Below are 57,530 nucleotides of genomic sequence, written 5' to 3'. Positions count from 1 at the left end.
CTTTCAACCTGTTGCTGGCCGATTTGAACTGGCGACGCCGCACCGGCCGCCCCCTGGTGTAACCGAGGTCAGGCCCGCGAAAGCCGCTTCAGCGCGGAACGGTCCAGGCTTGCCACGTCGGTGTGCCCGGTCAGGCCGAGGGTGAGGTCGAGTTCGGCGATGATGTTGGCGACCGCGTCGCGGGCGCCGTCGGCGCCGTTGAGCGCGAGGCCGTACATGTGCGGACGGCCGATGCAGACCGCGTCGGCGCCCAGCGCCAGCGCCTTGAACACGTCGGCGCCGGTGTAGAAGCCGGAGTCGGCGAGGATCTTCGTCTTCCCCGCCACCGCGTCGGCGATGTCGACCAGCGCGTCGGTCGACGAGATGGAGCCGTCGACCTGCCGTCCGCCGTGGTTGGACACGATGATGCCGTCGACGCCGAGGTCCACGGCCTGCCGGGCGTCGTCCGGATGCAGGACGCCCTTGAGCACGATCGGCAGCGACGTCTTCTCGCGCAGCGAGGCGATGTCGTCCCAGTTCAGCGACGGCCGCGAGTAGATGTCCAGGAAGGTCTGCACGGCCGCGCGCGGCTCCGGCGCCGTCAGGTTATTGCGCAGGTCGCCGGGGACGTTGCGAGCGATGGAGAACAGCGTCTTGATCGCGCCGAGGGAGATCTCCGGCCGCTCGTCGGCGGCATCGTGCAGGCGTTCGGCGACGATCTCCCAGAACGACGGATCCGAGGTGTACTGATTGATGCCCTCGCCCCGGGCGAACGGCAGCGAGCCGAGGTTCAAGTCCTGCGGCCGCCAGCCCAGCATGGTGGTGTCCAACGTGACCGCGAGGGCCGCCGCACCCATCTTCTCCGCGCGGGCGATCAGGCTGTCCACCAGGCGATCGTCGGTGGACCAGTACAACTGGAACCAGCGCGGCGCACCGGGGGTGACGGCCTCCATCGCCGCCGCCACGTCCTCCATCGGCGCGCAGCCCTGATTGGAGAAGATGTACGGCACGCCCAGCTCCGCGGCGGCCTTGCCGATGTGCACGTCGGCGTCCGGATGCGCCAGCGCGCCCGCACCCACTGGAGCGAAAAGCACTGGCGCAGCGAGGGTTTGACCGAACAGCTCGATCTCGGTGCTGCGTTGACTCACGTCGCGGAGCACGCGCGGCACGATGGCCCACTCATCCAGCGCGGCACGATTGGCCGCCATGGTGCGACCCTCCCCCGCGCCGCCGGCGATGTACGCCCACGCACGCGCAGACATCTTGGCCTTGGCGCGCCGTTCCAGTTCGGCGAAGTCGGTGGGGATCACCGGCTTTCGCCCGTGGATACCCGCGGTGTAGACGTCGTTCTGGCGGGAGCGTCCGAAGTTCACGGTCACCATGGCCGGTCAGGCGTTCGCCAGCGCGTCGGAATCGTCCCGCTGCAGATAGAAGTAGAAGTGCCGGTCCCGGACCAGCGAGGTCTTGCCGTTCATGATGCCCATCAGCGTGCGCTCGTCGACCCGCTTGAAGTGATCGATCACCGGCTGCCCGTCGTAGACCATCGACGCGGTCACTTCCCCGCGGAAACCGACCGGCCAGAGACTGGCCTCGCCCTTCCCGATCTCCTTGTTGGAGTACAGGTTTCCGTTCTCGTCGCGGCAGACCATCGGCGCGACGTCGTACCAGCTGCGGAACCACTTGCCGTGCCAGCCGACCTTCTCCAGCTGCCCGTCCATCGGATGCCCGGACGGCAGTTCCCCGCCGCGCCAGTCGCCGAGGATCTCCTCGACGGTCACCACCGGCAGCGCCGCCCAGATCGCGTCGAGGTCGGCCGGCTCGCTGATCTGCTGCGAGGCCACCCGCTCGAAGAAGGTCGACACGGCCTGGTCTGCGGAGAGTTGGCTCATACCGGGAGCATATCTATCGTGAGACCCGGGACACAGTGACGCGGTGCACATCTGCGGGCACGCGGCGGGCCGCACTGGCCGGAAGGTTCGACGAATGACAGCGCACCGATACGACGACCTGCGCGCACTGGTCCGCGCGTTCCTCGACGCGGAGACCGCAGCGGGCACGTTCGCCCCGACCGCCGACAGCTGGTTGACCGGCTGGGACACCGAGTTCACCCGGCGACTGGCCGAGCGCGGCTGGGTCGGCATGACGATCCCGCGGGAATACGGCGGCCACGGTCGCGGCCACCTGGAGCGATTCGCCGTGACCGAGGAACTGCTCGCCGTCGGTGCCCCGGTCGCGGCGCACTGGATCGCCGACCGGCAGATCGCACCGTCGCTGCTCAAGTTCGGCACCGAAGCGCAGAAGCGCACGCTGCTGCCCGGAATCGCCTCCGGCACAGTCTTTTTCGGTATCGGCATGAGCGAGCCCGACGCCGGCAGCGACCTCGCCGCGGTGCGCACCCGCGCCACCCGGGTCGACGGCGGCTGGGAACTCACCGGCACCAAGGTGTGGACCTCCGGCGCACACCGCGCGCACTACTTCATCGCGCTGGCCCGCACCCACCCGCGCGAGGACGGCCGACGCCACGACGGGCTCTCCCAATTCATCGTCGATCTGCGCGGACCCGGCGTCACCGTGAATCCGATCATCTCGATGAACGGCGGCCACCACTTCAACGAGGTGGTGTTGGAGAAGGCGTTGGTGCCCGACGACATGGTCTTCGGCGAGATCGGCGCGGGGTGGACGCAGGTGACCAGCGAACTGGCCTTCGAACGCAGCGGCCCCGAACGCTTCCTGTCGACGTTCCCGCTACTGAGCGCCGCCGTCGAATCCGACGACTCGACGGTCGACGACCCCGCCCTCGGCGCGAGCATCGCTCGGATCGCCGGCCTGCACCACATGTCCGGCGCGGTCGCCGAGACGCTCGCGCGCGAAGAACCCGCCGACCTCGCCGCCGCCGTGGTCAAAGTGCTGGGTACCGCCACCGAAGGCGACATCGCCGACGTCCTCGACCTGGCGATCGCCGACGACGCGTCGCCTCTGGGCACGGCGGTCGCCGCCGCTGCCGATCAGCGGCCCGGTTTCACCCTGCGCGGTGGCACCAACGAGATCTTGCGCGGCGTGATCGCCCGCGGACTGGGGATGCGATGAGCGGCAACGAACTGAATGACCTGATCGGGGCGGTGCTGACCGCGCACCGCGACGACCCGCACCGCCTGTGGACCGAACTCAGTCGGGCAGGTCTCACCCGATTGACCGGCTCGGTCGACGGCGGCGGCAGCGGCGCGGGCTGGGCGGAATCCGCTGCACTCCTGCGCGCAGCCGCTGCGCACGGAGCCGAACTGCCCGTCGTCGAACACGATCTGCTGGCCGGCTGGCTGTGCGAGCGCGCCGGGCTGCCGGTCGACGATCGCCGCCGCAGCGCCGCGGTCCTCGACGCGCACGGGCGGGCGCGGCGGGTCGGCTGGGCGGCCGCTGCCGACCGTCTCACGCTGCTGCACCCGGTCGGCGACGGCTGGGCGGTATCCGACGTCGACGCCGCCGACGTCGCCATCACCCCGGGCCGCAATCGCGCGGACGCACCGCGCGACGATCTCGCCGCGGATCCGGCTGCGCTGCACGGAGTTTCGGTAGATCCCGGCACGGTCGAGCAGTTCGTCCTACGCGGCGCGCTGGCCCGCGCGGTCAGCATCACCGGTGCGCTGGACCAGATTCTCGTCGAGGTCCTCGAGCACACGACGACGCGCACGCAGTTCGGCCGTCCGCTGGCGCAGTTCCAGGTGATTCAGCACGCCGTCGCCGACCTGGCCGCCGAGAACGCCCTGGCGCGGGCCGCCGTCGACGCGGCCGTCGCGGCAATCCCCGGCGGGGAGCCGCACGCCGACTTCGACCCGCAGGCCGCGTTCCGGATCGCGGTGGCCCGCTCGGTGACCGGGCATGCCGCGTCGATCGCGGTCCGCACCGGGCACCAGCTGCTGGGCGCCATCGGCACCACCCGCGAGCACCGGCTGCACCGGTTCACCCGCCCGATCCTGGCCTGGCGCAACGAGTTCGGCAGTGTCGCGCACTGGGACACCGTGGTGGCTCAGACCGCGCGGGCCGCCGGATCGCAGGGTTTGTGGCCGCTCATCACCGGCTGACCGCACCCCGCGGCGAGCGGGTCAGGAGAAGCGCATCTCCTCGGTGACGTCGTACCGGCGTGCGTCGACCGCATCCAGGAACGCGTTGTGCCGCACATGCCACGGTCCCTCGTGCGCGGCCTTGGGCATCCGGTGGCCGGACCGCTTCACGTAGCCGGAGTCGAGTTCGAAGAAGGCGTGCGCTTCCGGCTGCCGCCCGTTCAGCGTCGGATAGGCCCGGGTGTACCCGTTGCTGCGCATGTGGGCGACCAGGTCGGCCACCGCCTTGCTGGTCAGATCCACCCGCAGCGTCCACGACGCGTTGGTGTAGCCCACCGACCACGCGAAGTTGGGCACGTCGTTGAGCAGGTAGGCCCGGTAGCCGTACCGGTCGCCGGGGTCGACGGCCTCGCCGTCCACCGACAGCGCGATGCCGCCGAAGGCCACCAGATCCAGACCGGTCGCGGTCACCACGATGTCGGCGTCGAGCACGCGGCCCGAACTCACCCGCACCCCGTGCTCGGTGAAACCGGCGATGGTGTCGGTGACCACCTCGGCACTGCCGTCGCCGACGGTCTTGTAGAAGTCGGCATCCGGGATCACGCACAGCCGCTGATCCCACGGCTCGTAGGCCGGTTTGAAGTGCTTGTCCACGTCGTAGCCCTTGGGCAGGTAGTGCACCGCGAGCCTGCGGATGAGGCGCCGCGCGGTCTTCGGGAACCGCCGACAGAACAGATACAGCGCCATGGTGATCGCGACGTTTCGGTACCGAATGAGGTCGTGCGCCAACTGTTTCGGCAGCAGCCGCTGCGCCAGGTTGGTCATCGGATCGGTCCACGGATACGGGAACAGATAGCTGGGTGAGCGCTGCAGCATCACGACGTGCTCGGCGTCGGCGGCCAGCGCCGGAATCAGCGTCACCGCCGTCGCGCCGCTGCCGATCACCACCACCTTCTTGCCGGTGTGGTCGAGGTCCTCGGGCCAGAACTGCGGGTGCACCATGGTGCCCGCGTAGTCCTCCTCGCCCGGGAAGTCGGGCCGGTACCCGGCGTCGTACCGAAAGTAGCCGGTGCACAGGTAGAGCATCCGGGCACGCTCGGTGCGGGGTTCGTCGTCGACCAGCAGGTCGACGGTCCACAGGTCGGTGTCGGTGTCGAAGTTCGCCGACACCACCTCGGTGGAGAACTGGATGTGCGGGTAAATACCGAAGTCGCGGGCGGTGTTCTCCAGGTAGTCGCGGATCTCGCCGCCGGTCGCCATGGTGCGGTCGCCGCGCCACGGGTTCCACGGGAAACTGAGCGTGAAGATGTCCGAGTCGCTGCGGACCCCGGGGTAGCGGAACAGGTCCCAGGTGCCGCCGATCCGCTCCCGCTGCTCCACCATCAGGTACTTGAGGTCCGGATTCCGTTCTCGCAGCCGGTAGGCCGCGTCGATACCGGAGAGACCGGCCCCGACGATGAGGACGTCGAAGAACTCGGAATCGTTGTGCACCATGGGTTCTCGTATCTCTTCTCGAGTCAGGCGGACTTGGCGCCCTTGGCCGACTTGGACGGCTTGGACGGCTGGGACGGCTTGGCGGCTTCGGCGGGCTCGGCGTCGGCCTTCTTACTCACCGACGCACGCAACGCCGCGAGCAGGTCGGCCACCTCGTCGCCCTCCGCCTCCGGTTCCGCGGTCGGTTCCGGAAAGGCTTGCTCCCCACCGGATTTCGCCTCGATCAGTTTGCCCAGTTCCTTCTCGAAGACGTCCTCGAACTGGGTGGGATCGAAGTCGGTGGCCATGGTGTCGATCAACGACGACGCCATCTCTAATTCCTGCGGCCGAATCTGCACGTCCTGGTCGAGGAAGGCGAACTCGGGTTTGCGCACCTCGTCCGGCCACAGCAGGGTCTGCAGGGTCATCACGCCGTCGATCACCCGCAGTGCCGCCAGCCGGGTGCGCGTGCGCAAGGTGAACATGGCGATGGCCAGGCGATCGGTGGATTCCAGCGCCTGCGCCAGCAGGGTGTACGCCTTAGGCGACTTCGATGCCGGTTCCAGGTAGTAGGCCTTGTCGAAGTAGATCGGATCCACCTGGTCGGCCGGCACGAACTCGAGAATCTCGATCTCCGGGCTCCGATTGACCGGCAGCGTCGCCAGATCCTCCTTGGTGAGGATCACCGGCTGGCCGTCGTCGCTCTCGTACGCGTTCGCGATCTGGCTGAACTCCACTTCGGTGTCCGTGCCTTCCCGAACACGCCGGTAGCGGATCCGTGTGCCGTCCTTCGCGTCCACCTGATGGGAGGACCGGTCGTGGCTCTCCGTCGCGGAATAGACCTTGACCGGCACGTTGACCAGGCCAAAGCTCAGATCACCCTTCCAGATCGAGCGCATGGGTCCATTGTGCCAAAGACCACACCCGACAGCGACGAACCGTCACTTCCAATCGGAAGTTCGTCGTGCGGCACTCCGCGGGAAGCCGTAGCCGAGGCGGCGGCTGTTCGGTGAGAATGGACGGATGAGCGGATCGGACTTGGAGGTCGACGGCCACCGCATCGCGCTCACCCACCTCGACCGCGTGCTCTATCCCGACGGCACACGCAAGTACGACGTGATCGCGTACTACCTGGCCATCGCCGACGCGATGCTGCCGCATCTGGCGTCCCGGCCGGTGACGCGCAAGCGGTGGCCGACGGGCACCGAAGCGGCACCCTTCTTCGAGAAGACGCTCCCGGCCGGCACCCCGGACTGGGTTCCGCGGTTCACCATCGCCCATTCGGAGGGCGAGAAGTCCTATCCGGTCGCCGCCAGTTCCGCGGTGCTCGTCTGGTTCGCTCAGGTGTCGGCGCTGGAATTGCATGTGCCGCAATGGCGCATCGACCTGTCGGCGGGCCACGAGGAACGTCGCACCGACCGGCTGGTGCTCGATCTGGACCCCGGACCCGACGTCCCGCTGACGCAATGCGGTCAGGTCGCGCTGACCATCCGGGACGTGTTGACCGACGCCGGGCTGCCGTCGTGGCCGGTGACCAGCGGCGGCAAGGGGATCCACGTCTACGCGCAGCTGCCGTGGCCGGTCAGCGCCGACTCGGCCCGCAAGGTGGCCAAGCAGATCGCGGTCTCGCTGGAGAAGGCGTTCCCGCGCGATGTGACCGCGTCGATGAGCAAGGCCGCGCGCCCCGGCCGAGTCTTCATCGACTGGAGCCAGAACAGCGCCAGCAAGACCACCCTCAGTCCGTACTCGCTGCGCGGACTGGCGCAGCCGTGGGTCGCCGCGCCTCGCGACTGGTCCGAACTGTCCGACCCCGATCTGGCGCAACTCCGATATTCCGAAGTGCTGGAACGGTTCTCCCAATCCGGAGACCTGCTCGGTGGCACCTCCGCCACCGCCGCCGCGCCGGCCGCCGACCTGCCCGAGGGCGTCGTCGACCTCGGCGTGTACCGACGTCGACGGGCGGCACCGATGCTCGCCGTCGACCAGCCGATCGACGCCCTGGACAACGACACCTGGGCGTTCGAAGGCAAATGGGACGGCTACCGCGTGCTGGCCACCGTCCGCGAGAGCCGGTTGCGGCTGCATTCGCGGTCGGGCAACGACCTGACCGACGACTTCCCCGAACTCGCTCCCCTGGCGCACGCCGTCCCCGGCGGGGACATGGTGCTCGACGGCGAGGTGGTGGCCCTGGACGCCGACGGGCAGACCGACTTCGGCCTGCTGGCGTCGCGGCGTCGTCGTGCCGAGGGCGCCCGGCTCGAGTTCTTCGTCTTCGACGTCCTCGAACTCAACGGTCGCGACCTAACCGGCGCGCCGTGGGAGCAGCGGCGCCAGATCTTGGAAGAACTCCGACCGTCGCTGGCCGGACTGCCGAACGTGCGGATCCCGGATCTGCTCCCCGGCCCCGGCGCCCGCGCGGTGACTCGGGCTCGAGACATGGGGTGGGAGGGCGTGGTCGCCAAACGCCGGTCCGCCCCGTATCGGCTCGGTACCCGCAGCCCGGACTGGCGCAAGCAGAAGAACTGGAACGACGTCGAGGTGGTGATCGGCGGTTTTCGTCTCGGCCGCGACGGAGCCAACCGCACCCTCGGTTCGGTGCTGGTAGGACTGCCCGCGGAGACCGGCCTGCGCTACGTGGGCCGCGTCGGCACCGGCTGGACACAAGCACAGGCCGCGGATCTGCTCGCCGAACTGCGGACACTGACGATCAGCCGCAGCCCGTTCCTGGCCGTCGATGCCCCCGTCGCCTCCAGTGCCACCTGGGTGCTGCCCAAGCTGGTGGTGGACGTCCAGTTCATGAACTGGACGTCCACCGGGCACCTGCGCCATCCGTCGTGGCGCGGCATTCGACGAGACAAGCTGCCCGGCGACGTCGACCCCGCCGGCAGCCCGTCCCGCGCACCGTGACGGCTGTGCGGCCCGCCGACCGCGGTCAGCTCAGGTGGTGCACTTCCTGCAGGCCGTAGACCGGCGTGTCCAGGCCCTCGAAACGCGCCTTGAGCTGCAGTGCGAGATACAGCGAGTAGTGCCGCGACTGGTGCAGGTTGCCGCCGTGGAACCACAGTCCCGGTTGCTGGGTGGGCTTCCACATGTTGCGCTGCTCGCCCTCCCAGGGCCCCGGATCCTTGGTGGTGCCCGAGCCCAGGCCCCACACCTTGCCCACCCGGTCGGCCACGTCCTGACCCATCAGGTCCGCGGCCCACCCGTTCATCGAGCCGTAGCCGGTGGCGTAGACCACCACGTCCGCGGGCAGCTCGGTGCCGTCGGCCAGCACCACCGAGTTCTCGGTCAGGTGGTCCACGCCGCCCTTGGCCAGCTTGATGGTGCCGTCGGCCACCAGCTCGCAGGCGCCGACGTCGATGTAGTAGCCCGAGCCGCGGCGCAGGTACTTCATGAACAGCCCCGAATCGTCGTCGCCGAAGTCCAGGTCGAAGCCGGCCGCCTCCAGTCGCGCATAGAAGTCCTTGTCGCGCTCGCGGATCTGGTCGTAGAGCGGGATCTGGAACTGGTGCATGATCCGGTACGGCAGCGAGGCGAAGGTGAAGTCGGCCTTCTTGGTGGTCATGCCGTCGGCGACGGCCTGCTCGCTGTAGAGCGCGCCCAGCCCGATCTCCATCAGCGAATCGGACTTCACGATGTGCGTCGACGAGCGCTGCACCATCGTGGTGTCGATACCCGACTCCACGAGCGCCTTGCAGATGTCGTGCGCGGAGTTGTTGGCGCCGATCACCACCACCTTCTTGCCGACGAAGCCGTCCGGACCGGGGTGTGCGCTGGAATGGTGCTGCTCGCCGGCGAAGACGTCCTGCCCCGGGAAGGTCGGCACATTGGCCTTGCCGGACATGCCGGTGGCCAGCACCAGTTGGGTCGGGTGCAGGGTCAGCTCCTCGCCGTCGCGCACCAGGTGCACGGTCCACCGGCCGGCCGCCTCGTCGTAGGACGCGCTGGCGCATTCGGTCTTGGACCAGTACGGCACCTCCATCACCTTGGTGTAGAACTCGAGCCAGTCGCCGATCTTGTCCTTGGGAGCGAACACCGGCCAGTTCGACGGGAACGGCAGATACGGGAGGTGGTCGTACCAGACCGGGTCGTGCAGGCAGAGCGACTTGTAGCGCTTGCGCCACTGGTCGCCGGGGCGGTCGTGCTTGTCCACCACCAGCGACGGGACGCCGAGCTGGCGCAGGCGCGCGCCGAGTGCGATACCGCCCTGGCCGCCGCCGATCACCAACACGTACGGCTGCACCGCGCGTCCGAGCTCGGCCTCCTCGTCGTCGCGTCGTTGCGCCCACGACCGCTGGTCCGGGTCGGACCCGTGCACGGCGCCGAGCGGTCGCGCGAAGCCGTTCGGCTCCTCGTGGCCCTTGAGTTCCTGCAGCGTGGTCAGCAGGGTCCACCCCTCGTCCCGACCGTCCGGGCCGGGCTTGAGCCGCAGGTGACCCTCGCCCCGGCCGACCGCGGTCTCGAAGACGATGAACGCCTCCACCACGTCATCGGCGGCGGTGGCCGGTTCGCTGGTGGCCCAGGCCGAGGGCGCGGTGTCGGCGAGCCGGTCGTCGAGCATCGCGCCGATCTCCTCGCGCCCCTGCGAGGTCTTGAGGTTCCAGGTGAACGCCACCAGGTCGCGCCAATAGCTGTCGGTGGCGAACAGCGCGGTGGCCGCCGCGACGTCTCCGTCGGCCAGCGCCGTGGCGAAACCGTCCAGCCAGGCATCGACCCGTTCCTGCGGGGAGGCGCCGGGTGGTGCGGCCGCGGCCGGTGTGGGGGATTCCAGGGTCTGCGTCATGATCGACACCTTCCATCGAGTGAGCTGCGTCACGGTTGGGACTTGTGACAGCCAGCACACTCCGCGGCCGCACCGCCCGGCAAGGGTTGCAGCGGGTTGCAACCGATGCGGGTTGACTCCAGCCACCGCCGCGGGGACCCTCGACTGTGACCGCCCACACAATCGGAGTTCCGCTCGTGCCGTTGCCCGACCACCCGCCCGAACCGGCGCTCGCCGCCGGCGACGACCCGCGTGCGCACGCCGCGGTGCTGCACGCGGTGTACGACGCGTCGATGACCGGCGCCCGCCCACCGGCACGGCCCCGTTCGGTGATCGGCGAATCGTGGGACCGGGTCCGCCAGATCGGGGTGCGCCCCGACGCCACCGGCGAACCGGTGCGCGACACCGTCGACCTGGCGCAACGGCGCGCCGAATCCGGGCTCAGCGAGCTGCTCGACCCGCTGATGCACCATCTGGACACGCTGATCGTCGACGGCGAGAACATCCTGGTGGTGGCCGACGCCGACGGCCGGGTGCTGTGGCGCAACGGCGTCAACCGCGTCCTGCACCGCGCCGATCGTCTCGGCTTCACCGAAGGCGCGTCGTGGGCCGAGGGCTCGGTGGGGACCAACGCCATCGGTACCGCGTTGGCGTCCGGGCGCGCGGTCCAGGTGTTCGCCGCCGAACACTTCGTGCGCACCCACCACGAATGGACCTGCGCCGGCGCCCCCATCCGCGACCCGCGGTCGGGCCGGGTCCTGGGCGCGGTCGACGTGTCCGGTCCGGCGGCCACCATCCATCCGACCACCCTGGCCCTGGTGGACACCGTCGCCCGACTCGCCGAAGCGCAGCTGCGGGATCTGCATCGTGCCCGGCTGGACACGTTGCGCGCGGTGGCCGCACCCATTCTGGCGCGCTCGGCCGGCCCGGCCTTCGCCGTCGACACCTTCGGCTGGGTGGCGGCGCTCGACGGTGTGCCCCCGCGTCCGCGGCTGTCCATTCCGCCCGCCGTCTCCGCGGGGCGCCATCATCTGGCGGGGCTAGGCGACTGCGACCTGGAACCCCTGCCCGGCGGCTGGCTGGTGCGGGTGGCCGCCGCCGACACCGAACCGGACGTGGTCCACCTGGAACTGATCGACGGGCCGCACCCCGCGGTGCGGGTGTCGAGCACCGGCGGCGCCTGGGTGCACCACCCCACGCCCCGCCACCTGCAGTTGCTCCAGCTGCTGGCCCTGCACCCGGAGGGCCTCACCGCCGCCGAGGTGGCCGCCCGGATCTTCGGCGATCCGGCCCGCCGCATCACCGCAAGATCAGAGATGTCACGCCTGCGCAAACACTTCGGCGGGCTGCTCGCCGCCAATCCATATCGCTTTGCGGGGCATGTCGTGGTGCTGCTCACCAACACCGCCGCGGGTGCGCCCGGATCGTCGTCGAGCGCCTAGCCTGGGAAACGGTGGCCCGTGCGAGCGGGACGGATGTGCGAAAGGTTCAGTCGATGGTGGTCGTCGCGCAGATCAGCGATCTGCACTTCAACGGGACCGACGATAACCGCAACCGCGTGCGCGCCGTCCTGGATTATCTGCACTCCACCGTCGACGGCGGGACCCGAATCGCGGCACTCCTGGTGACCGGCGATCTCACCGACGAGGGACTGCCCGCCGAATACGCCGAGGCCGCCGCCGAGCTACGCTCCCCCATCCCCATGCTGACGCTGCTGGGCAACCACGACGACCGTGCCGCCTTCACCGCTCAACGCGACGGCATCGCCAGCACCGGTCCGGTCAACTCCATGCTGCGCCACGAGAACCTCCTGATCCTGGCACTGGACTCGTCCATCCCCGGCCGCTCGGACGGCTACCTCTCCGACGAGACCCTCGACTGGGCGCGCCGCCGGATCGCCGAGGCCGGCGACGTCGACGTACTGCTGACCTGGCATCACCCGCCCGCGCATCTGGGCATGCCGCACATGGATGCGATCTGTCTCGACGCCGACGACCGGGTCGCGGCCCTGGTGCACGACCACCCGAACATCGTCGGGGTGGTCACCGGGCACGCGCACACCCCGGCCGCCACCGTCTTCGCCGGGCGGCCACTGATCGTGGCACCCGGGGTGTCGTCGACCCTGAACCTGCCTGTCGAGGGCCCGGACTGGATCAACACCACCCAGGGCCCCGGCCTCGCACTCCATCTGATCGACGATCACCGCCTGACCACGCATTTCCGGGTCCTCCCCCGCTGGTAGCCCCCACCACCTCACCACAGCCCGCTCGGGATTTTGTTCGCAACTTTGTTCGCATACAGCATTGTATGCACACCATGTTGGGCGTATTCTGGAGGGTGAAAGCAGGAAACCGGTGATCAGCGCACGGGGAGGTGGCCGACATGGACGACGCATTCGATCCGCTCGCTCTGGTGGCCGGCCTCGGCCCGGAACAGCTTCTCGCCGTGCAGGACGCCGCTGAGAAGCGCCTGCAAGGGGCCGCTCTGGCCCGCGAGAACGAAGACGGCCTACTCGATCTGCTGGAAACCCGCGAGCGCACCCTGGCCGCACGCCAGGTCTTCGACGCCGCCCTCTACGTCGAACTCAGCGACCGTGGCGCCTACCGCAAGGCCGGTTTCGTGTCGCCGTTCGCTCTCTTCTCCGGCGGTCTGCGCCTGGGCGAGGGCGAAGCCCACCGCCGCGCCCGGCTCGCGATCGCGATCGGTCGATTCACCGCCATGACCGGAGAACGTCTCGAACCGGTGCTGGCCGCGACCGAGGCCGCCGTCGCCGACGGCGAGATCGGGCGGGAGAACGTCCTCGTCATCGCCGAGGTGATGGAGAAGGTGCCGGCCGCGGCGACCCCCGACGACCGCACCAAGGCCGAAGCCATGCTCGCCGAGGCCGCCAAGACCCTCGGCCCCAACGGCGTCGGAACCGTGGGCAACCGGATTCTGGCGTGGCTCGACCCGGACGGCGAACTGTCCGACGACACCGACCGCCGTCGGCAGCGCAGCTTCTCGCTGCAGGGCCAGGACCGCCAGCTGATGAGCAAGGTCCGCGCCCGGCTGACCCCGGCCGCCCGTGCCCGCCTGGAAGTGACCCTCGCCCAGTGGGCGGCACCGGGCATGAACAATCCCGACGATCCCGCCTCGCCGCGGGGCGCGGCCGACCAGCCCGGCCTGGACCCAACAGTCATCGCCGAGGCCGCCGAACGCGACGACCGCACCCTCACCCAGCGTCAGCACGATGCGCTGCAGGCGCTGATGGAATGGGAACGCGCCCAGACCGGCGTCGCCCCGAACGGCAGCCTGTCTTCCGAACTGGTCATCACCGTCGCCGAGAGCGATCTGGCCCGGCAGGCCGGTGTCGCCCTGACCGCCACCGGCACCCGCCTGCCGGTCCGCGATCTGGTGCACCTCGCCGGCAGCGTGGTGCCGTGGCTCGAAGTTTTCGCGAACGCCGGCTCGCAGGTGCTGTACTTCGGGCGCGGGCGCCGACTCGCCTCCCGCGCCCAGCGCCTGGCCCTGTTCGGCCGCGACCGCGGCTGCACCACGGTCGGCTGCAGCGTCCCGTTCGCACGCACCCAGGCCCATCACATGCCCGATTGGGCCGACGACGGTTGCACCGACATCGACCAGCTCGGCGCCGCGTGCGGCAAGCACAACCGGTGGAACGGCAATAAACCCGGGCAATGGGAATCCACCGTCCTGACCGACGGTCCCGACGCGGGCCGTATCGGCTGGCGACCCGTCGGACGGCCCGGTCCGTGGCTGGTCAACCCCTTGTTCCATCCGGAGAAGCTCGCCGACCACCAACCGACGGCCGGGCTCAACACCCGCATGGCCGAAGCCTCCGACACCGACCCGCCGATCCCGCCCGCCGTAGGCCGCCCGCACCCCGACGAGTCCCACCGATCCGGAGTCGAACGACTCCTCGAGCAGTACCTGGCAGCCTGACCGCGCCGTCCCCGACAAGGGGCGGCACGCGGTCGGGCTATCAGGCGTGTCCGGGGCCGATCACCCCGAGTGAAGTTCCTCCCAGCCCCCTGTTCCCGGCTCTCGGCAGCGCCTACCGTCTGGACATAGACGTCGATATCGCTCCCGCCATCCGCTCGGACCTGCTCAGCCGATGGAACGAACCGCACCGCCGCCATCATCATCAGCAACACCTCGACGAGGTCGCCCGGCTGGTGGAACTGACACTGCGGCACCACCCCGAGCCCGACGACCGCAACGGCATCGCCCTCTCCGACGCCGACTTCGCCGTCCTCGGCGCGGAGCCGCAGCGCTACGCCGAGTACGCGGCGAATGTCCGGGCAGAATTCCACGAGGTGCCCGACGAGTACTTCCGCCCCGCGCGCAGCGAACTGCTCGCCGAGTTCCTCACGCGCGATGAGATCTTCGCCTCCGAACCCGCGCAGCAACGCTGGGAAGCCACCGCCCGCACCAACCTGGCCCGAGAGATCGAAGCCCTCACGCCTTCCTGATCCGCCGCTTGGTAAAACAACGGCGTCCTGGCGCTCACCGACGACGTATATGCATTAGCGGCCGTCAGGACGCCGTTGTTTTACCGATGCACCGTGGCGCACCGGCGCGCGACATAACGAAGGGCTGCACACCGAGACGGTGTGCAGCCCTTCGAAATGCTACGAGCAGATGGAGCTTAGAGCGCGGCGATGATGTCGTCGACGCGATCCTTGGCGTCGCCGAACAGCATCTGCGTGTTGTCCCGGAAGAACAGCGGGTTCTGGACACCGGCGTAACCGGCGGCCATCGAACGCTTGAACACGATGACGTCCTTGGCGTTCCAGACCTCCAGCACCGGCATACCGGCGATGGGCGAGCTCGGATCCTCCGACGCGGCCGGGTTGACCGTGTCGTTGGCGCCGATCACCAGCACGACATCGGTGTCACCGAAATCGTCGTTGATCTCGTCCATCTCCTCGACGATGTCGTACGGGAGCTTGGCCTCGGCCAGCAGCACGTTCATGTGGCCGGGCAGACGACCGGCGACCGGGTGGATACCGAAACGCACCTTGACGCCCTTAGCGCGCAGCTTGGCGGTCAGGTCGGCCACCGGGTACTGCGCCTGCGCCACGGCCATGCCGTAACCCGGGGTGATGATCACCGACGAGGCGCCCGACAGCAACTCGGCCACGCCGTCGGCCTGGATCTCCCGGTGTTCGCCGTAGTCCTTGTCGTCGGCCGGACCGGCCGCGATACCGAAGCCACCGGCGATCACCGAGATGAACGAGCGGTTCATCGCCTTGCACATGATGTAGCTCAGGTAGGCACCCGAGGAGCCCACCAGCGCACCGGTGACGATCAGCAGGTCGTTGCCGAGCAGGAAGCCCGACGCCGCCGCGGCCCAACCGGAGTACGAGTTGAGCATGGAGACCACGACCGGCATGTCGCCGCCGCCGATGGAGGCGACCAGGTGCCAGCCCAGCAGTAGCGCCAGCGCGGTGATGACGGCCAGCAGCACGTAGCCGGTGGTGTCGTCCTTCACGTCGCGAGCCACGTAGACGCCGGTCAGCACGATGAACACGACGATCGAACCGACGTTGATCAGGTTCTTACCGGGCAGCATGAGCGGGGCGGACTTGATCCGCGCCGACAGCTTCAGGTTGGCGACGATCGAACCGGTCAGGGTCACCGCACCGATGAAGATGCCGATGGCGACCTCGGCGGCGTGAATGCCGACCAATGCACCGTAATCGGGGTCGGTCGGCAGCGCGTGCACGCCGGTGATGGCGCCGTTCCAGCCGATAAGCACGGCGGCCAGACCCACGAACGAGTGCAGCAGCGCGATGAGCTCGGGCATGCCGGTCATCTCGACGATCTTGGCGCGCCAGAGACCGATGAGAGCACCGATCACCACGGCACCGATCAGGAGACCGAGGGGAAGCCACTTGTTGAAGGTGACGTCACTGAAGCCGACGTGGTCGAGGTCCTTGACCATCATGGTGATGGTCGCGGCCAGCGCGATCAGCATGCCGACCATGCCGTAGGTGAGACCGCTCTTGGCGGACTCGTGCTTGCTCAGACCCGCCAGCGACAGGATGAACAGCAGCGAGGCGACGATGTACGCCGCAAAAGTCATGGATTCAATAGTCATGATGCGTCAGGCCCCCTTGCTGAACATGGCCAGCATGCGACGGGTCACGGCGAAGCCACCGAAGACGTTGATGGAGGCGAACAGAATCGCGATCGTCGACAGCACCAGCACGGTGACGTTGTCGGTCGCCAACTGCAGAATCGCACCCACGATCACCACACCGGAGATCGCATTGGTCACCGACATCAGCGGCGTGTGCAGCGCATGCGCCACGTTGCCGATCACGTAGTAACCGATGACGATGGCCAGCATCAGCACGGTGAAGTGCTGCGGGATGTCACCCGGAGCGAAGGCGTTGACCAGGAAGAACGCCACGATCCCGAGCAGGACCAGACCGATCTTCTTGCCCGCCGACATCGGCTCCTTGGGCGGCGCGACCGGCGCCGGCTCCGCGGCAGCGGCCTTGGGTGCGGCTGAGACCTGCACCGGCGGCGGGGGCCACATGCCCTCGCCGTCGCGGGCGACGGTGATACCGCGCTGCACCACGTCGTCCATGTCGAGCGTGAGCTCGCCGTCCTTGCCCGGCGTGAGCAGCTTCATCAGGTTGACGATGTTGGTGCCGTACAGCTGCGAGGTCTGCGCGGCCAGACGACCGGCCAGATCCGTGTAGCCGAGGATGGTGACGCCGTTGGCGGTCACCGTCTTCTCGTCGGTGACGGTGCCGGTGGCGTTGCCGCCGTTGGCGGCCGCCATGTCGACGATCACCGAGCCGTTCTTCATTCCGGCCACGGTCTCCGCGCTCAGCAGCTTTGGTGCCGGGCGACCGGGGATCAGCGCCGTGGTGATGACGATGTCGGCGGCACGCGCCTCCTCGTCGTACATCGAGGCCGTCGCCGCTTCCTGCTCGGCGGTCATCTCCTTGGCGTAGCCGTCCTCAGACTTCTCCGCTTCGAAGTCGACGTGGACGAACTCGGCGCCCATCGACTCGACCTGCTCGGCCACCTCGGGCCGCACGTCGAAGGCACGGACCACCGCACCCATCGCCGAGGCCGCACCGATGGCCGCCAGACCGGCGACACCGGCGCCGACGACGAAGACGCGCGCCGGCGGAATCTTGCCCGCCGCGGTCACCTGACCGGTGAACATGCGCCCGAACTCGTGCGCCGCCTCGACCACGGCGCGGTAACCCGCGACGTTGGCCATCGAACTCAGCACGTCCATCGACTGCGCCCGCGAGATACGCGGCACCGCATCCATGGCCAGCGCGGTGATGCCTGCGTCGGTCAGCTTCTGCACCAGTTCCGGATCGCGCGCGGGCGCCATCATCGAAATCAGCACCGCACCGCGGCGCATTCGGGCGATCTCGTCGTCGCTCGGCGCATTCACCTTCACGACGATGTCCGCGGCCCACACCTCGTCGACCGAACCGACTCGGGTGCCCGCCTCCGCAAACGCCGCATCCGGCTGTTCGGCGAGCAGGCCCGCACCGGCTTCGACGATCACGTCGTACCCGAGTTGCTGCAGCTGAGCGACGGTCTTGGCCGTCGCCGCGACGAGAGTCTCGCCCGCCTTCGTCTCCCGGGGGATACCGATCAGCATGTCACTGCCTCTCCCACACTCATGTTTCTGAACACCTAAATCCTGTACGCCAAAAGTCCAGTGAAATCCCAGACCGGGACCACCACCAGCCTCCGCGCAGCGAACGGCAAGGGTGACACACGTCGCTGCAGGCTGGATACGTCAGGTCACGGGCAGCCTGGTGAGGCATCGCTCCCGCTGTTAAAACGTGGCAAAAAGATAACACGTGCCATCGACGGCACTGCCGCCGCGTTACCTAGGTCACTGTGCGGCGGCATGCCTTCCGGCGCGACGCCCGAAATACGAACCTTCGCCGAGTTGGGTGCCGCTGGCGTACCCCTTGCTGTCTTGCGCGATGTTCGCCGCGCAGGCGCCGGCGGCGTACAGCCCGGCGATCGTCGAACCGTCCGGACGTCGGACCTGGCCGTCGACGGTGGTGGCCATCCCGCCCAGCGTGAAACCGGCGTACAGGGCCTTACCCAGGGTCATGTCGAACGCTGCCCACGGGCCGGTGTCCTGCGGCGCCAGGAAGTCGGCGGTCTTGTGGAAGTCCGGGTCTTCGCCGCGCGCCGCGTACTCGTTGTAGCGGGCGATCGTCGCGTTCAGCACCGACCGCTCCATGCCCAGATCGTCGGCCATCTCGTCGATGGTCTCCCAGCCGTCGATGAACGGCGCCAGCGCGAAGTCGGGACGCTCCATGTGCGCCTCGTCGACGATCAGGAAGGCCTTGGCGCCCGGCTGATCCATCACGAAGCCCGAGGTGCGCGAATGGTAGGAGTCCTCGGCGACGAAGCGCTTGCCCTCGGCGTTGACGATCAAACCGGTCAGCAGGATCGACGGCGGGTACACCGGCGCGGTGATGAACTGCTCGTGCATGTGCTTGAGTTCGGCGCCGACGGCCGCGCCCATGCGGATGCCGAGCCCGTCGTCGTAGGTGTTGCCCAGTGTGAACGGCTTCTCGGCGAGCTTCGGCACGTACTCGGCCACCATGTCCGGGTTCATCACGAACCCGCCGGCCGCGATGACCACGGCGTTCGCCCGGATGAAGCCCTCGGCGCCGTCGGTGTTCTTCCAGTAGACGCCCACCACGCGGGGCTGCCCGTCCGGGCCCTCGTCCACCACGAGGCGACGTCCACCGGTCTCGTAGCGGATCTCGACGTTCTCGTCGGCCAGCCGCTTGACGAGCAGTTCGATGACCATGCCGGCGCCGCCGGTGTCACCGGGGACGGGCACCTTGTGTCCACGGGGTGCGGGCACGGCGATCTCGTAGAACGGCCACACCTTCTCGTTGCCGGTGTACATCAGCCCCTGGGTCTGCGGCTGAATCACCGCCTTGTCCGGGAAGAAGCTGCGCTCGAACTGGAAACCGAGGGCTTCGAGCCAGTTGAAGTGCTCGACGCTGTCCTCGCAGTAGGCGGTGATCTTGTCCGGTTCCGGATCCGGCGAGACCGCGGTCAGGTACTTGGCCATCTCGGCGGGGCTGTCGGTGTGGCCGGTGGCCTCCTGCACCGCGGTGCCGCCGCCGAGGTAGAAGTGGCCGCCCGCCATGCAGCTGGTGGCGCCGGCGGCCGCCGAGCGCTCCAGCACCAGTACCGACGCCCCGGTGCGGGCGGCTTCGAGTGCTGCACAGCACCCGCCCATACCCGCACCGAGGACCAAGACGTCGACGGTTTCCCCGAACTCGGGGACGTCGGCGATGTTGATGTTCTCCGGAAGGTCCAATCCACTCATGCGCCCAGACTAGAACATGTTCTAGCGAGACACCGGACGGAAGGCCCGAAGTCGCAGGCTGTTGGCGACGACGAACACCGACGACAGTGCCATCGCGGCACCGGCCATCATCGGATTCAGCAACCCGGCCGCCGCGAGCGGAATGGCCGCGACGTTGTAGGCGAAGGCCCAGAACAGGTTGGTCTTGATGGTGCGCAGGGTCTTCCGCGAGAGCGCGATGGCGTCGGCCACCGACCACAGATCGCCGCGGACCAGGGTCAGGTCGCTGGCCTCGATGGCCACGTCGGTCCCGGTCCCCATCGCCAAGCCCAGGTCGGCACCGGCCAGTGCGGCCGCGTCGTTCACGCCGTCACCGACCATCGCCACCACGTGCCCCTCGGCCTGCTTGGCCGCGATCGCGGCGATCTTGCCGTCGGGGGTCACGTCGGCGATCACCTGATCGATGCCGACCTGCCGGGCGATGTGCTCGGCCGCTCCGCGATTGTCACCGGTCAGCAGCACCGGCGTCAGACCCATCTTCTTGAGCTGGGCGATGGCCGCGGCCGAGGTCGGCTTCACCTCGTCGGCGACGACGATCACGCCGACCACCGATTCCCGCGCGCCTTCGCCCCGCGTGATGATCACCGGGGTGCCGCCGGCGGCCTGCGCCGCGGCGATCCGCTCGGTCAGGTCGGGCGTCAACGGCGCCGAGACGTCGCGCGGGCCGCGCACGGCGACCGACTCCCCGTCGATCGTGGCGATCACGCCGGCCCCGGCCAGGTTGGTGAAGTCCGAGGCGGCCGGCGCGGTCAGTCCGCGCTGGTCGGCCTGCGTGACGATGGCCCGCCCGATCGGATGCTCCGAGCCCGCCTCGACGGCCGCGGCCAGGGCCAGCAGTTCGTCGGCGGCGACACCGGCCGCCGGCAGCACGTCCTGCACGGCCATCACGCCGGTGGTCACGGTGCCGGTCTTGTCCAGGAAGATCGTGTCGACCTGCCGCGTGGACTCGAGCACCTCGGGCCCCTTGAGCAGGATGCCCAGCTTCGCACCGCGCCCGGTGCCGACCATCAGGGCCGTCGGCGTGGCCAGACCCAAGGCGCAGGGGCAAGCGATCACCAGGACCGCGACCGCGGCGGTGAACGCCAGCACCGAGCCGCCGCCCACCCCGAGCCAGAAGCCCAGGACGCCCACGGCGATCGCGATGACGATCGGCACGAAGACACCCGACACTCGGTCGGCCAGCCGCTGCACCGGCGCCTTGCCGGTCTGCGCATCGGCCACCAGCTTGGAGATCTGCGCCAGCGCGGTGTCCGCGCCGACCGCGGCGGCGGTGACCACCAGGCGGCCGTCGGCGTTGACGGTGCCGCCGATCACCTTGTCGCCGGCCTGCACCTGCACGGGCACGGATTCGCCGGTGATGATGGCCTGATCCACCGCCGAGGCGCCGTCGACGATGACACCGTCGGTGGCGATCTTCTCGCCCGGGCGCACCACGAACTGCTGCCCCACGGCGAGGTCGCCGATCGGAATGGTCTTCTCCCGGCCGTCGACCAGGACGGTGACGTCCTTGGCGCCCACCTCGGCGAGCGCGCGCAGCGCATCGCCGGCCTGCAGTTTGGACCGCTTCTCGAAGTAGCGGCCGGCGAGCAGGAAGGTCGTGACGCCCGCCGCGGCCTCCAGGTAGATGTGCGAGGCCCCGTCCCCGCGCGAGGCGATGAACGTGAAGCCGTGCACCATGCCCGGTGTGCCCGCCATCCCCCAGAACAGGGCGTACAGCGACCAGCCGAAGGCCGCCGTGACGCCCACCGAGACCAGGGTGTCCATGGTGGTGGCGCCGTGCCGCAGGTTGATCCACGCGGCCTTGTGGAAGGGCAACGCGCCCCAGACCACGACGGGCGCGGCCAGGGTCAGCGAGAACCACTGCCAGTTGGTGAACTGCAGGGCCGGGATCATCGCGACCGCGATCACCGGGATGGTGAGCACCGCCGAGATCAGCAGTCGCTGCCGCAGCTCGGCCACTTCCACCTGGGCGCGCGAGGGGGCCGGGTCGACGCTGTCGACGCCCGCCACCGGGGCCGCGGACGGCTCGGGCACGGGCGCGGCGTCGTATCCGGCGGCCTGCACCGTGCCCACCAGGTCGTCGAGCGTCACCGTGTCCGGGAACTCGACGTGCGCCTGTTCGGTCGCATAGTTCACCACGGCGCTGACGCCGGGGAGCTTGTTCAGTTTCCGCTCGATGCGATTGGCGCAGGAGGCACAGGTCATGCCGGTCAGCTCGAGGTCGATCTCGCGAGCGGTGGCGGCGCTGGTGAGCGCGGCGATATCAGTGGCCGTCATGGGACACTTCCGTCTCGATGTCGTTGTGCTGAGTGCTGTGGGAAGGCGCGGGGTCGACGTCCCAGGGCCCGACCGCGCTGCCGACGCCGAAGGCGATGCCGAAGACAGCGAGCAGGCCGGCCACGAAGACGCCGATCCGCGCGGCCGTGGAGGTCATGCGAGCTGGTAGCCGGCCTCGACGACGGCGGCGGTCACCGCGGCATCGTCTAGGTCGGCATCGCTGGTGATCTGCACGCGACCGGAGGCCACATCCACCTGGACGTCGGTCACGCCGGCGAGTTCTTCGATCTCCTCGCGGACGGACATCGCGCAGTGGTTGCAGGTCATGCCGGTGACGGTGATGTTCTTGACGCTCATTGTTTTTCCTCTCGGGAGATTCCTCGTGACGGTCGGGGACGGTTCGTCGGCGATCAGCTCTTGACCAGTCGGGCGATGGCCTTCATCGCCTCGTCGATCTTCTCGTCGGCGGCCTCGTCGCTCTCGCGGGCGGCATTGACCACGCAGTGGCCCATGTGGTCGCGCAGGAGCTCCAGGCTCACCGACTCCAAGGCCCGCTTCATGGCGGTCACCTGGGTGAGGATGTCGATGCAGTAGGCCTCGTCGTCGACCATCCGCTGCAGTCCCCGCGCCTGCCCCTCAATCAGCTTCAGGCGCCGGACGTATGCGTCCTTGTCGGCGATGTACCCGTGGTTGCCACTCATCTTGACCTGCTCCTCGTCGATACCCCCTAGCAGTATGCGACCGGCATCGCGACCCTGTCAACCCATACCCGGTAGGGGCATTAATCATCGGCTAAAAGGCGACGGCACCGACCGCGCGGGACTAGCGGGGATCGAGGCTTTCGGCCAGCTTGGACAGCGCCTGCGCGACTTCCCGCAGAGCCTCCCCGACCTGCTGGCGCACCAGGCTCTCGCCGTCCGGGAGCTTGGCGGCCGCGACGGCGGCCTCGACGGTCGCCGCTTCCAGGTCGGCGAGCGACCCGGTGATCGACGTCGTGGTGGCATGGCGCGGTGCTGCGGCAGCCGGTACCGCGCTGACCGGTGCGATCACCGTGCGCGCACTGCCGTCGGGTCCGATCACCTCCACCAGGGAGGTGCGGGTCATGTCCGAGTACTCATTGATCTGGATCATCGAGCTGCGCCCGTGCGGCGTCGGGGCGGGCTCGGCCACCGGAGCTTCCGGGGCGGGCGCAGGCTCCGTCGGTACCGGCTCGGCTGGCGGTGATGTCGGTGCCGGCTCGGCCGGCGGTGATGTCGGCACCGGCTCGGCCGCCGGGGGTGTCGGTGCCGCCGGCGGTTCCGGCACGGCGATCGGCCGCGCGGGTTCGGCGAGCGGTCGCATCGGCGCCGCGTCGAACATCGGCGGCTCGACCGCCGGACGCGGCGGCTTCGCCTCGTGCGCACCCGCGGAAGACTTCGGCTTCTTCGACTGCTTGGCCATGTCCGCCCCCTGGTAGAACGATCGAGCAGGCGCCGGACGCGGCGCGGGAAACGCGTGGGCGCCGCCGTGGCCGTCGAACAGCCGACACGACGCATTGTCGATGGAGCGCTCGCGACACGCCTCGAGATCACGGGCCGTGCGCGGAGTCCGCGCGAAGTCGTCCCACAGCATCCAACGACGCCGCCCCGGTCCGCCCCGGCCGCCGTCGCTGGCATGCGGCCCGCGATGCCCGTTCGGCAGCTCGCACGCGATCGGCCACGTGACTTCCATGTCGATTCGCAGGGCCGCCCGATCAGCGGGGCCGGTCACGATCGAGGACCAGCAACGGTCTTGCGGCATCGACGGCCACCTACTTTCCGTGTACTCGTCAAGCAGTGTACGAACCTGCACCGACGTCGCGCCAGGACCCCACCCAGGCCGAGTCAATCACCAAATCGCCATCGCGGAGCAGAAAAGCCCGAGATGACGCGTCCGCCGACGACTCCGGGTGATCGGCGCGATAGTGGCATCCGCGCGACTCCTCACGCGCCACGGCGGCGGCCACCACCGCCCGCGCGGTGAGGGTGAGTGCCGCATCTTCGGTGTCGGCGCGAGAGTCCTGCGGACGCGGCGGCGCACCGCGCAGGAATCGGTCGACGTCGGCCAGGCCCCGCGCGTCGCGAAGCAGCGCCACCGAGCCGGACATCTTGTCCTGCAACGCCGCCCGATCCACCGCGGGCAGGTCGTCACCGGCCCCCACCGGCACCGGCTCCGCGGATTCAGCGCGCCGGTCGAACGCGACCTGAGCGGCACGCCGACCCATCACCAGGCCTTCGAGCAGGCTGTTGGAGGCCAGTCGGTTGGCCCCGTGCAACCCGGTGCGGGCCACCTCGCCTGCGGCCAGCAGCCCCGGCACGCGGGTGCGGCCGTACGCATCGGTGGCGACCCCGCCGCACAGGTAGTGCGCGCCCGGAACCACCGGCAGCAGGCCGTCCTCGGCGGAGACACCCGCGGCCCGGACCCCGGCCATCACGGTCGGGAACCGCCGTTGCACCTCGTCGATCGGGGTGATGTCGAGAAAGACGCACGGGGCAGCGGTGCGGGCCATGGCGGCGGTCACCGCGCGCGCCACCACATCCCGCGGCGCCAGATCCCCCAGCGGGTGCACACCGGCGGTGACCGAGTTCCCCTCGGCGTCGACGAGGCGGCCGCCCTCGCCGCGCAGCGCCTCGCTGACCAGTGTGCGACGCCCACGCGCCCCGGGCACGTACAGCATCGTGGGGTGGAACTGGACGAACTCCAGGTCGGCGACCGCGGCTCCCGCGCGCAGCGCCAGCGCCAGACCGTCTCCGGTGGCCCCGGCCGGATTGGTGGTGGCCGCGTACAGGTGCCCCACGCCGCCCGTCGCGAGCAGCACGGTCGGCGCCCAGACCACCGCGTCGCCGCGCTCGGTGCGGTAGCGCACGCCCGCCGCACGACCCGAGGCGCCGGTCAGCACCTCCACGGCCCGCGCCTCGTCGTGCACCACCACCGGCGAGACCGCCAGCGCCGCCTCCAGCGCCGCCTGCACCTGGGCGCCGGTCGCGTCGCCGCCCGCATGAATGATGCGGCGCACCGAGTGGCCACCCTCCCGGGTACGCAGGAAATGCCCGTCGTCGCCGGTGTCGAACCGCGCACCCCAGCCGATCAATCGGGAGATCGCCGCCCAGCCCGCGCCGACGATCTCGGCGGTCGGCCGCGACTCGGTCAGGCCGGCGCCCGCGGCCAGCGTGTCGGCCACGTGCAGCTCGGCACTGTCCTCATCGTTGTCCGGCAGCACCACGGCGATACCGCCCTGCGCGTAATAGGTCGAGGTGGACTGATCGGGATCTTCGGCGCGCCACCGGCGCCCCTTGTTCAGGACCACCACCCGAAGTCCGGCTTCGGCGGCCGAGAGCGCCGCGGTCAATCCGGCCACTCCTGCGCCGACCACCACCAGGTCTGCCCGGGTTTCATCGCTCATCGCGTCACCTGCCTTTCGCCACCGAAATGCCAGTTATCGACCCACAATCGAAAACTAGGCCCCAGCGTACCTGCGACTACACTCCGGAATCGTGATGACCCAAACGCCTGCTGACGGACTCGACCGGAAACAGCTGCCCACGGTGTCGACCGCCACCGAGGTGACCCGGTTCACCTCCACCGCCGCCCACGCCGCCAGGGGCGTCGGCCGCCTGCTGCTGAGTTCGGCAGGCAGTCTCACCCGCGGCGAACTGCCAGGTCCGGCCAATGTGGCCCGCGAGGTCCGCACCACCTTCGAGCACCTGGGCCCCACCTACGTCAAGCTCGGTCAGCTGATCGCCTCCAGCCCCGGCGTGTTCAGCCCGGCGCTGTCGAACGAGTTCGAGTCGCTGCTGGACAAGGTCCGCCCCGCGCCGACCGCCGAGGTGCACCGCATCCTCGAAGAGGAGTTGGGCCGACCCGCCTCCAGCGTCTTCGCCACCTTCGACGACACGCCGATCGCCTCCGCCTCCATCGCCCAGGTGCACACCGCGACGCTGCACACCGGCGAGGAGGTCGTGGTCAAGGTGCAGCGCCCCGGCATCGCCGACCGCCTCGCCCCCGACGTCGCGATCCTCGAACGCCTCGCCGGGCTGGTCGAGATGTCCGAGTACGGGCGCATGCTCAGCGCCCGCCACGTCGTGGAGGACTTCGCCGACGGCCTCAACGCCGAACTCGACTTCCGCAACGAGGCCGCCACCATGGTCGAGTGGTTCGAGTGTCTGCAGCCCGGCCCGTTCGGCTCCCGGGTGCGCGTGCCCAAGGTGTATCCGGACCTGACCACGGCGCGCGTGATGACCATGGAACGGATCTACGCGACCCGGATCGACGACGCCGCCGCCGTCCGCGCGGCCGGTCACGACGGCGAGGCGCTCTGCCGCAATCTGCTGCTGTCCCTGCTCGATTCGGCGTTCCACGGCGGGCTCTTCCACGGCGACCTGCACGCCGGCAACGTCCTCGTCGACGACGAGGGCACGCTGGTCCTGCTCGATTTCGGCATCGTCGGACGCTTCGACGCCCGGACCCGCCGCATCCTGCGCCAGCTGGTGGTGGACCTGATCGTGAAACAGGACTACGACTCCGCCGGTCGCGCCATCTTCCTGCTCGGCGCCGTGCACCGCCCCGGTTCCACGGCCCAGGGCGGTGCCGACCTGAAGAAGGTCACAGCGCCGCTGTCGACCACCGAACTCGGGTCGATGAGCTACACCGACCTGGGCCGCCAGCTCGCCGCCGTGGCCAAGGCGCACGACGCCCGGCTCCCCCGCGAACTGGTGCTGGTGGGCAAACAGCTGCTGTACGTGGAGAAGTACATGAAGCTGCTGGCTCCCCGCTGGAAGGCGATCGCCGACCGGGAAATCTACGGTTATATGGCCTCGATCATGAAAGAAGCCGAGCGGGATCGCCGCGCAGACCGCGCGAACCCATAGGCTGTAACCCATGAGACGAGTCGCGATGGCCCTGCTGGCCTTCCTCGGCCTGGCCTGCATCGCTGCCGCGATCACCATCCCCACCTACCTGGTCGGCCAGCTCAAGGTGGTGCCGCTGGACCTGGACATCACCTCCGATGCGAGCACCGTCTCCGCCCCGGGCGAGTCCGCCGGCCGGTTCCCGGCGGTGATCTTCGACCGCTGCTCGGTGACCAAGTCCAAGGCCGCGCAGCTGAACGTGAACCTCGTTCAGCAGCGCCGTTCCCTCATCGTCGAACCGTCCGATGCCGAGCAGGCGACGCTGCAGTCCGCGCAGACGGTGCTGATCGACCGAGTCGAGGGCCGCGGCGGCAAGGAGACCGTCCCGACGGTCGCGCCCGCCGACGCCGAACGCAAGTGCTCCGACGGCCTGCTGACCGCGAGCGTCGACCGGGTCTCGGTGAACCGCAAGACCTCCGTGCCCAACGGCGCGGTGAGTTCGCTGCAGTTGGAGGCCGACCCCGAGGGCGTCCCGCTCGAGGACGTCTCGGTGGAGCTCGAAGACCGCAAGGGCTTCCAGTACAAGTTCGGCTTCGACGTGCAGAAGCAGGACTATTACTACTACGACCTCAATACCCGCCAGGACACGGTCGCCAGCTTCGTCGAGGAGAAGACGATCGACGGCCTGACGGTGTACCACTTCCAGACCGAGGTCCCCGAGACCGACCTGTCGGACCTGCCGAACCCGCAGGGCGAGGCCCCGCTCGGCACCATCTTGAACATGCCCGCCAAGTGGTGGGGCATCTCCGGTCGCGGCATCCGACCCAGCCGGATGATCACCATGCACCGCTTCGCCACCGCCGAACGGCACGTCTACGTGGAGCCGATCACCGGCACCATCGTCGACGGCTACGAGGAGCAGCGCCAGTACTTCCGCGCGGTCGACGACAGCGACGACGTGCCCGCCGCGATCAGCGAGTTCCGCATGGATGCGCTCAACGGCAACTTCCAGTGGTCGGAGACCACCGTCGCCGAACAGGTCCAGCGCGCACAGAAGTACGTCAACCTGCTCAAGTGGGGCGGCACCTACGTGCCCATCATCTTGGGTGTGCTCGGCGCCATGCTGCTGGCGCTGTGGGGGCTGCTGGTCTTCCGCGGCCGCAAGAGCGGGGATCCGTCGGACGGCGACGGGGACGATACGAACGGGGACGGCGGGAACGGGGGCGGCGACGCCCCGGACGTCGATCCGCGCACCGGCGGTCCCGCGCTCGACGAGCAGCCGCTCGCCGACGACCGGGCGGCCCTGCCGACCGAAGCGATCGTGACCCCCGCGGCGGTCACGGCCCCGGTCACGGCACCGCCGGTCACCGACGCGCCGATCGACGGGGAGCCCCCGGTCCACGACCCCGACTACTGGGGCCGACCGATCGACGCCATGGCCGACACCATCTCCTTCCGTCCCCTCCCGGACCTGGAACTGCCGCCGTTGCCGCAGCGGCCGACCGACGGATTCGCCCCGATCGAGGGCAATCCGATCGCCGACATCCCGGTCCCGCCGGAGGAGCCGACGCCGGACCGGTGACCCGGTCCGGCGGGCCCGGCTCTCAGAGTCGGGCCACCGCGCGCCCCGCGGCACGGCCGGAGAAGATGCAGCCGCCGAGGAAGGTTCCTTCCAGCGCGTTGTAGCCGTGCACGCCGCCGCCGCCGAAACCGGCGACCTCGCCGGCCGCGTACAGCCCGGCGAAGCCGCTGCCGTCGGGCCGCATCACCTGGGCGTCGAGGTTGGTCTCCAGCCCGCCCAGCGTCTTGCGGGTCAGGATGTTCAGGCGCACCGCGATCAGCGGGCCGTGCTCGGGATCGAGCATGCGGTGCGGCTTGGCCACTCGAACCACCTTGTCGCCCAAGTAGTTCCGCGCATTGTGCATGGCCATGATCTGCGCGTCCTTGGCGTAGCCGTTCTCCACCTGGGTGTCCCGGGCAGAGAGCGTGCGCTCCAGGCTCTGCAGGTCGATGTGCCCGCCGCGGCCGATCTCATTCATGCCGGCCACCAGCTCCGGCAGGGTGTCGCGCACCACGAAGTCCACGCCGTGGTCCATGAACGCCTTGACCGGACCGGGGGCGCCCTTGGCCAGGCGCGCCTTGGCGGCGGTCGCCAACGACTTGCCGGTCAGATCCGGGTTCTGCTCCGAACCCGACAGCGCGAACTCCTTGGCGATGATGTCGCCGGTGAGCACGAACCACGAGTAGTCGTAGCCGGTGTCCAGGATCGCCTTCATGGTGGTGTTGGTGTCGAACCCGGGGAAGTTCGGTGCGGGCAGCCGGTTGCCGTCGGCGTCCAGCCACAGCGACGACGGTCCCGGGATGATGCGGATGGCATGGTCGGGCCAGATGGGATCCCAGTTGTGGATGCCCTCGGTGTAGTGCCACATCCGGTCGCGGTTCACCAGGTTCGCCCCGGCGGCCTCCGAGATGCGCAGCATCCGGCCGTCCACGTAGGCGGGCACACCGGCGATCATGTGCTTGGGCGCGGGCCCGAGGCGTTCGGTGGGCCAGTTCTCCCGCACCATGTCGTGGTTGTGGCCGATGCCGCCGCTGGTGACGATCACCGCGGGCGCCCGCAGTTCGAACTGTCCCACCTCGGTACGCGAACTGGCGACGCCGCGCTCGGCGTCGGTTTCCTCCAACAGCGCACCGGACACACCCTCCGCGGTATCGCCCTCCAGGAGCAGCTCGTCGACGCGATGGCGGAACCGGAACTCCACCAATCCCTTCTTCTCCGCCTCCAGCACCGGTTCGAGGAATACGCGCACCACTTCCGGCCCGGTCCCCCAGGTGAGGTGGAAGCGCGGCACCGAGTTGCCGTGGCCGTCGGCGAAGCCGCCGCCGCGCTCGGCCCACCCGACCACCGGGGTGAAACGCAGGCCGAGGGCGTGCAGATAGTCCCGCTTCTCGGTGGCCGCGAAGTCGACGTAGGCGCTGGCCCACTGGCGCGGCCAGAAGTCCTCGTCCTCGCGGTCGAATCCGGCCGAGCCCAGCCAGTCCTGCATCGCCAGCTCCGGCGAATCCTTGATGCCGAGCCTGCGCTGTTCCGGACTGTCCACCAGGAAGAGTCCGCCGAGCGACCAGAACGCCTGGCCGCCGAGGTTCTTGCGGTTCTCCTGGTCGACGACCACGACCTTCTTCCCCGCCTGCGTCAGTTCGTAGGTGGCCACCAGCCCGGCTAAGCCCGCGCCGACGACCACCGCATCGACCTGTCGTTCTCCGCTCACAGCAGATTCCTTCCGCACATGCCCGCCCCCAAGCTCGTCGAAGGGTCGCGAGATCTCCTCGGCACACCGAATGTGTCCTGCTGCACAGGATAGGCGCAGGCTCCGAGGCCTCACCTTATTGCGTCACCGTTATCGGTCCGTTACTCTTCGACTCGTACGCGGGCTCTAGGTACTAGTACTCTGTGTTAGCCCACGACCTAGGCCGTTCGCGGCCGAGATCGCAGTTAAGGAATTTTGCATGCTTTCCAGCGCCCGTAAGCGCTTGCTCGCCGTCGCCGTGGCCACCGCCACGGCTCTCGGCGGCGCCGCCGCAATCACTGCTCCCACCGCCGAGGCCGCCAACGGCTGCAACGTGGAGCAGGTTCGCTCCAAGGCAATGAACCGGAACATCCCGGTCTGCATCGTCAGCGCTGGCAAGGCGAATGCGCCGACCCTGTACCTGCTGGACGGCCTGCGCGCCCCCCGCAACAACAGCGGCTGGCTCATCGAGACCAACGTCGCCCGATACATGAACGGCAAGGGCACCAACGTGGCCATTCCGTTCGGCGGCGGCGGCAGCTTCTACACCGACTGGGAGCAGCGCGACCCGGCCCTGGGCGTCAACAAGTGGGAGACCTTCCTCACCCGCGAGCTGCCCGCCTACATGAAGAACAAGCACAAGTCGGACAACCGTCGCAACGCGATCGCCGGCCTGTCCATGTCGGGCACCGCCGCGCTGAACCTGGCCTCGCGCCACCCGAGCTTTTACGACGCCGTGGCCTCGTACTCGGGCTACCCGACCGTCACCATGCCCGGCTTCACCCAGGGCATCCAGGCCTCGGTCGCCGAGATGGGCGGCAACCCCTCCAACATGTGGGGCACCTACCCGCTGGGCCAGTGGGCCGCCAACGATCCGTTCCTGACCGCGGGCAACCTCGCAGGCAAGCACGTCTACGTCTCGTCCGGCACCGGCATGGGCAGCCGTTACGACGGCTCGCTGACGCCGGGCAACGGCGCCTTCAACCCGGTCAAGTTCGCGCAGATGATTCCGCTGGAGGTCGCCGCGTCGACCAGCAGCCAGCTGTACATCGGCCGCCTGGCGACCGTCCCCGGCGTCCGCCTCACCACCCACATCAGCCCCGACGGCTCGCACTGGTGGGACTACTGGGAGGCCCGCTTCAAGGAGTCGTGGGTCAAGACCTTCCGTCCGGCACTGTTCTGATCGGTCGGCTCTAGAACTTCACAGCAACGGCGGAGGCCGGGTGATCGTCACAGATCACCCGGCCTCCGCCGTCGGTATCCCCGGCTAGGCTGGATGCGTGACCACCGGACAAACGATTCTGACCCGTAAGACCCGCTATGCCATTTTTCTGACACTCACCATCGAGCCCGGTGGCGAAGCGGCCGTGCGCGATGCGATCGCCGATCTGGCCGGCCTGACCCGCTCGGTGGGCTCTCGTCAACCCGACGCCGCTCTGACGGCGATCATCGGGATCGGCTCCGAGGCTTGGGATCGCCTGTTCACCGGGCCGCGCCCGGCGCAGCTGCATCCGTTCCGGCAGCTCGAGGGCGACGTGCACACCGCCCCCGCCACCCCCGCCGACCTGCTGCTGCACCTCAAGTCCGACCAGATGGACCTGTGCTTCGAGGTGGGCAAGATGTTCAGCCGCCGACTCGGCGATGCCGTCCGCACCGCCGACGAGGTCCACGGCTTCCGCTATTTCGATCTGCGCGATGTGATCGGCTTCGTCGACGGCACCGAGAACCCGGTGGGCCAGGAAGCCATCGAGGCGATCACCGTCGGCCCCGAGGACCGGGCCTTCGCCGGCGGCAGCTACGTCACGGTGCAGCGCTACGTGACCGACCTGGCCGCCTGGGATGGGCTGTCGGTGGCCGAGCAGGAAGCCGCCATCGGGCGCAGCAAGGTGGAGAACATCGAGATGGACGACGACGTGAAGCCCAGCAACTCGCACATCGCACTCAACGTGATCGAGGACGCCGACGGCAACGAGATCGACATCGTGCGCGACAACATGCCGTACGGCCAGATCGGCGGCGACGGCCCCATCGGCACCTACTTCATCGCCTACTCGCGCAGCCCCGAGACCACCGAAGCCATGCTGGAGAACATGTTCCTGGGCGATCCGCCCGGCAACCACGACCGACTGCTCGACTTCACCACCGCGGTCACCGGCGCCCAGTTCTTCGCGCCGCCCGCCGATTTCCTGGACGCGCTGCCGCCCGCCCCGTCGACCGACGGTTCGCTCGGCATCGGCAGCCTGCGCGCCCGAAGCTGACCCTCGACCAACCCACAAGATTCAGGAGTATCGATGAACAATCTGCACCGCGAACTCGCCCCCATCTCCGACGCCGCCTGGGCCGAAATCGAGGAAGAAGCCGGCCGTTCCTTCAAGCGCAACAGCGCCGGCCGTCGTCTCGTCGATGTCACCGGCCCGCTCGGCCTCGATGTGGATGCGGTGACCCGGGGTCGTCGCGCCAAGATCGACTCCCCCGCCGACGGCGTCGAGGCCTACCTGCGGCAGGCGCAGCCGCTGGTGGAGGTGAAGGTGCCCTTCACCGTCTCCCGCGAGGCCATCGACAACGTCGACCGCGGTGCGCCGGACGCGGACTGGGATTCGGTGGTGCGCGCGGCCAGCGAACTGGCCCGCACCGAGGACAAGGCCATCTTCGAAGGCTTCGCCGCCGCCGACATCACCGGCATGATCCAGGCCGCCGCCGGCGAGTCGCTCGGGCTGCCCGAATCCGTCGTCGACTTCCCCGAAGCCATCAGCGCCGCGATCAACCGCCTGCGCCTGAACTCCGTCGACGGACCGTACTCGCTGGCGCTGAGCGCCGACCTGTACGCCGAGGTCAACGAGACGGTCAACGACGGCTACCCGGTGCGCCAGCACCTGCAGCGCATCCTCACCGACGGCGACATCATCTGGGCGCCAGCCATCACCGGGGCCGTGCTGATCAGCACCCGCGGCGGCGACTTCGAGCTGACCATCGGCCAGGACGTCTCGATCGGCTACGACTCGCACGACGGCGATGTGGTGAACCTGTACTTCACCGAGTCGTTCACCTACCTCACCCACTCCCCCGAGGCAGCCGTTCCGCTGCGCTGATCCCCCTCCACGGGCGCAGGACGTAGGGTGAAGCGGTGCTGATCCGCCTGCTCCGCGCCTATCTGACGAAGTACCGGGCCCTGCTGGCGGCGGTGGTCGGTCTGCAGCTGATCGCCACCGTCGCCATGCTCTACCTGCCGACCCTGAACGCCGACATCATCGACAACGGCGTGGCCAAGGGCGACACCGGCTACATCTTGCGTGTCGGCGGCTGGATGCTGGCGATTTCGGCGGCGCAGGTGATCTGCTCGGTGGCGGCGATGTACTTCGGTGCGCGCGCCGCGCTCGGTACCGGCCGCGACATCCGACGCGATCTGATGTACCGGATCAACGACTTCTCCGCGCGCGAGGTGGGCCAGTTCGGCGCCCCGTCGCTGATCACCCGCACCACCAACGACGTTCAGCAGGTTCAGTTGCTGTCGGTCATGGGGATCTCCATCCTGGTGATGGCCCCGATCATGGGGATCGGCGGCATCGTGATGGGCATGACCATCGCCTTCTCCATCTCCTGGATTCTGGTGGTCGCGGTGCCGGTGCTCGGCCTCACGATGGGCTTGATCATCGCCCGGATGGTGCCCGCGTTCCGCGCGATGCAGGAACGGATCGACGAGGTGAACCGGGTGCTGCGCGAGCAGATCACCGGTATCCGCGTGGTCCGCGCCTTCGTCCGGGAACGCTACGAGATCGCCCGTTTCGGCGTCGCCAACGATTCCCTCGCCGACGCCTCGCTGCGGGTCGGCAAGATGATGGCGCTGATGTTCCCGCTGGTCATGCTGATCACCAACCTCACCCTCGTCGCGGTGCTCTGGTTCGGCGGCAAGCAGCTCCCCGGCGGCAGCGTGGAGATCGGCGCACTGACCGCGATGATCACCTACGTCATGCAGATCATGATGGCGGTGATGATGGCCTCGTTCCTGGCCATGATGGCCCCGCGCGCCGGCGTCTGCGCCGACCGTATCTGCGAGGTCCTCGACACCGAGAGCTCGGTGCGGGCGCCGCTGGTGGCGCAACCGATCACCGGCGACCCGGCCGTCGTAGAGCTGGACAACGTCGAGTTCGGGTACCCCGGCGCCGACGATCCGGTGTTCTCCGGTATCTCGCTGACCACCGCCCCGGGCACCGTCACCGCGATCGTCGGTTCCACCGGCACCGGCAAGTCCACCCTGATCAACCTGATCCCGCGGCTGCTGGATGTGACCGGCGGTGCGGTCACCGTGGGCGGCCGGGACGTGCGCGACGTGGACCCGGACGTCCTGCGCCGGCACATCGGTCTGGTACCCCAGCGCGCCTTCCTGTTCTCCGGCACCGTCGCCGACAACCTCCGGCACGGCCAGGCCGACGCCACCGAAGAGCAGATGTGGGAGGCCCTGCGCATCGCCCAGGCCGAGGACTTCGTCCGCGCGATGCCCGAGGGCCTGCAGACCGACATCGCGCAGGGCGGCACCACCGTCTCCGGCGGTCAGCGACAGCGCCTGGCGATCGCGCGGGCCCTGATCCGCAAGCCGTCGATCTACCTGTTCGACGACTCCTTCTCCGCCCTTGACCTGACCACGGACGCCGAGCTGCGCGCCGCACTGACCCCGGCCACCCGGGACGCGGCGGTCATCATCGTCGCGCAACGCATCTCCACCATCGTCGGCGCCGATCAGATCCTGGTGCTGGAGAAGGGCGCCGCGGTCGGCTTGGGCACGCACGAACAACTGCTGGAGCAGTGCCCCACCTACGCGGAGATCGTCGAATCCCAGCTCGCGATCGGAGCGGCCTCGTGACGCGACCGGGCGGTGGCGGCGGCCACCCGGGTGCCGCACCCTCGCTGGAGAAGGCCAGGTCCTTCGGCCCGTCCCTGCGGCGGCTGCTCGGCGACCTCTCCGATTACCGCGGCCGACTGCTGCTGGTCGTCGCCTCCATCGTGGCCTCGGTGACGCTGACCGCGCTCGCTCCCCGCATCCTCGGCGATGCCACCAACCTGCTGTTCGAGGGTGTGATCGGCAGCCGCCTGCCGGCCGGGATCACCAAGGAACAGGCCGTCGCCGGGCTCCGGGCCAACGGCGACAACACCTTCGCCGACATGGTCAACTCGATGGACCTGGTGCCCGGTCAAGGCATCGACTTCTCCGCCGTGGGGCGCGTCCTGCTGATCGTGTTGGCGCTGTACCTCGGTTCGGCGTTGCTGGGCTGGCTGGCCGCCTACCTCCTCAACCAGGTCGTGGTGGGCACCATCGCCGCGCTGCGCGCCGATGTCGAGGCCAAGATCCACCGTCTCCCGCTGTCGTACTACGACAAGGCCGCGCGCGGCGATCTGCTCAGCCGCGTCACCAACGACCTGGACAACCTGTCGCAGAGCCTGCAGCAGACCATCAGCCAGCTCCTCAACTCGGTGCTGATGGTGATCGCCATCCTGGTGATGATGCTGACCATCTCACCGCTGCTGTCGCTGATCGCGGTGGCCACGGTGCCGCTCGCGGTGGTCGCGACGGCGATGATCGCCAAACGCTCCAAGCCCCATTTCGTCAGTCAGTGGAGTTCCACCGGCAAGCTCAACGCCCAGGTGGAGGAGACCTTCACCGGCCACGAGCTGGTGAAGGCCTTCGGACGCCGCGCGGAAGTGGAACGCGTCTTCGACATCGACAACGAGGCGCTCTACGAATCGAGCTGGAAGGCTCAGTTCATCTCCGGCATCATCATGCCGACCATCATGTTCCTGGGGAACCTGAACTACGTGGCCGTCGCGGTGGTGGGCGGACTCCGCGTGGCCTCGGGCCAGCTGAGTCTGGGCGAGGTCCAGGCCTTCATCCAGTACTCGCGCCAGTTCACCCAGCCGCTCACCCAGATCGGCTCGATGTTCAACCTCATGCAGAGCGGCGTGGCCTCGGCCGAGCGCATCTACGACGTGCTCGACGAGCAGGAGGAGGCGCCGGACCCGGCGAATCCGGTGACCCCGCGGTCGGACTCCGGTCACATCGAGTTCGAGAACGTCTCCTTCCGCTACCGTGCCGATCGCCCGCTGATCGAGAATCTGTCCCTGCAGGCTCGGCCCGGCCACATGATCGCCATCGTCGGACCGACCGGCGCGGGCAAGACCACCCTGGTCAACTTGATCCTGCGCTTCTACGACGTCGATTCGGGCCGCATCCTGGTCGACGGCGCCGACGCCGCCCAGATGACCCGGGACGATCTGCGCGAACGCACCGGCATGGTGCTGCAGGATTCATGGCTGTTCGGCGGCTCGATCTACGACAACATCGCCTACGGCGACCCGAGCGCGAGTCGCGAGGAGGTGATCGCCGCCGCCAAGGCCAGCCACGTCGACCACTTCGTGCACACCCTGCCCGACGGTTACGACACCGTGCTCGACGACGAGGGCGGCGGGGTCAGCGCCGGCGAACGGCAGCTGATCACCATCGCGCGTGCCTTCCTGGCCAAGCCGACCGTCCTGATCCTCGACGAGGCCACCAGTTCGGTGGACACCCGCACCGAACTGCTGATCGGCGAGGCGATGGCCAACCTCAGCAGTGACCGCACCAGCTTCGTGATCGCGCACCGGCTCTCCACGATCCGCAACGCGGACCTGATCGTGGTGATGGAGGACGGCCACATCGTCGAGCAGGGCACCCACGAGGAACTGCTCGATGCGCGCGGCGCCTACTACCGGCTCTACAACGCGCAGTTCACCGCCGCCGTGGAGTAGCCCCCCCTACGGGGGCGAAACGATTCCGGACCGGAATTCGATTTAGCTCCTCTACCAGCAGGTATCCGCCGCGTCGGGCTCGCCGATGGGCGTCGGCTTCGTAGGATCCTTGCGAGCTCCAGGTCGCGAGCTCACGACCGGGTTTCTCCTGCGGAAGAGGAAAGTGACGATGAGAAGTCGTGTGCGTCAGCCATCGGTGCGCAGCACCCGCGGACGGATCGGCGCGATCTGAGGGCGGACATGAACCGAAGCGCCGTCGTGCGCGGAACGCTGCTCGCCGTGGGCGTGGTCGTGGCCACGCTCCTGATCACCCTGGTCCTCGTGGCCATGGTCTCGGCACCCGCCGGCGCGGAGCCGATCGCCGCCGCCGAGTGGCCCGCGCTGATTTACCGCATGTTGACTCCGTAGAATCGGCGGCGTGTCCCCCGCGCCCACCGCCCGCCGTCCACAGAGTTGGCATCGTCGTGCCGGAATGCCGGTGCGCGTGTGGATGGTGGTGCTCATCGGCATCGGGTTGGCGCACTTCGCGATTCCCGAGTCGCGCTGGCTCCTGGTCCACGTGTTCACCATCGGGCTGGTGGCCAACTCGATCCTGGTGTGGTCGCAGACTCTGGCCGAACGATTCCTCGGCTATCACCTGCCGCCGGAGCGTCGGCCGGTCCAACTGGCCCGCATCTACACCCTGAACCTCGGCCTCGTGGTGACCATCGTCGGCATGCTGGCGGTGCTCTGGCCGGTCACCCTGGCCGGGGCGGTGCTCATCGGCGCGGTGGTGGCCTGGCACGCGTGGGCCCTGGCACGACTCATCGTCGAGGCGCAGCGCCACCGCAGCGCAGAAGGTCAGGGCCCGGCGGAGAACGCGATCAGCGCCTGGTTCTTCGTGGCGTCGGCGTGTCTGCTCCCGTTCGGCGCGGCCGCCGGGGTGCTGTTGGCCTACGGCTTCGCCGATCCGCGGCAAGCCGGATTCCTGCTCACCCACCAGGCGTTGAACGTCCTCGGCTTCCTGGGCCTGGCGGCCGCGGGCGTCCTGCTGGTGATGTATCCCCGGCTGCTCGGCGCCACCGAAGTCCGCAACCGGCGGCGACCGTACGCGCTGATCGTGCTGCCCACCGCCATCGCGGTGATCTGCGCGGGCGCGCTCGCCGATCTGCCCGTGCTCGCCGCCGTCGGTCTCGGGCTGTACCTGGCGGGCTGGCTCCTGATCGTCGCGCCCTTCGTCCCGGTGGCCCTGCGCCACCCGCCCGATTCCTATGCGTCCGCGTCGATCTCGGCGGCGCTGCTCTGGCTGCTGGGCTCGCTGGTCGCCTACCTCGTGGTGCTGCTCACCGGCCCGTTCGACGCGGCCCGCCTGAGCCTGCTGACGGTGTGGTTCCTGGCCGGTTTCGCCGGTCAGCTGCTGCTGGGTGTGATGAGCCACCTGCTGCCCACCCTCATGGGCGGCGGTCCGGTGACCGCGGCCGGGCTCGCGGTGATGAACAAGTGGTGGCTGTGGCGCGTGCTGGTGATCAACGGCGGTCTGCTGCTGTGGCTACTCCCGCTCGGGAGTTGGGCCAAGGTCGGGCTGTCGTCGTTGGTGATGCTGGCGTACATCGCATTCCTGCCGATCATGATTCTCAGCGCCCGCGCCGCGATGGCGATCCGTCGCGGGCTCGCCGAGGAGACCGACGGTCCCGCCGCGCCCGCACGCCCGTCGGCACCTTCCCCTCAGCGCGGACTGCAGGCCGTCGCCGCCGCAGCGGCCCTGGGCTTGGTGATCTCGGTGGCCACCGCCCTCGGCGGATCGGGCACCGCGACGATCGACGCGGCCGGTTCGGTGACCCCCACCGGCCACACCGAAACCGTGCAGGTCGATGCCGTCGGCATGCGCTTCACACCGGAGACCATCACGGTGACTCCCGGCGACCGACTGGTGCTGACCGTGACCAACAAGGACACCCAGGTGCACGACCTCGTGCTCGAAACGGGTCAGAGCACCGGTCGCCTGGCCCCGGGCGCCACCGCCACCCTCGACGTCGGCGTGGTGGGGCGGCCGATCGAGGGCTGGTGCTCCATCGTCGGACACCGCCAGCAGGGCATGGTGCTGCACATCCGCACCACCGGCGACGCGCCCGCGACGGGCGACACCGGCGGACACCAGATGGACATGCCCGGCGCGGCACCCGGAGTGGACCTGAGGAAGGACCCCGGGCCGGGGTTCGTCGCCCGCGATCCGGCCCTGCCGCCCGCCCCCGCCGCAAGCACCCACAAGTACACCTTCGAGGTCACCGAGGGTCCCGGCGAGGTGGCCCCGGGCGTTCGGCAGACGCTGTGGACCTACAACGGCACGTCGATGGGCCCCACGCTGCGCGGCAGGCGCGGCGACGTCTTCGAGATCACCCTGGTCAACCACGGCACCATGGCCCATTCGGTCGACTTCCACGCCGGCATGGTCTCGCCCGACACCAACATGCGCGACATCAACCCGGGCGAACGCCTGGTGTACCGGTTCACGGCCGTCCGCACCGGTATCTGGCTCTACCACTGCGCCACCGCACCCATGCCGGTGCACCTGGCCGCGGGCATGTTCGGCGCCGTCGTGATCGATCCGCCCGAGCTGGCGCCGGTCGACGCCGAGTACCTGTTCGTGCAGTCCGAGTGGTACCTCGGGCCCGACGGCGGCCCGATCGATGCGGCCAAGGTGACCGCCGGTATCCCCGACCTGGTGATGTTCAACGGCTACGCGAACCAGTACATGCATCGCCCGCTGCGCGCGAAGGTGGGCGACCGGCTACGCCTCTGGGTGCTCGACGCCGGCCCCAACGAGCCGCTGTCGTTCCATGTGATCGGCAGCCTGTTCGACACGGTGTACGCCGAGGGCGCCTACCGCCTGCGCCGGGACGATCCGGCCGGCGGCGGTTCCCAGGCCCTCGGCCTGCTCCCGGCACAGGGCGGCTTCGTGGAGCTGACCTTCGTCGAACCGGGTACCTACACGTTCCTCAACCACCGGATGTTCGACGCCGACCGCGGGGCGATGGGCACCATCATCGTCGAGTAGCGAGGCCGATCAGCTTGCCGACGGTGCGCAGGTTGCGGGCGGTGCCGGGCACCCCGAGGCCCTTGGCGATCATCGGCGCGGAGAGCTTGGTGGCGCCCGCACCGTCGGGGTAGTCCAGGTGCAGGTCGTCGCCGATCACGGCGAGTCGTTCGCCCCCGCCGAAGTCGCGGGCGACGAAGTCCGCGACCGCCTCCGCGTCCGGGGTCCCGGCCAGAAAGCAGATGTGGCCGTACGGCGCTTCGGGGAAGTCGGGAGCGGTGGCGAACGGATACGCCGCCAGCGCGGCGGCCAGTTCGTCGACGCTGCGCGAGATCACCTCGCGGAAGAAGCCGAACTCGGTCTCGATCGCCCCCTCCAGCGCCCGATCGAAGTCGGCGGGCACGCCCGGCGGTCGCGCGATCAGGTTGCCGGAGGCGATGTAGGTGGACACGTCCGTCGCCCCGAGGTCGGCGGCGATCTCCCGCAACCGGACCATCGGCAGCTTGGCCCCGCCCACATTCACCGCGCGCAACAGGTGGACTCGGGGCTCGTCGACGCTCATGATCTCAGCTTTTCACGACCGGACGCGGCCCCGGTAGCGTTGCCTGCCATGAGCGATGCGGTGGTGGAGATCTCGACGGACGGTGCGTGCCTGGGTAATCCGGGGCCGGGCGGCTGGGGCGCGGTGCTGCGCTACAAGGGCACGGAGAAGAAGCTCTCCGGCGCCGAGGAGAACACCACCAACAACCGGATGGAACTGCAGGCCGCCATCGAAGGCCTCGCAGCGCTGACCAGGCCGTCGTCGGTGATCCTCTACACCGACTCGGTGTACGTCCGCGACGGCATCACCAAGTGGGTGGCCGGCTGGCAGCGCAACGGGTGGAAGACCGCCGCCAAGAAGCCGGTGAAGAACGACGAGCTCTGGAAGCGGCTGGTCGAGGAGGAGAAGCGGCACACCGTCCAGTGGCGGTGGGTCAAGGGCCACAACGGCGACCACTACAACGAGATCGCCGACGATCTGGCGACCTCCGCCGCGCGCTCCCTCCGCGACGGGTAGCGGTGGTTCCGCGCCCGCCGGCCCCGCCGATTCAGACCTGAATCGGCGGGAACAGCTGCACCATCGTGTACTGGCGGTTGCGCCGCGCACCCCAGGCACTGATCACCAGGCTCACCACGAGCAGACCGGCCAGGACGGCCACCGCCACCCAGAATCGGCTGTCCACGCCGCCGCTGATCATCTGCCGCATGCCGGTGACGGCGTAACTCATCGGATCCCACGGGTGCAGCACCTGCGCCGGGGTCGCGGTGGTCGGCACCGGATAGATGCCGCCGGAGGCCACGATCTGCACCATCAGGAAGGCCAGCGACATCACGCGTCCCACGGCGACGCCGAGGATCACGTTGAACATCTGCATCACCGCCAGGAACGCCGCGGAGATCAGCAACATGAAGGCCACCAGCCCCACGGCGTGCGCCGCGTTGAGGCCGACGGCGAACTGCGCCACCACGAACATCACCAGGACCTGCGCGGCGGCGATGAGGAAGGCCGGCCAGTACGACCAGAGCACCGCCCGCAGACCGCCCACTCCGGCGATCACCGGCCGCGGCTGCAGCGGCTTGATCAGCATCCAGATGATCATCGCGCCGATGAACAGCGCCAGCGTGAGGAAGAAGGGGGCGAAACCGACGCCGAAGGTGGGTGCCGGATTGTGGGTCACCTCGCGCAGCGCGACGGGGGTCGAGAGGTTGCCCGCCACGTCCTGCCGCTGCGCCGCGTCCCCGAAGTCGGGGATCGCCGAGACGCCGTCGGCCAGTCCGGTCGCGAGCCGGTTGGCTCCGTCATCGAGTTGCGGCAGTCCGGCGGCGAGTTGCCCGGCGCCTTGGGCCAGTTGATCGCTGCCGTCGGACAACTGCACCAGACCGTCGGAGAGGGCGGCCGAGCCGGTCTTCAACTGCGCGGCACCCGACCGCAGTTGCTCCACCTTCTGCGACAGGTCGCCCGATTGGAGCTGGGCCAGCAACGAGGACGAGCCGTTCGCCCCGCCCATCTGGTTCGACAGGGAACGCGCCTGCCCGGCCAGCTGCCCCAGCTCGCTGGTCAGCGCCGGGTCCACCCCGGCCCGGACCAGGACACCGTGGACCGGTTCCAGCAGGTCGGCCACCTGGCCGGCGACCCGCGCCAGTTCGGCCGCCGACGCGGCCGACGTCGACAGCGACGAGGCTTGATCCAGCAGTGGCAGCAGCGGCGCGGTGGCCGCGGCGATGCCGTCGGCCAGCTGTGCGTTGCCGGCGGCCAGCTGCGCGGCGCCCTCGCGAGCGGTGCCCATGTTGGCGGCCAGTTCGTCGGCCCCCTGCGACAGTCGCTGCGCACCGGCATTGGCCGTGCCGAGACCGTCGGCGAGCTGCCGTGCCCCGTCGGCGGCCTCGACCAGGCCGCCACCGGCACTCTGCAGACCCACCAGCACCTGGTCCACGGCCTGTTCGCCGATCTTCTCGTTCAGCGCGGCCGTCACCTGGGCCGCGGCGTTGTTACCGATCACGGTGGCCAGGTAGTTGTTGGCGTCGTTGAAGGTGAACTCGACGGTGGCCTTGTGCGGATCGGATCCGGTGGCCGAGGCGATCGCGGAGCTGAAGTCCTGCGGAATCGTGATGGTGAAGTAGTAGCGTCCGTGCGCCAGCCCGTCGGCGGCCTCGGCGGCATCCACGCTTCGCAGATCCAGTTGGCCGCTCGCCTTGAGGTTGGCGACCACTTCATCGCCGGCGGCCAGCCGCTCCCCCTGCACCTGGGCTCCGGTGTCCTCGTTCACCAGCGCGACCGGCATCTTGTTCACATCGTCGAACGGATTCCAGAACACCCAGAGGTACATCGCGCCGTACAGCAGCGGCAGCAGCACGATGGTCACGATCGCGACCCGCGGCATCACCCCCTTGGAGTACCGCTTCAGTTCGGTGCCCAGTGACATTCCAGCCAGCACGACTACTCCTCGCCTTCCGGATCGAGTTCCACGACGAGTTGCTCCCGGTACCCGAGGGCCGGATCGACGTCGTTCACGGTGCAGGTGATCACCGTCTGTTCCTGCCCCAGCGCCACCAGGCGACGCACCAGCGTGCGCTGGTTCTCGTCGCTGGTGACCTGGTCGATGTTGCCGACCACGAGCAGCGGCGGGCGACCGGTGTTGGCCAGGGCCACCCGCAGCAGCAACCCGTCCAGTTCGGACAGGTTCTCCACGTACTCGTGCAGCGGTGGCGGCGGCAGTTCACCGAACACCGGCGCGCAGAACCTCTCGTAGGTCTGCTGGTCGGTCCGGCGCACCATGCGGTACCAGGGCGCATCCCACCGCAGCTGCTCGGTCACCAGGTCGACCACGCGCACGGAGGCGTACACCGCGTCGAGATCCTCGATGGCGGCCAGGGCGGCATGCGGGAAGATCCTTCCCGCCCCGGTCCGCCCCAGCACCGTCAGCTCACCGGCCTTGGGTTTCATGCGTCCGGCCAGCGTCATCTGCAACGCGGTCCGGCCCGGACCGGCCGGGCACTGCAGGATCGTCAGACCACCGGCCGGGATGTCCAGATCCAGGGGACCGTAGACCCGCCCCCAGGGGCCGGTCTGCACCAGTCCGCGCGCGTGAACCGCCGACGGCGTCGAAGCACTCATGTCCGCCGATGCTAGACCCGGACATGCAGGTCACCGCCCCGAATACCCGTCACGGGTGGGCGAACACACCCGGCGGCGAAGCCGGTGGCACCCTTCACAGTTCGGCGATTTCGACGGCCCGCACCGCACCGAATCGCCACTTCCGACCCCTTGTTCGTGCCACAGAGAAGAGTACGGCCAAGCCCACCTGTATTGGGCGCAACTGCACGGCATCGGCGAATTCCTCGACATCGCCCTAGCTGTGATGTCCAGGGAGGTTGGTCAGTCGGGTGACCGGTGGCCGGCCTCCGAGAGCGGAGTGGGCTCGGTGGTGATTGTAGAACTGCAGCCAGGACGGTAGTCGTGAGTTGCGGGCTTCGGTGGAGTCATAGAAGCGTGCGTAGGCCCAGCCGTCGCCGAGGGCGCGGTGGAATCGCTCGATCTTGCCGTTGGTCTGAGGCCGGTAGGGCCGGGTGCGCTTGTGGGTGATTCCTAGTTTCATGCAGGCCTTGCGCCAATCGTGAGAAATGTAGGCCGAGCCGTTGTCGGAGAGCACCCGTTCAACGGTGACGCCTCGGTCGGCGAACCAGGCCACCGCGCGTTCAAGGACGCCGACGGCCGTGGCGCCTTTTTCGTCGGTGTGGATCTCGGCGTAGGCCACGCGGGAGTAGTCGTCGATGACGGTGTGCACATATGCGGTCCCGATTTTGGGCCTGTATTGACGTCCTCGTTCGCCGGTGCGGTGGGCCGTGGCTCTCGCGTTCTTTCCGCCCTGTGGCCGGCCGACGAAGCGGTGGCCGCCACGGTCGGGAATGTTGGCGAACTTGGTGACATCGACATGGATCAGTGAGCCGGGCCGCTGGTGTTCGTAGCGGCGCAGGGGTTCACCGGTGACCCGGTCGATTCGCGAGAGTCGGTTGATCCGGCAGCGCACGAGCACCGCGTGCACGGTCGAGGCCGGGATGCCGAGCCGGCCACCGATCTGGATCGGACCGAGTCGGTTTCGCCAGCGCAGTCGCACGATCTTGCGCACCAACTCAGGGCGGGTGCGGTTCGGACTCGTGCGGGGCTTGGAGCTGCGGTCGGCCATGCCAGCTGGGCCTTCGGACCGGTATCGGTCAGCCCATTTCTTAGCCGTGCGGGGCGCGACCATGAACATTTTTGCTGCCGCGGCGTAGGTCCATTTGTCGTCGACGATCAGCTTTGCCAACCGCAAACGGGTACGCGGGGTCAGGTCGCGTTAGCGTGGGACACGAAGGCCTCCTGGTTTGTGAAGCGAAGAACTAGACAGCTCCACTTCACAACCGGAGGCCTTCACCTGTCAGCCGAACTCACCAAAGCGAGTCGGGACAACCTCCCTGGACATCACACCTAGCCACTCTCGACGATGCCGGCCACCATCGACACAGCCCTTCGCCGAGGCCTCGAACGCGCCGGACACATCTCTACCAAACCGGACACACCGCCGACCGCCGCGACAAAGACGCCGCCCTCGACACCCTCGTCCGAGGACTATTCGGACAGTGCACCGTCCCCGGATGCCACCGACCCCGACGGAACCATCTGGACCTCAACCACCCTGCGCTGCGGCATCGTCGCCGACACCGCCACGGTCAACCAATGGTTGTTCCCGCAACTCGCCGACTACACCTGCCCACACCGAGCACAAGCCCCACCCACACCCACCGCACCACCGGCTTCGGCCACAGGACGCATCAGCCGCGGCGGCCTCCACGCCACCACCGCCGACAAGCACACCTGGCGCCAAGCCCGACACGCCCAACGCCGCAACCAACGCCGCAACCAACGCCGACGAGCATGGGAAACCGCCGAACCACCACCGTTCTGACCTGAGGTCGACGGGCCGGCTAAGTCGCGGGCGGTCCCGCGATGATTCCGGCGGACCGCAGGCGTGTCACGTCGGCGTCGTCGAGTCCGAGCACCTCCCGCAGCACCGGTGCGGTGTCCGCGCCCAGCGCGGCCGCCGGACCGGTGCCGGAGTAGGCCTCGTCGAGGCGCATCGGCGAGTTCGCCGAGATCACCGGGCCGACTCCGGGTTGCTCGACGGCGGCGAGCACTCGGGTCGCCTCCGGGTGCGCGGCGAACTCGGCGGCCACCTCCGCGGTGCTGCGATACGGCCCCCACAGCACGCCCGCGGCCGTCAGGGCCGCGTGGACCTGCGCCGTGGGTCGCGCGGCGAACCATGGAGCGAGCAGGGCTTCGATCCGGTCGCGCTGCGCATACCGGCCCTCATCGGTACTGAGGTCCGCCCCGGTCGAAGCCGCCAGGGCGGCAAGGGATTCCGCGGTGCCGGTCGCGGTGCCGAGCGCCGACCACTGCCGGGGAGTCAGCACCACCACCATCACGTGGTCGCCGTCGGCGGTGGCGAAATCCACCCCGAAGGCCCCGTACAGGTGGTTGCCGTGCCGGGATCGTTCGCCGCTCTCGGCCGCCTCGGAGTACCAGCCCAGATTGGCCACCGCGGCCAGCGCGACGTCGGCCAGCGCGATCTCGATCCGCGCGCCCTGGTCGGTGCGGTCGCGCCGCCGCAGCGCCGCCAGCACCGCGGACACCACCTCCTGGCCGCACAGCAGATCCCAGGCGGGCAGCACATGATTGACCGGCACGGACGACGACGCCGGCCCGGTCATGTTCGCCACCCCGCTGCCGCTGTTGACCGTGTAGTCCACCGCCGCACCGCCGTCGGCCCGCCCCTGCACCTTCACCGAGATCACGTCGGGCCGCCGGGCCGCCAGCGCTTCGTAGGAGAGCCAGTCCCGTCCGACGGCGTTGTCGACGAGAATCCCGGCGTCGGGGCCGGGCGCGGTGGCCAGCGCCAGCAGCAGGTCCCGACCGGCCTCCTCCCGCAGATTCAGTGCGACAGAACGCTTCTCACGATTGAGCGAGTTCCAGTACAGGCTCTCGCCGGTGGCTTCCGACAGCGGCCAGCGCCGATGGTCGACGTTGCCGCCCAGCGGGTCCACCCGGATCACTTCAGCGCCGAGCTGGGCCAGCGCCAGACCGGCCGACGGTCCGGCGACGAAACTGGCGAACTCGATCACCCGCACCCCGGCCAGCGGCGCCGCGAGCTCCACCGGTCAGCTCACCCGCTCGAAGACGGCGGCCAGGCCCTGCCCGCCGCCGATGCACATCGTCTCCACGCCGTACCGCGCCTCGCGCCGATCCAGTTCACGCAGCAGCGTGGCCAGGATCCGCACACCGGTGGCGCCCACCGGGTGTCCCAGCGAGATCCCGGAGCCGTTCACATTGACCCGATCCAGGTCGGCCTCGGACAGGCCGAGCGCCGTGGTGCACGCCAGGACCTGCGCGGCGAAGGCCTCGTTGAGTTCGATCAGATCGACGTCGGCCAGCCCCAGGCCGGCACGCTTCAACGCCAGGTCGGTGGCCGGAACCGGGCCGATCCCCATGCGCGAGGGCTCCACCCCGGCCACCGCCCACGACACCAATCGGGCCAGCGGCCGCAGCCCCAGTGCGGCGGCCTTGTCCCGGGTGGTCACGATGGCCACCGCCGCACCGTCGTTCTGGCCGCTGGAATTGCCCGCGGTGACCGTCGACTCCGGATCCTGCTGGGCGCGCACCGCCCGCAGCTGCGCGAGCTGCTCCAGCGAGGCATCCGCGCGCGGGTGCTCGTCACGGTCGACGACCACGGCGCCGCGCCGCCCCGGCACCTCGATCGGCACCAGTTCGTCGGCGAAGCGCCCTTCCTCGTGCGCGGCCACGGCCCGCCGGTGCGAGGCGTAGGCGAGCGCGTCCTGCGCCTGACGGCTGATGCCGTATTCGGCGCGCAGATTCTCGGCGGTCTCCAGCATGCCGCCCGGGACCGGATAGAGCTTGCCGCCTGCGGTCAGGCGCCCGCGACCGATCCGGTCGACCAGCGCGGTGTCGGCGCCCTTCAGTCCGAACCGGAGTCCCATCGCATAGTGCTCGGCCTGGCTCATCGATTCCGCGCCGCCGGCCAGCACCAGATCGCACACTCCGGTCTGCACACGCATCGCGGCGTCGAGCACCGCCTGCAGCCCGGCTCCGCACCGACGGTCCACCTGCATGCCGGGCACGCTGATGTCCAGACCCGCGTCGAGCGCGGCGACCCGGCCGATGGCCGGCGCCTCCGCGTTGGGGTAGCACTGCCCGAAGATCACGTCGTCGATGTGTGAGCCGTCGATTCCGGTGCGCGCCACCAGTTCTCGGATCACCGCGGCGGCCAGATCGGCGGGTGGAACGGCGGCGAGAGCACCCCCGTATCGACCGACGGGCGTTCTCAACGGCTCGCAGATGATGGCCTCGCGCACAGAAAGTCCCTTCACGAACGGTGAATCCCGAGCGTCCGACCTATCTCTACCACGCGCCTGTTCCCCGCCCCGGGCAGATCTGCAATGATCCGAAGATGGGCCGACTCTGCGAGACTGCTGACCTCACCGACGTCCAGCGCGACATGCTCGCCGCGGTCCGCGACTTGGTGGACTCGCAGATCCTGCCGGTGGCCACCGAGCTCGAAGCCCGCGACGAATACCCCACCGCGATCGTCGACGCGATGAAAGAGATGGGGATCTTCGGGCTCACCATCGACGAGGAGTACGGCGGCCTCGGCGAATCGCTGCTCACCTACGCGCTCGTCGTGGAAGAACTGGCCCGCGGCTGGATGAGTATCTCCGGCGTCATCAACACTCACTTCATCGTCGCCCACCTGGTGGCCCAGCACGGCACCGGTGAGCAGCGGGCCGCCTATCTCCCGCGGCTGGCCACCGGCGAGCTGACCGGCGCCTTCTCCATGTCCGAGCCGGGCCTGGGTTCCGACGTCGCCGCCATCAGCACCACCGCCGTCCGCGGCAGCGACGATCGCTACACGATCGACGGCGCCAAGATGTGGCTCACCAACGGCGGCTCGTCGTCGTTGGTGGCGGTCCTGGTGCGCACTCCCGGGGCGGGCTCCGGCGGACGGCACCGTGAGCTGACCACTTTCCTGGTGGAGAAGACTCCGGGTTTCGGCGAGGTGGCGCCCGGCCTCACCATCCCCGGGAAGATCGACAAGATGGGCTACAAGGGCATCGACACCACCGAGCTGCTGTTCGACGGTTACTCGATCGGCGCCGACAAGATCCTCGGCGGCGAGCCCGGCCGCGGTTTCTACCAGATGATGGACGGCGTGGAGGTGGGCCGAGTGAACGTGGCCGCCCGCGCCGTGGGCATGGCCCACCGCGCCTTCGAGCTGGGGATCGACTACGCCCAGGACCGCGAGACCTTCGGAAAACCGATCGCCGAACACCAGGCCGTGCTGTTCCGCCTCGCCGAGATGGGTACGAAAGTCGAAGCGGCACACCAGATGGTGGTGCGCGCCGCGCGAATCAAGGACTCCGGTCAGCGCAACGACCTGGAAGCGGGCATGGCCAAGTACCTGGCCGCCGAATACTGCCACGAGGTGGTCGAGGACGCCTTCCGGATCCACGGCGGCTACGGCTTCGCGAAGGGCTTCGAGATCGAACGCCTCTACCGCGAGGCCCCCATGCTCCTGATCGGCGAGGGCACCGCCGACATCCAGCGCATGATCATCGGCCGCCGCCTTCTGGAGGACTACGCCAAGTAGCCCGCCCCGACCCCGCTCCGCTCTCCCTCTCGAAAGGCCCTCATGTCCCAGGTCAGCGCTGACGACTTCGCCACCATCCACGCCGCGGTCCGGGACTTCATCCGCACCGCCGTGGTCCCCCGGGAGGCGGAGATCGCCGACGGCGACGCCGTCCCCGAGGACCTCCGACGGGCCGCCAAGGACATCGGCCTGTTCGGCTACGCGATCCCGCAGGAGTACGGCGGCCTCGGTCTGGACCTGGCGCAGGACGTCGAGCTGGCCCAGGAGTTCGGGTACACCAGCCTCGCGCTGCGCTCCATGTTCGGCACCAATAACGGCATCGCCGGCCAGGTGCTGGTGAACTTCGGCACCGATCAGCAGAAACAGCAGTGGCTCGGTCCGATCGCCTCCGGCGACGTGGTGGCGTCGTTCGCGCTCACCGAACCGGGCGCCGGATCCAACCCCGCGGGCCTGCGCACCAAGGCGGTCCAGCAGGCCGACGGCAGCTGGATCCTCAACGGCAGCAAGCGATTCATCACCAACGCGCCGCTGGCCGACTTGTTCGTCACCTTCGCCCGGGTGCGGCCCGCGGACGACGACGGTCCCGGAATCGCCGTGTTCCTCGTGCCCGCCGAGGCCGCGGGTGTTTCGGTGGCGCCCCGCGACAAGAAGATGGGACAGGAAGGCGCCTGGACCGCCGACGTCCACTTCGACTCCGTCGCGGTCGACGATGCGGCGCTGGTCGGCGGCAACGTCGACGTCGGCTACCGCGCCGCGATGACCTCGCTGGCCCGCGGCCGCGTGCATATCGCCGCGCTGGCCGTCGGATCCGCGCAGCGCGCGCTCGACGAATCCCTCCGTCACGCCGCGGTGACCACCCAGGGCGGTCAGCCGATCGGCGACTTCCAGCTGGTCCAGGCCATGCTCGCGGACATGGCGACGGGCGTGATGGCCGGGCGAGCACTGGTCCGCGAGGCCGCGGCCGCCTGGGTCGCGGGCACTGATCGACGGATCGCGCCGTCGGCCGCGAAACTGTTCTGCACCGAGATGGCCGGCGACGTCGCCGACAAGGCGGTCCAGGTGCACGGCGGCAGCGGCTACATGCGTGACTCCACCGTGGAGCGGATCTATCGTGACGTGCGACTGCTCCGTCTGTACGAGGGCACCAGTGAGATTCAACGTCTGATCATCGGCGGCGGCCTGGTCCGCCAGACCCGTAAGGAGACCAACGCATGACCACTCTGCTCGACGGCAAGGTCGCCGTCATCACCGGCGGCGCCCAGGGCATCGGCCTCGCGATCGCCGAACGCTTCGTCGCCGAGGGCGCCAAGGTGGTGCTCGGCGACCTGAATATCGAAGCCCTCGACGCGGCCGTCGACGCGCTCGGCGGCACCGACGTGGCCGTCGGCGTCCGGTGCGACGTGACCTCGTCCGAGCAGGTGCAGGCGCTGGTCGACGAGGCGGTCGCCGCCTTCGGCGCGCTCGACGTGATGGTGAACAACGCCGGCATCACCCGCGACGCCACCATGCGGAAGATGACCGAGGAGGACTTCGACCTCGTGGTGGCCGTCCACCTGAAGGGCACGTGGAACGGCACCCGTGCCGCGGCCGCGCACATGCGCGAGCACGGCGGCGGCGCCATCGTGAACATGTCCTCGATCTCCGGCAAGGTGGGCCTCCTGGGGCAGACCAACTACTCGGCCGCGAAGGCCGGCATCGTGGGTCTCACCAAGGCCGCCGCCAAGGAGGTCGCGCACCTCGGTGTCCGGATCAACGCGATCGCGCCGGGCCTGATCCGCACCGCGATGACCGAGGCCATGCCGGAGCGCATCTGGGAGTCCAAGATGGCCGAGATCCCGATGGGCCGCGCCGGTGAACCCAGCGAGATCGCTTCCGTCGCACTGTTTCTCGCGAGCGACCTGTCGTCGTACATGACCGGCACGCTCACCGAGGTGACCGGTGGCCGCCATCTCTAGTCGCTCGGGCGACGCGGAGTGGGCGCCGCACACCGTCGTCAGCGAGGAGTACCTCGACCCGGCACCGGTCGCCGCGCTGGCCGCCCTGCTCGACGACGGACTCCCCGCCCCCCGCGTCGGCGACGTACTGCCGCCGCTGTGGCACTGGGTGGCCCTGCCCCGCTGGTCGCCGTCGTCGCTGCTCGCGGTCGACGGCCACCCGTTCAAGGGCTCGTTCCTGCCGCCGGTGGAGTTGCCGCGGCGGATGTTCGCCGGCGGCACCGCAGCCTTTCCGGGCACGCTGCGGGTCGGCGACACGGTTCGCCGGGAGGCCCGCGTCGAGTCGGTCACCGAGAAGCACGGCCGCAGCGGCACGCTCGTGGTGGTGGTCGTCGGTATCGAGCTCTACGCGCCGGACGGCACCCTCGCGGTGACCGAACAGCAGAACCTCATCTACCGGGAAGCGGCCGCCGTCACCGGCGAGCCGCCGAGCCCGGAATCGGCCGCCGCGCTGGTTCCCTGCGGACCGGCCGTGGTGCCCGACGGCCCCGACCGATGGCGGCTGGTGACCGACCCAACGCTGCTCATGCGGTTCTCTGCAGCGACCGCGAACGCGCACCGCATCCACTACGACTGGCCGTACGCGACCGGGGTGGAGGGCTACCCCGGACTCGTGGTGCACGGGCCGCTGATGACCTTGGCGCTCGCCGAAACCCACCGTCTCGGCGACGACGACCGGCACATCGCCGGCCTGGCCCACCGCAATCTGGCACCGTTGTTCTGCGCGGAACCCGCAGTGCTGCAGTCCGTTCCGAGCGAGAGCGGCACCGCGGTCTCCGTGGTCACCCACACCGACCCGGACGCCGAGCCCCGCGTCCACACCACCCTCGACCTCACCTTCGACACCCCAGGAGCATCATGACCCGCGTATTCAGCAGCCTCGACGACGTCCGCGCCGCCATCGGCGAAGAGATCGGCCCCGGCACCCCGATCACTGTGGAACAGAGTCGGATCGACGCCTTCGCCGACGCCACCGGCGATCACCAGTGGATCCACGTCGATCCGGAGCGCGCCGCCGCCGGGCCCTACGGCGCCACCATCGCGCACGGCTACCTCACGCTGTCGTTGCTGCCGCTGTTCGGCGCCGACCTGTTCACCATGGACTTCGGCGGTGCACGCATCAACTACGGCGTCAACAAGGTCCGCTTCCCGGCCCCGGTTCCGGTGAACAGCGTGTTGACCGCGACCGCGACCGTCACCGAGGTGGCCGACGGCCCGGCCGGAGCGATGATCACGATCAAGTACGTCGTCACCGCCGACGGCGCGGCCAAACCCGCTCTCGTCGCCGAGACCCTGGTCGTCGTCACCCCCTGACCCACAGCCCTGCGCCGAGGAGCGCAGGTCCACGCCGAACGTCGCAGACCGGTTCACGAAACTGTTGCCTTTGACGATCGCAGCCCACCAAAGGCAACAGTTTCGCGGCGCACCCCCGAACGGATCCCCGGGCTGCGCTCAGATCGCGTTGCGCGCGATCAGTTGCGCGGCGATCACATTGCGCTGGATCTCGTTGGTGCCCTCGCCGACGATCATCAGCGGCGCGTCGCGGAAGTAGCGTTCCACCTCGTACTCGCGGGAGTAGCCGTAGCCGCCGTGCACGCGCACCGCGTCGAGCGCGATGGCCATCGCCGTTTCGGAGGCGAACAGCTTGGCCATGCCGGCCTCCATGTCGGCGCGCTCGCCGCGATCGAGCTTGTCGGCCGCGTCCAGCGTCAGCAGGCGCGCGGCCTGCTGCTTGGTGGCCATGTCGGCCAACAGATTGCCCACCGACTGGTGCTTCCAGATCGGCTTACCGAAGGACTCGCGCTCCTGCGCATATTTCACCGCGGCCTCCAGCGCGGCCTGCCCGACGCCGAGCGCGCGCGAAGCCACCTGGATGCGACCCATCTCGAGTCCGCGCATCATGTGGCCCCAGCCGAGATTCGCCTCACCGCCGAGCACGGCACTCGCGGGCACGAACATCTCATCAAAGACCAGCTCACAGGCCTCCACGCCGCGATAGCCCAGCTTGGGCAGCTTCTTGGAGATCGTCATGCCGTCGCCCGGCTCCACCAGAATCACGCTCATCCCGCGGTGCGCGGACTCGGCCGAGCGATCAGTGATGCACAGCAGCCCGATCAGGCCCGAGTGCGCCGCGTTCGAGATCCACGTCTTGGAACCGGTGATCGAGTAGCCACCCTCGACCGGAGTCGCGAACGTGCGCATGGCCTGCAGATCGCTGCCACCGCTGGGCTCGGTGAGCGCCATCGTGGCCCGCATCCGGCCGTCGGCCATCTGCGGCAGCAGCCGCTCCTTCTGTTCCTGCGTGCCGAACGTCTTCACCAGGAAGCTGATCACCGAGTGTCCGCCGATCGCGCCGGCCAGGCTCATCCAGCCGCGCGCCAATTCCTCGGTGACCGCCGAGAAACATGCGGTGCTGACGTCGACGCCGCCGTACTCGGCCGGGACCAGGAGGCCGAAGAAGCCGAGGGTCTTCATCTCCTCGATGAATTCTTCGGGATAGATGTCGTCCTGTTCGTAATCGCGTACGCGACCCACGACCCGCTGATCGACGAAGTCGCGCACCAACGCGACCATCTCCAGCTCGTCCGCACTTAACGCCACCGACCGACCTCGATTCCCGGAGCACCCGACGCACGCCGATATGTCTCCGACACTACAAAGTGGTCGCGGGCGGCCTCAGGTCACCCGTTGCGCGCGCCGTAGATCTTCTCGTACTGCGTCTTGAGGTGTTCGGCTTCCGCGCGCTGCCGGTACGTCTCCGGAGTGTTGCCCAGACCGTGCTTCTGGAGGCGGCGGACGCGATTCTGATCCATATACGACACCGAGAAGATCAGCGCCAGGCAGGCGCCCAGCAGCACCATCAGCAGGCGCACCCAGACCGGCCCGCTCGGGAAGGCGAAGAACAGCACCAGGTACACGGGAACGAAGGAGACCTGCGACCGAATCATGTGCCGGAGGAAGGCGTGCGGACCCATCAGGTCGTTCGCCACCCAGTCCGTCTGGCTCTCGGGCAGCTTGGCCCCGTACACGTAGCCGATCCACTGGATCGGATTCGGTCGCTTGCTCATCGCGGCGCGCTTTCTGCTGGGGAAGATAGATCGTGCGCTATCGAGTATGCCACCCGCGGCGGGTGCAATTCAATCGCGCACGATCTATATCGGCGAAGCGGCTAGACTGAAGCCATGGAGAGCACCGCCTTCGACGAGAACCCCCTGCTCCTGGAGAGCCAGGTGTGCTTCGCGCTGGCCGTCGCCAACCGCTCCGTACTGAAGATCTATCGCCGGGTGCTCGAGCCGCTCGGGCTCACCCATCCCCAGTATCTGGTGATGCTCGCCCTCTGGGAGCACGCGCCGCTGCCGGTCAAGGAGATCGGCAGACTGCTGCAGCTCGATTCGGCGACGCTCTCGCCGCTGCTCAAGCGCCTCGAAACAGCCGGTCTGATCGAACGACGACGCCGCGACGACGACGAGCGCAGCGTCGACATCGTCCTCACCGCCGCCGGCACCGATCTCCGGACGCAGGCGCTGGAGGTCCCCGGCCAGGTGGTGGCCGCGCTCGGTGTCTCGCTCGACGACCTCGGCGAACTGCACGACGTGCTGACCCGCGTCAACGCGGCCGCCTTGGCCGCCGAGGCCGCTGCGGTCTGAGCCGCGATCGGCCCGGAGCTCAGGCTTTGAGCGGCCCGGCCACCAGCTCGTGGGCGGCGGCCTGGCCGTCGATCAGACGGCTGGTCCGACGCTGCACCCGCCACGTGCCCGAACCCCGTTGCAGCGCCCAATGATTGGCGGTGGCACGGGCGACGGCGAAGCGCGGACTGCCCGACTCGGTGGCGCGATGCGCGATGAGCAACGAGTATCCGACGGCCACGGCGGAATCACCGTCGACCTGCACGTGCACCGGACCCTGGAAGTGCGCGCAGCCGCCGGCGATGAGGCCCTGGTGCGGGGCCGACCGCACCATCTCGGCCACGGCAGCGGCCCCGTCCATCAGATAGGCGTCCACCTCGTAGACGCCGTCGTCGAGCCACAGCGACGCCACCTCGGCGTCGGCCCCGTCGTCGACGAGCGGACCGTACGAGGCGATCAACGCCGCGATCTCCCGTTCGTCCTCAAGTCGGCGCAGCCGCGCTTCGAGTTCGGCCAGCCGTGCTTCGATCCCGCTCATGCCGTCTCCAGTTCCGCGATCTGCGCGAGCGCCTCGAGCGCCTCAAGGTAGTCGTCCACCGAGTCCGCCCGCACCCCGGCGTTGATCACCGTGGCCCCGGCAGCCACGGCGCCGGTCAGCGCGCGGGCCGCACCGTCCGGATCGCCGAGCGGATCCAGGGGTGCGGTGCCGAGCACCACGTCGAACCCCGACGGCGGGGACATCTCGTCGAGCATCTCGGTCACCTGCCGACGCCCCAGCGCGAACGGCGTCCAGCCGTCACCGAGATCGATGGCGCGACGCAGCGACCGGCGGGTGCGTCCGCCGATCCACAGCGGCATGCCCTCGGCGGCGGGGTGCGGATCCACCTGCATACCGCTGAAGCTGTAGTGCTCCCCGGCATACTCGGGCTCGGCGGACCCGAAGGAGGCCCGCAGCGCGCGCAGCGCATCGTCGGCCCGAGCGCCGCGTCCGGCGAAGGTCGCGCCGAGCAGTTCGAACTCCTCGGCCAGGGAACCGACGCCCAGGCCGAGCGTCACCCGCCCGCCGCTGACCAGGTCGAGCGTGCCGTAACGCTTGGCGATCTCCAGCGGGTGGTGATAGCCCAGCACCAGCACCTGCGTGAAGAACCGGATGCGCTGGGTCTGCCCGGCGAGGAAACCGAACGTCGACAGCGGATCCCAGTACGTGCCGCCGCGTTCGGCGGCGACGGGGGTCGGCACCGCGACGTGTTCGCTGCACGTCAGGTGCGCGAAACCGAGCCGGTCGGCGGCCTGCGCGATCCGGGCCAGTTCGGCCGGTCCGGCGGTGGCCTCCCACGGCGCGGCCACCCCGGGCAGCCGGGTCACGATCGGCGTCGCCAACCCCACGCGCACGTCAGGACTCCGATCCGCCGCGCGGGACGCGGGCGAGCAGCTTCTCCATCATCCGCTGCTGACCCAGCAGCAGTTCGGCGCGGTTGTGCCCGCTGCTGGCGTGCACGCGGGCCTCGTTGCCGCCGGCGATGTGGATGGGACCGTTCTTCAGGTTCGCCAGACCCTCGCGGGCCACGTCCTCGGGCTCGGCCGCGTCGATGCCGGGCACGTCGAAGTCCAGGCCGGCACGCGCCATGGCCGGGGTGCGGGTGACGCCGAGGACCAGTTCGAGCACGTCGACGTTGTAGGCACGCATCTCCAGCCAGAGCGACTCGGCCCAGGCGCGGCCGAAGGCCTTGACACCCGAGTAGACGCTCAGCGTGGGCCCGCCCAGGTAGCCGCTCATGGAGCCGACCAGCAGGATGCCGCCGCGCCCCGCCTCGGCCATGGCCGCGCCGTAATGACGGACCAGCGCCAGCGGCGCGGTGATGTTCAGATCGATCACCTGCTGGAAGCCGTCGAGGTCGCCGGAGATGAACTCGTTGCCGTAGGAGTTGGCCCCGGCGTTGTAGATCAGCAGCCCCACCTCGAGGTCCACGGTCAGTTCCTGGATCGCGGTGATCGCGGCCCGGTCCGTGAGATCGGCCGACAGGGTGCGCACACCCACGCCGCGCGCCCGCACGGCCTCGGCGGTCTCCTCCAGCGGACCGGGCTTGCGCGCGATCAACACCAGGTTCACCCCGGCGTCGGCGAGCTGCTCGGCGAAGGCGCGTCCGACGCCCTCGGAGCCTCCGGCGATGACCGCCCACGGTCCGTACTGACTCAGCTCTGTCATTGCAGGGTCCTCTCGGAAGGGTTCACTTCAGACCTTCACACTGACACACGTTCTCATTCCGAGCCTATGGCACCCTGGAACCGTGCGATGAGAGCGAGGAGGGCATCGATGAGCGGTGCGGATCAACCACCCCCGATGGATCACGACGCGGGCCCCGACGGGCCCGATCTCCTGCCCGGCGCCGTCGATGCGCGCTTCACCCTCGCCTCCGAACGCACCATGCTCGCGTGGCTGCGCACGGCCCTCGGGCTGATCGCCGCGGGCGTCGCGGTGCTGCATCTGCTGGAGCCGATGGGCGAGGACACCGCGCGCACCGGCCTCGGTATCGCGCTGCTCATCGTCGGCGCGGCCACCGCGATCGTCGGGGCACTGCGCTGGTACGAGATCGACCGGGCCCTCAAACGCGGCGGTCCGCTGCCGGGCCCCTGGCCCATCTGGACGTTGACCGGCCTGATCGTGGTGGTGGCGATCGGCTTCGCCTTCTGGACCTAGTGTCTCGTGTCGTTAATTAGTTGAGGGTTTGTCGCCTGCGATAATGGGATATGGCGAATTCTCCGGCTCCGGCGCTGCAATTGCGTGAGGGCGATGCTGC

At 69.2% G+C, this 57,530-nt stretch carries 50 protein-coding genes and 1 pseudogene (1 of these 51 running past the window's edge); 25 read left to right on the top strand and 26 right to left on the bottom strand.

From position 1 onward, the window contains the following. Nucleotides 1-62, top strand: the 3' portion of a protein-coding gene (locus tag ACFFJD_RS12445; protein WP_382364584.1) for an oxygenase MpaB family protein. The gene continues 829 nt to the left of window position 1, outside the view; the window shows 62 of its 891 coding nt (coding positions 830-891); its start codon lies beyond the left edge, outside the window; its stop codon occupies nt 60-62. A 6-nt stretch (nt 63-68) separates the two neighbouring features. Here the strand turns inward: ACFFJD_RS12445 and ACFFJD_RS12440 are convergent, their stop codons facing one another. Both ACFFJD_RS12440 and ACFFJD_RS12435 read right to left on the bottom strand, forming a co-directional pair. Further along, nucleotides 69-1,361 carry an alpha-hydroxy-acid oxidizing protein gene (locus ACFFJD_RS12440; protein WP_382364582.1) on the bottom strand — a complete coding sequence of 431 codons (1,293 nt, stop codon included), beginning with the start codon at nt 1,359-1,361 and terminating at the stop codon, nt 69-71. Nucleotides 1,362-1,367: 6 nt separating this feature from the next. After that, a complete protein-coding gene (locus tag ACFFJD_RS12435) occupies nt 1,368-1,868 on the bottom strand; it encodes a DUF4334 domain-containing protein (protein ID WP_382364580.1) in 501 nt (166 codons plus the stop codon). Between the two features lie 94 nt (nt 1,869-1,962). On the opposite strand from ACFFJD_RS12435, the gene ACFFJD_RS12430 reads away from it, so the two are divergent. Together ACFFJD_RS12430 and ACFFJD_RS12425 are read left to right on the top strand one after the other, a co-directional pair. Continuing rightward, nucleotides 1,963-3,066, top strand: coding sequence for an acyl-CoA dehydrogenase family protein (locus tag ACFFJD_RS12430; protein WP_382364578.1), 1,104 nt, complete (start codon nt 1,963-1,965; stop codon nt 3,064-3,066). Beyond that, nucleotides 3,063-4,055, top strand: coding sequence for an acyl-CoA dehydrogenase family protein (locus ACFFJD_RS12425; RefSeq protein WP_382364576.1), 993 nt, complete (start codon nt 3,063-3,065; stop codon nt 4,053-4,055). The genes ACFFJD_RS12430 and ACFFJD_RS12425 overlap by 4 nt, the downstream gene beginning before the upstream one ends. A gap of 21 nt (nt 4,056-4,076) precedes the next feature. On the opposite strand, the gene ACFFJD_RS12420 is transcribed toward ACFFJD_RS12425, so the two are convergent. After that, a complete protein-coding gene (locus tag ACFFJD_RS12420) occupies nt 4,077-5,528 on the bottom strand; it encodes a flavin-containing monooxygenase (RefSeq protein WP_246992857.1) in 1,452 nt (483 codons plus the stop codon). Nucleotides 5,529-5,551: 23 nt separating this feature from the next. Next, entirely contained in the window at nt 5,552-6,406 is an 855-nt protein-coding gene (gene ku, locus ACFFJD_RS12415) for a non-homologous end joining protein Ku (RefSeq protein ID WP_382364574.1), read from the bottom strand. A 124-nt stretch (nt 6,407-6,530) separates the two neighbouring features. Here ku and ligD point away from each other — a divergent pair, with 124 nt between their 5' ends. Then, nucleotides 6,531-8,414, top strand: coding sequence for a non-homologous end-joining DNA ligase (gene ligD, locus ACFFJD_RS12410; RefSeq protein WP_382364572.1), 1,884 nt, complete (start codon nt 6,531-6,533; stop codon nt 8,412-8,414). Between the two features lie 25 nt (nt 8,415-8,439). Here ligD and ACFFJD_RS12405 read toward each other — a convergent pair whose 3' ends face one another. Continuing rightward, nucleotides 8,440-10,290 carry an NAD(P)-binding domain-containing protein gene (locus ACFFJD_RS12405; RefSeq protein ID WP_382364570.1) on the bottom strand — a complete coding sequence of 617 codons (1,851 nt, stop codon included), beginning with the start codon at nt 10,288-10,290 and terminating at the stop codon, nt 8,440-8,442. Nucleotides 10,291-10,466: 176 nt separating this feature from the next. On the opposite strand from ACFFJD_RS12405, the gene ACFFJD_RS12400 reads away from it, so the two are divergent. The 4 genes from ACFFJD_RS12400 to ACFFJD_RS12385 all read left to right on the top strand — a co-directional run bounded on the left by ACFFJD_RS12400 (nt 10,467) and on the right by ACFFJD_RS12385 (nt 14,738). Further along, nucleotides 10,467-11,711 carry a GAF domain-containing protein gene (locus ACFFJD_RS12400; RefSeq protein ID WP_382364568.1) on the top strand — a complete coding sequence of 415 codons (1,245 nt, stop codon included), beginning with the start codon at nt 10,467-10,469 and terminating at the stop codon, nt 11,709-11,711. A gap of 53 nt (nt 11,712-11,764) precedes the next feature. Next, nucleotides 11,765-12,511: a metallophosphoesterase gene (locus ACFFJD_RS12395; RefSeq protein WP_382364566.1), complete on the top strand. Its 747-nt coding sequence runs from the start codon at nt 11,765-11,767 to the stop codon at nt 12,509-12,511. Between the two features lie 140 nt (nt 12,512-12,651). Continuing rightward, entirely contained in the window at nt 12,652-14,208 is a 1,557-nt protein-coding gene (locus tag ACFFJD_RS12390; protein WP_382364564.1) for an HNH endonuclease signature motif containing protein, read from the top strand. Between the two features lie 233 nt (nt 14,209-14,441). Further along, the gene (locus ACFFJD_RS12385) at nt 14,442-14,738 is read left to right on the top strand and encodes an HD domain-containing protein (protein ID WP_382364562.1); all 297 of its coding nucleotides are present in this window, start codon (nt 14,442-14,444) and stop codon (nt 14,736-14,738) included. Between the two features lie 176 nt (nt 14,739-14,914). Here ACFFJD_RS12385 and pntB read toward each other — a convergent pair whose 3' ends face one another. The 9 genes from pntB to nadB all read right to left on the bottom strand — a co-directional run bounded on the left by pntB (nt 14,915) and on the right by nadB (nt 25,355). Beyond that, a complete protein-coding gene (pntB, locus tag ACFFJD_RS12380) occupies nt 14,915-16,369 on the bottom strand; it encodes a Re/Si-specific NAD(P)(+) transhydrogenase subunit beta (protein ID WP_382364560.1) in 1,455 nt (484 codons plus the stop codon). A gap of 6 nt (nt 16,370-16,375) precedes the next feature. Further along, nucleotides 16,376-17,908 carry a Re/Si-specific NAD(P)(+) transhydrogenase subunit alpha gene (locus ACFFJD_RS12375; RefSeq protein WP_382364558.1) on the bottom strand — a complete coding sequence of 511 codons (1,533 nt, stop codon included), beginning with the start codon at nt 17,906-17,908 and terminating at the stop codon, nt 16,376-16,378. 240 nt (nt 17,909-18,148) lie between these two features. After that, a complete protein-coding gene (locus ACFFJD_RS12370) occupies nt 18,149-19,618 on the bottom strand; it encodes an FAD-binding protein (RefSeq protein ID WP_382364556.1) in 1,470 nt (489 codons plus the stop codon). Nucleotides 19,619-19,639: 21 nt separating this feature from the next. Beyond that, complete coding sequence (locus ACFFJD_RS12365) at nt 19,640-21,934, bottom strand: heavy metal translocating P-type ATPase (protein ID WP_382364554.1); 2,295 nt, start codon at nt 21,932-21,934, stop codon at nt 19,640-19,642. Further along, on the bottom strand, nt 21,921-22,091 hold the full coding sequence (locus ACFFJD_RS12360; protein ID WP_382364552.1) for a hypothetical protein: 171 nt from the start codon (nt 22,089-22,091) through the stop codon (nt 21,921-21,923). The genes ACFFJD_RS12365 and ACFFJD_RS12360 overlap by 14 nt, the downstream gene beginning before the upstream one ends. Continuing rightward, entirely contained in the window at nt 22,088-22,291 is a 204-nt protein-coding gene (locus ACFFJD_RS12355) for a heavy-metal-associated domain-containing protein (RefSeq protein ID WP_382364550.1), read from the bottom strand. Before ACFFJD_RS12355 ends, ACFFJD_RS12360 begins: the two co-directional genes overlap by 4 nt. Before the next feature lie 53 nt (nt 22,292-22,344). Then, the gene (locus ACFFJD_RS12350; RefSeq protein WP_382364548.1) at nt 22,345-22,635 is read right to left on the bottom strand and encodes a metal-sensitive transcriptional regulator; all 291 of its coding nucleotides are present in this window, start codon (nt 22,633-22,635) and stop codon (nt 22,345-22,347) included. A 121-nt stretch (nt 22,636-22,756) separates the two neighbouring features. Next, nucleotides 22,757-23,713: a hypothetical protein gene (locus tag ACFFJD_RS12345; RefSeq protein ID WP_382364546.1), complete on the bottom strand. Its 957-nt coding sequence runs from the start codon at nt 23,711-23,713 to the stop codon at nt 22,757-22,759. Nucleotides 23,714-23,741: 28 nt separating this feature from the next. Then, complete coding sequence (gene nadB / locus ACFFJD_RS12340) at nt 23,742-25,355, bottom strand: L-aspartate oxidase (RefSeq protein ID WP_382364544.1); 1,614 nt, start codon at nt 25,353-25,355, stop codon at nt 23,742-23,744. 94 nt (nt 25,356-25,449) lie between these two features. Between nadB and ACFFJD_RS12335 the strand changes: the two genes are divergently transcribed. Together ACFFJD_RS12335 and pgfA are read left to right on the top strand one after the other, a co-directional pair. After that, nucleotides 25,450-26,820 (top strand): ABC1 kinase family protein, encoded by a 1,371-nt coding sequence (locus tag ACFFJD_RS12335; protein WP_382364649.1) that lies wholly within the window; start codon nt 25,450-25,452, stop codon nt 26,818-26,820. Between the two features lie 10 nt (nt 26,821-26,830). Next, nucleotides 26,831-28,381, top strand: coding sequence for a cell envelope lipid trafficking protein PgfA (gene pgfA, locus ACFFJD_RS12330; protein WP_382364542.1), 1,551 nt, complete (start codon nt 26,831-26,833; stop codon nt 28,379-28,381). A gap of 22 nt (nt 28,382-28,403) precedes the next feature. Here pgfA and ACFFJD_RS12325 read toward each other — a convergent pair whose 3' ends face one another. Continuing rightward, nucleotides 28,404-30,068 carry an FAD-binding dehydrogenase gene (locus tag ACFFJD_RS12325; RefSeq protein WP_382364540.1) on the bottom strand — a complete coding sequence of 555 codons (1,665 nt, stop codon included), beginning with the start codon at nt 30,066-30,068 and terminating at the stop codon, nt 28,404-28,406. A gap of 238 nt (nt 30,069-30,306) precedes the next feature. On the opposite strand from ACFFJD_RS12325, the gene ACFFJD_RS12320 reads away from it, so the two are divergent. The 7 genes from ACFFJD_RS12320 (at nt 30,307) to ACFFJD_RS12290 (ending at nt 39,897) form a co-directional block, all read left to right on the top strand. After that, nucleotides 30,307-31,269 carry an alpha/beta hydrolase gene (locus ACFFJD_RS12320; RefSeq protein ID WP_382364538.1) on the top strand — a complete coding sequence of 321 codons (963 nt, stop codon included), beginning with the start codon at nt 30,307-30,309 and terminating at the stop codon, nt 31,267-31,269. Between the two features lie 97 nt (nt 31,270-31,366). Then, entirely contained in the window at nt 31,367-32,344 is a 978-nt protein-coding gene (locus ACFFJD_RS12315; RefSeq protein WP_382364536.1) for a Dyp-type peroxidase, read from the top strand. A gap of 33 nt (nt 32,345-32,377) precedes the next feature. Beyond that, nucleotides 32,378-33,175: a family 1 encapsulin nanocompartment shell protein gene (locus ACFFJD_RS12310; RefSeq protein WP_382364534.1), complete on the top strand. Its 798-nt coding sequence runs from the start codon at nt 32,378-32,380 to the stop codon at nt 33,173-33,175. A gap of 35 nt (nt 33,176-33,210) precedes the next feature. Continuing rightward, on the top strand, nt 33,211-34,944 hold the full coding sequence (locus ACFFJD_RS12305; protein WP_382364532.1) for an ABC transporter ATP-binding protein: 1,734 nt from the start codon (nt 33,211-33,213) through the stop codon (nt 34,942-34,944). Beyond that, nucleotides 34,941-36,863 carry an ABC transporter ATP-binding protein gene (locus tag ACFFJD_RS12300; protein WP_382364530.1) on the top strand — a complete coding sequence of 641 codons (1,923 nt, stop codon included), beginning with the start codon at nt 34,941-34,943 and terminating at the stop codon, nt 36,861-36,863. The genes ACFFJD_RS12305 and ACFFJD_RS12300 overlap by 4 nt, the downstream gene beginning before the upstream one ends. Before the next feature lie 240 nt (nt 36,864-37,103). After that, complete coding sequence (locus ACFFJD_RS12295) at nt 37,104-37,271, top strand: hypothetical protein (protein WP_382364528.1); 168 nt, start codon at nt 37,104-37,106, stop codon at nt 37,269-37,271. A gap of 10 nt (nt 37,272-37,281) precedes the next feature. Next, the gene (locus ACFFJD_RS12290; RefSeq protein ID WP_382364526.1) at nt 37,282-39,897 is read left to right on the top strand and encodes a multicopper oxidase domain-containing protein; all 2,616 of its coding nucleotides are present in this window, start codon (nt 37,282-37,284) and stop codon (nt 39,895-39,897) included. Here ACFFJD_RS12290 and ACFFJD_RS12285 read toward each other — a convergent pair. Beyond that, nucleotides 39,884-40,438, bottom strand: a complete 555-nt coding sequence (locus ACFFJD_RS12285) for a DUF1697 domain-containing protein (RefSeq protein WP_382364524.1) — start codon at nt 40,436-40,438, stop codon at nt 39,884-39,886. The two genes, ACFFJD_RS12290 and ACFFJD_RS12285, sit on opposite strands and share 14 nt — an antisense overlap. 48 nt (nt 40,439-40,486) lie before the next feature. Here ACFFJD_RS12285 and rnhA point away from each other — a divergent pair, with 48 nt between their 5' ends. Then, nucleotides 40,487-40,933 (top strand): ribonuclease HI, encoded by a 447-nt coding sequence (gene rnhA / locus ACFFJD_RS12280; protein ID WP_382364522.1) that lies wholly within the window; start codon nt 40,487-40,489, stop codon nt 40,931-40,933. A 31-nt stretch (nt 40,934-40,964) separates the two neighbouring features. On the opposite strand, the gene ACFFJD_RS12275 is transcribed toward rnhA, so the two are convergent. The 5 genes and pseudogenes from ACFFJD_RS12275 to ACFFJD_RS12255 form a co-directional block, all read right to left on the bottom strand. Continuing rightward, nucleotides 40,965-42,851 carry a YhgE/Pip family protein gene (locus ACFFJD_RS12275; protein ID WP_382364520.1) on the bottom strand — a complete coding sequence of 629 codons (1,887 nt, stop codon included), beginning with the start codon at nt 42,849-42,851 and terminating at the stop codon, nt 40,965-40,967. Between the two features lie 2 nt (nt 42,852-42,853). Next, nucleotides 42,854-43,531, bottom strand: coding sequence for a hypothetical protein (locus ACFFJD_RS12270; protein ID WP_382364518.1), 678 nt, complete (start codon nt 43,529-43,531; stop codon nt 42,854-42,856). A gap of 235 nt (nt 43,532-43,766) precedes the next feature. Then, nucleotides 43,767-44,764, bottom strand: a pseudogene (locus tag ACFFJD_RS12265) (IS481 family transposase). A gap of 614 nt (nt 44,765-45,378) precedes the next feature. Beyond that, nucleotides 45,379-46,605, bottom strand: a complete 1,227-nt coding sequence (locus ACFFJD_RS12260) for a CoA transferase (protein ID WP_382364516.1) — start codon at nt 46,603-46,605, stop codon at nt 45,379-45,381. 3 nt (nt 46,606-46,608) lie between these two features. Then, the gene (locus ACFFJD_RS12255) at nt 46,609-47,820 is read right to left on the bottom strand and encodes an acetyl-CoA C-acetyltransferase (RefSeq protein WP_382364647.1); all 1,212 of its coding nucleotides are present in this window, start codon (nt 47,818-47,820) and stop codon (nt 46,609-46,611) included. Nucleotides 47,821-47,915: 95 nt separating this feature from the next. Between ACFFJD_RS12255 and ACFFJD_RS12250 the strand changes: the two genes are divergently transcribed. Genes ACFFJD_RS12250 through ACFFJD_RS12230 form a run of 5 tightly spaced genes read left to right on the top strand, consistent with a single transcriptional unit; the run spans nt 47,916 to nt 52,420 of the window. Next, on the top strand, nt 47,916-49,112 hold the full coding sequence (locus ACFFJD_RS12250) for an acyl-CoA dehydrogenase family protein (RefSeq protein ID WP_382364514.1): 1,197 nt from the start codon (nt 47,916-47,918) through the stop codon (nt 49,110-49,112). A 42-nt stretch (nt 49,113-49,154) separates the two neighbouring features. Then, nucleotides 49,155-50,327, top strand: a complete 1,173-nt coding sequence (locus ACFFJD_RS12245) for an acyl-CoA dehydrogenase family protein (RefSeq protein ID WP_345313668.1) — start codon at nt 49,155-49,157, stop codon at nt 50,325-50,327. After that, nucleotides 50,324-51,067 carry a 3-oxoacyl-ACP reductase FabG gene (fabG, locus tag ACFFJD_RS12240; protein WP_345313669.1) on the top strand — a complete coding sequence of 248 codons (744 nt, stop codon included), beginning with the start codon at nt 50,324-50,326 and terminating at the stop codon, nt 51,065-51,067. The genes ACFFJD_RS12245 and fabG overlap by 4 nt, the downstream gene beginning before the upstream one ends. Next, nucleotides 51,051-51,968: an HTD2 family dehydratase gene (locus ACFFJD_RS12235; RefSeq protein WP_345313670.1), complete on the top strand. Its 918-nt coding sequence runs from the start codon at nt 51,051-51,053 to the stop codon at nt 51,966-51,968. The genes fabG and ACFFJD_RS12235 overlap by 17 nt, the downstream gene beginning before the upstream one ends. Beyond that, a complete protein-coding gene (locus ACFFJD_RS12230; RefSeq protein ID WP_382364511.1) occupies nt 51,965-52,420 on the top strand; it encodes a MaoC family dehydratase in 456 nt (151 codons plus the stop codon). Before ACFFJD_RS12235 ends, ACFFJD_RS12230 begins: the two co-directional genes overlap by 4 nt. Nucleotides 52,421-52,558: 138 nt before the next feature. On the opposite strand, the gene ACFFJD_RS12225 is transcribed toward ACFFJD_RS12230, so the two are convergent. Further along, nucleotides 52,559-53,707 (bottom strand): acyl-CoA dehydrogenase family protein, encoded by a 1,149-nt coding sequence (locus ACFFJD_RS12225; protein ID WP_246992937.1) that lies wholly within the window; start codon nt 53,705-53,707, stop codon nt 52,559-52,561. 80 nt (nt 53,708-53,787) lie between these two features. Continuing rightward, entirely contained in the window at nt 53,788-54,174 is a 387-nt protein-coding gene (locus tag ACFFJD_RS12220) for a DUF5313 family protein (RefSeq protein WP_246992939.1), read from the bottom strand. A gap of 114 nt (nt 54,175-54,288) precedes the next feature. On the opposite strand from ACFFJD_RS12220, the gene ACFFJD_RS12215 reads away from it, so the two are divergent. Next, nucleotides 54,289-54,753 carry a MarR family winged helix-turn-helix transcriptional regulator gene (locus tag ACFFJD_RS12215; protein ID WP_382364508.1) on the top strand — a complete coding sequence of 155 codons (465 nt, stop codon included), beginning with the start codon at nt 54,289-54,291 and terminating at the stop codon, nt 54,751-54,753. Nucleotides 54,754-54,772: 19 nt separating this feature from the next. Here the strand turns inward: ACFFJD_RS12215 and ACFFJD_RS12210 are convergent, their stop codons facing one another. The 3 genes from ACFFJD_RS12210 to ACFFJD_RS12200 are packed head-to-tail and all read right to left on the bottom strand — an operon-like array spanning nt 54,773 to nt 56,938. Beyond that, the gene (locus tag ACFFJD_RS12210) at nt 54,773-55,270 is read right to left on the bottom strand and encodes a nuclear transport factor 2 family protein (protein ID WP_382364506.1); all 498 of its coding nucleotides are present in this window, start codon (nt 55,268-55,270) and stop codon (nt 54,773-54,775) included. Further along, complete coding sequence (locus tag ACFFJD_RS12205; protein ID WP_382364504.1) at nt 55,267-56,124, bottom strand: LLM class F420-dependent oxidoreductase; 858 nt, start codon at nt 56,122-56,124, stop codon at nt 55,267-55,269. Before ACFFJD_RS12205 ends, ACFFJD_RS12210 begins: the two co-directional genes overlap by 4 nt. Before the next feature lies 1 nt (nt 56,125). After that, the gene (locus ACFFJD_RS12200) at nt 56,126-56,938 is read right to left on the bottom strand and encodes an SDR family NAD(P)-dependent oxidoreductase (RefSeq protein WP_382364502.1); all 813 of its coding nucleotides are present in this window, start codon (nt 56,936-56,938) and stop codon (nt 56,126-56,128) included. 108 nt (nt 56,939-57,046) lie between these two features. On the opposite strand from ACFFJD_RS12200, the gene ACFFJD_RS12195 reads away from it, so the two are divergent. Next, nucleotides 57,047-57,430: a YidH family protein gene (locus ACFFJD_RS12195; RefSeq protein WP_382364500.1), complete on the top strand. Its 384-nt coding sequence runs from the start codon at nt 57,047-57,049 to the stop codon at nt 57,428-57,430. The last annotated feature ends 100 nt before the right edge of the window (nt 57,431-57,530 follow it).

Source organism: Gordonia phosphorivorans (assembly GCF_042432625.1).
Lineage (GTDB): Bacteria > Actinomycetota > Actinomycetes > Mycobacteriales > Mycobacteriaceae > Gordonia > Gordonia phosphorivorans.
Note: the sequence above shows the minus strand (reverse complement) of the source record. Positions and strands in the feature narration are given on the sequence as shown.

Bases quoted from the DNA above. Each gene is read 5' to 3' on its own strand.
- ACFFJD_RS12440 (WP_382364582.1), bottom strand. From the start codon at position 1,361: ATGGTGACCGTGAACTTCGGACGCTCCCGCCAGAACGACGTCTACACC.
- ACFFJD_RS12435 (WP_382364580.1), bottom strand. From the start codon at position 1,868: ATGAGCCAACTCTCCGCAGACCAGGCCGTGTCGACCTTCTTCGAGCGG.
- ACFFJD_RS12430 (WP_382364578.1), top strand. From the start codon at position 1,963: ATGACAGCGCACCGATACGACGACCTGCGCGCACTGGTCCGCGCGTTC.
- ACFFJD_RS12425 (WP_382364576.1), top strand. From the start codon at position 3,063: ATGAGCGGCAACGAACTGAATGACCTGATCGGGGCGGTGCTGACCGCG.
- ACFFJD_RS12420 (WP_246992857.1), bottom strand. From the start codon at position 5,528: ATGGTGCACAACGATTCCGAGTTCTTCGACGTCCTCATCGTCGGGGCC.
- ku (WP_382364574.1), bottom strand. From the start codon at position 6,406: ATGCGCTCGATCTGGAAGGGTGATCTGAGCTTTGGCCTGGTCAACGTG.
- ligD (WP_382364572.1), top strand. From the start codon at position 6,531: ATGAGCGGATCGGACTTGGAGGTCGACGGCCACCGCATCGCGCTCACC.
- ACFFJD_RS12405 (WP_382364570.1), bottom strand. From the start codon at position 10,290: ATGACGCAGACCCTGGAATCCCCCACACCGGCCGCGGCCGCACCACCC.
- ACFFJD_RS12395 (WP_382364566.1), top strand. From the start codon at position 11,765: ATGGTGGTCGTCGCGCAGATCAGCGATCTGCACTTCAACGGGACCGAC.
- ACFFJD_RS12390 (WP_382364564.1), top strand. From the start codon at position 12,652: ATGGACGACGCATTCGATCCGCTCGCTCTGGTGGCCGGCCTCGGCCCG.
- pntB (WP_382364560.1), bottom strand. From the start codon at position 16,369: ATGACTATTGAATCCATGACTTTTGCGGCGTACATCGTCGCCTCGCTG.
- ACFFJD_RS12375 (WP_382364558.1), bottom strand. From the start codon at position 17,908: ATGCTGATCGGTATCCCCCGGGAGACGAAGGCGGGCGAGACTCTCGTC.
- ACFFJD_RS12370 (WP_382364556.1), bottom strand. From the start codon at position 19,618: ATGAGTGGATTGGACCTTCCGGAGAACATCAACATCGCCGACGTCCCC.
- ACFFJD_RS12365 (WP_382364554.1), bottom strand. From the start codon at position 21,934: ATGACGGCCACTGATATCGCCGCGCTCACCAGCGCCGCCACCGCTCGC.
- ACFFJD_RS12360 (WP_382364552.1), bottom strand. From the start codon at position 22,091: ATGACCTCCACGGCCGCGCGGATCGGCGTCTTCGTGGCCGGCCTGCTC.
- ACFFJD_RS12355 (WP_382364550.1), bottom strand. From the start codon at position 22,291: ATGAGCGTCAAGAACATCACCGTCACCGGCATGACCTGCAACCACTGC.
- ACFFJD_RS12350 (WP_382364548.1), bottom strand. From the start codon at position 22,635: ATGAGTGGCAACCACGGGTACATCGCCGACAAGGACGCATACGTCCGG.
- ACFFJD_RS12345 (WP_382364546.1), bottom strand. From the start codon at position 23,713: ATGCCGCAAGACCGTTGCTGGTCCTCGATCGTGACCGGCCCCGCTGAT.
- nadB (WP_382364544.1), bottom strand. From the start codon at position 25,355: ATGAGCGATGAAACCCGGGCAGACCTGGTGGTGGTCGGCGCAGGAGTG.
- ACFFJD_RS12335 (WP_382364649.1), top strand. From the start codon at position 25,450: ATGACCCAAACGCCTGCTGACGGACTCGACCGGAAACAGCTGCCCACG.
- pgfA (WP_382364542.1), top strand. From the start codon at position 26,831: ATGAGACGAGTCGCGATGGCCCTGCTGGCCTTCCTCGGCCTGGCCTGC.
- ACFFJD_RS12320 (WP_382364538.1), top strand. From the start codon at position 30,307: ATGCTTTCCAGCGCCCGTAAGCGCTTGCTCGCCGTCGCCGTGGCCACC.
- ACFFJD_RS12310 (WP_382364534.1), top strand. From the start codon at position 32,378: ATGAACAATCTGCACCGCGAACTCGCCCCCATCTCCGACGCCGCCTGG.
- ACFFJD_RS12295 (WP_382364528.1), top strand. From the start codon at position 37,104: ATGAACCGAAGCGCCGTCGTGCGCGGAACGCTGCTCGCCGTGGGCGTG.
- ACFFJD_RS12285 (WP_382364524.1), bottom strand. From the start codon at position 40,438: ATGAGCGTCGACGAGCCCCGAGTCCACCTGTTGCGCGCGGTGAATGTG.
- rnhA (WP_382364522.1), top strand. From the start codon at position 40,487: ATGAGCGATGCGGTGGTGGAGATCTCGACGGACGGTGCGTGCCTGGGT.
- ACFFJD_RS12270 (WP_382364518.1), bottom strand. From the start codon at position 43,531: ATGAGTGCTTCGACGCCGTCGGCGGTTCACGCGCGCGGACTGGTGCAG.
- ACFFJD_RS12250 (WP_382364514.1), top strand. From the start codon at position 47,916: ATGGGCCGACTCTGCGAGACTGCTGACCTCACCGACGTCCAGCGCGAC.
- ACFFJD_RS12245 (WP_345313668.1), top strand. From the start codon at position 49,155: ATGTCCCAGGTCAGCGCTGACGACTTCGCCACCATCCACGCCGCGGTC.
- fabG (WP_345313669.1), top strand. From the start codon at position 50,324: ATGACCACTCTGCTCGACGGCAAGGTCGCCGTCATCACCGGCGGCGCC.
- ACFFJD_RS12230 (WP_382364511.1), top strand. From the start codon at position 51,965: ATGACCCGCGTATTCAGCAGCCTCGACGACGTCCGCGCCGCCATCGGC.
- ACFFJD_RS12220 (WP_246992939.1), bottom strand. From the start codon at position 54,174: ATGAGCAAGCGACCGAATCCGATCCAGTGGATCGGCTACGTGTACGGG.
- ACFFJD_RS12215 (WP_382364508.1), top strand. From the start codon at position 54,289: ATGGAGAGCACCGCCTTCGACGAGAACCCCCTGCTCCTGGAGAGCCAG.
- ACFFJD_RS12210 (WP_382364506.1), bottom strand. From the start codon at position 55,270: ATGAGCGGGATCGAAGCACGGCTGGCCGAACTCGAAGCGCGGCTGCGC.
- ACFFJD_RS12200 (WP_382364502.1), bottom strand. From the start codon at position 56,938: ATGACAGAGCTGAGTCAGTACGGACCGTGGGCGGTCATCGCCGGAGGC.
- ACFFJD_RS12195 (WP_382364500.1), top strand. From the start codon at position 57,047: ATGAGCGGTGCGGATCAACCACCCCCGATGGATCACGACGCGGGCCCC.